The organism is Saccharopolyspora sp. NPDC045839 (assembly GCF_056431645.1).
In genome coordinates this window covers 216,450-272,883 of record NZ_JBWKKH010000005.1, presented here as the reverse complement: position 1 = coordinate 272,883, position 56,434 = coordinate 216,450, and the positions used below count along the sequence as shown (strand labels likewise).

At 71.2% G+C, this 56,434-nt stretch carries 54 protein-coding genes (1 of these 54 running past the window's edge); 32 read left to right on the top strand and 22 right to left on the bottom strand.

Annotated features, from left to right (window positions below; all coding sequences use genetic code 11):
* The 5 genes in view from AC07EQ_RS10130 to AC07EQ_RS10110 are tightly spaced (each overlapping or abutting the next) and all read left to right on the top strand, a layout consistent with a single transcriptional unit that may run on beyond the window.
* On the top strand, positions 1-883 hold the 3' portion of the coding sequence (locus AC07EQ_RS10130; RefSeq protein ID WP_478387668.1) for a 3-oxoacyl-ACP synthase III family protein. 116 nt of this gene lie to the left of the window's left edge; 883 of the gene's 999 nt are visible here — the last part of the coding sequence; the start codon falls outside the window, past its left edge; it ends in the stop codon at positions 881-883.
* On the top strand, positions 880-1,626 hold the full coding sequence (locus AC07EQ_RS10125; RefSeq protein ID WP_478387667.1) for a glycosyltransferase family 2 protein: 747 nt from the start codon (positions 880-882) through the stop codon (positions 1,624-1,626). Before AC07EQ_RS10130 ends, AC07EQ_RS10125 begins: the two co-directional genes overlap by 4 nt.
* Positions 1,623-2,774, top strand: a complete 1,152-nt coding sequence (locus AC07EQ_RS10120; protein WP_478387666.1) for a cytochrome P450 — start codon at positions 1,623-1,625, stop codon at positions 2,772-2,774. The genes AC07EQ_RS10125 and AC07EQ_RS10120 overlap by 4 nt, the downstream gene beginning before the upstream one ends.
* Positions 2,767-4,269 (top strand): class I adenylate-forming enzyme family protein, encoded by a 1,503-nt coding sequence (locus AC07EQ_RS10115; RefSeq protein ID WP_478387665.1) that lies wholly within the window; start codon positions 2,767-2,769, stop codon positions 4,267-4,269. Before AC07EQ_RS10120 ends, AC07EQ_RS10115 begins: the two co-directional genes overlap by 8 nt.
* Positions 4,266-5,150, top strand: a complete 885-nt coding sequence (locus tag AC07EQ_RS10110; protein ID WP_478387664.1) for an NAD-dependent epimerase/dehydratase family protein — start codon at positions 4,266-4,268, stop codon at positions 5,148-5,150. The genes AC07EQ_RS10115 and AC07EQ_RS10110 overlap by 4 nt, the downstream gene beginning before the upstream one ends.
* Here the strand turns inward: AC07EQ_RS10110 and AC07EQ_RS10105 are convergent.
* Positions 5,128-6,324: a cytochrome P450 gene (locus tag AC07EQ_RS10105; RefSeq protein ID WP_478387663.1), complete on the bottom strand. Its 1,197-nt coding sequence runs from the start codon at positions 6,322-6,324 to the stop codon at positions 5,128-5,130. The genes AC07EQ_RS10110 and AC07EQ_RS10105 overlap by 23 nt on opposite strands.
* A gap of 143 nt (positions 6,325-6,467) precedes the next feature.
* Here AC07EQ_RS10105 and AC07EQ_RS10100 point away from each other — a divergent pair, with 143 nt between their 5' ends.
* Positions 6,468-6,590: a hypothetical protein gene (locus tag AC07EQ_RS10100; protein WP_478387662.1), complete on the top strand. Its 123-nt coding sequence runs from the start codon at positions 6,468-6,470 to the stop codon at positions 6,588-6,590.
* Positions 6,591-6,691: 101 nt separating this feature from the next.
* Here the strand turns inward: AC07EQ_RS10100 and AC07EQ_RS10095 are convergent, their stop codons facing one another.
* Complete coding sequence (locus tag AC07EQ_RS10095; RefSeq protein ID WP_478387661.1) at positions 6,692-7,753, bottom strand: LacI family DNA-binding transcriptional regulator; 1,062 nt, start codon at positions 7,751-7,753, stop codon at positions 6,692-6,694.
* Positions 7,754-7,821: 68 nt separating this feature from the next.
* Here AC07EQ_RS10095 and AC07EQ_RS10090 point away from each other — a divergent pair, with 68 nt between their 5' ends.
* Genes AC07EQ_RS10090 through AC07EQ_RS10060 form a run of 7 tightly spaced genes read left to right on the top strand, consistent with a single transcriptional unit; the run spans position 7,822 to position 15,420 of the window.
* Positions 7,822-9,189, top strand: a complete 1,368-nt coding sequence (locus AC07EQ_RS10090) for a sugar porter family MFS transporter (RefSeq protein ID WP_478387660.1) — start codon at positions 7,822-7,824, stop codon at positions 9,187-9,189.
* On the top strand, positions 9,186-10,313 hold the full coding sequence (locus tag AC07EQ_RS10085) for an ABC transporter substrate-binding protein (RefSeq protein WP_478387659.1): 1,128 nt from the start codon (positions 9,186-9,188) through the stop codon (positions 10,311-10,313). The genes AC07EQ_RS10090 and AC07EQ_RS10085 overlap by 4 nt, the downstream gene beginning before the upstream one ends.
* A complete protein-coding gene (locus AC07EQ_RS10080) occupies positions 10,310-11,695 on the top strand; it encodes a class I adenylate-forming enzyme family protein (RefSeq protein ID WP_478387658.1) in 1,386 nt (461 codons plus the stop codon). Before AC07EQ_RS10085 ends, AC07EQ_RS10080 begins: the two co-directional genes overlap by 4 nt.
* A 30-nt stretch (positions 11,696-11,725) precedes the next feature.
* Positions 11,726-12,904, top strand: coding sequence for a CaiB/BaiF CoA transferase family protein (locus AC07EQ_RS10075; RefSeq protein ID WP_478387657.1), 1,179 nt, complete (start codon positions 11,726-11,728; stop codon positions 12,902-12,904).
* A complete protein-coding gene (locus AC07EQ_RS10070) occupies positions 12,901-13,683 on the top strand; it encodes an enoyl-CoA hydratase/isomerase family protein (protein WP_478387656.1) in 783 nt (260 codons plus the stop codon). Before AC07EQ_RS10075 ends, AC07EQ_RS10070 begins: the two co-directional genes overlap by 4 nt.
* Positions 13,673-14,647, top strand: a complete 975-nt coding sequence (locus tag AC07EQ_RS10065; RefSeq protein ID WP_478387655.1) for a DUF4432 family protein — start codon at positions 13,673-13,675, stop codon at positions 14,645-14,647. The genes AC07EQ_RS10070 and AC07EQ_RS10065 overlap by 11 nt, the downstream gene beginning before the upstream one ends.
* Positions 14,644-15,420 (top strand): SDR family NAD(P)-dependent oxidoreductase, encoded by a 777-nt coding sequence (locus AC07EQ_RS10060; protein WP_478387654.1) that lies wholly within the window; start codon positions 14,644-14,646, stop codon positions 15,418-15,420. The genes AC07EQ_RS10065 and AC07EQ_RS10060 overlap by 4 nt, the downstream gene beginning before the upstream one ends.
* Positions 15,421-15,841: 421 nt before the next feature.
* Here the strand turns inward: AC07EQ_RS10060 and AC07EQ_RS10055 are convergent, their stop codons facing one another.
* Entirely contained in the window at positions 15,842-16,975 is a 1,134-nt protein-coding gene (locus AC07EQ_RS10055) for a M20/M25/M40 family metallo-hydrolase (protein WP_478387653.1), read from the bottom strand.
* 140 nt (positions 16,976-17,115) lie between these two features.
* Here AC07EQ_RS10055 and AC07EQ_RS10050 point away from each other — a divergent pair, with 140 nt between their 5' ends.
* From AC07EQ_RS10050 to AC07EQ_RS10030, 5 genes are all read left to right on the top strand, one after another.
* On the top strand, positions 17,116-17,901 hold the full coding sequence (locus AC07EQ_RS10050) for a hypothetical protein (protein ID WP_478387652.1): 786 nt from the start codon (positions 17,116-17,118) through the stop codon (positions 17,899-17,901).
* Complete coding sequence (locus AC07EQ_RS10045; protein ID WP_478387651.1) at positions 17,898-18,572, top strand: MurR/RpiR family transcriptional regulator; 675 nt, start codon at positions 17,898-17,900, stop codon at positions 18,570-18,572. Before AC07EQ_RS10050 ends, AC07EQ_RS10045 begins: the two co-directional genes overlap by 4 nt.
* Complete coding sequence (gene menC, locus AC07EQ_RS10040) at positions 18,569-19,687, top strand: o-succinylbenzoate synthase (RefSeq protein WP_478387650.1); 1,119 nt, start codon at positions 18,569-18,571, stop codon at positions 19,685-19,687. Before AC07EQ_RS10045 ends, menC begins: the two co-directional genes overlap by 4 nt.
* Positions 19,684-21,009 (top strand): Na+/H+ antiporter NhaC family protein, encoded by a 1,326-nt coding sequence (locus AC07EQ_RS10035; RefSeq protein ID WP_478387649.1) that lies wholly within the window; start codon positions 19,684-19,686, stop codon positions 21,007-21,009. The genes menC and AC07EQ_RS10035 overlap by 4 nt, the downstream gene beginning before the upstream one ends.
* Before the next feature lie 317 nt (positions 21,010-21,326).
* Complete coding sequence (locus AC07EQ_RS10030) at positions 21,327-22,898, top strand: N-acyl-D-amino-acid deacylase family protein (protein WP_478387648.1); 1,572 nt, start codon at positions 21,327-21,329, stop codon at positions 22,896-22,898.
* Here the strand turns inward: AC07EQ_RS10030 and AC07EQ_RS10025 are convergent, their stop codons facing one another.
* From AC07EQ_RS10025 to AC07EQ_RS10015, 3 genes are all read right to left on the bottom strand, one after another.
* Positions 22,899-23,708, bottom strand: a complete 810-nt coding sequence (locus AC07EQ_RS10025) for an SAM-dependent methyltransferase (protein ID WP_478387647.1) — start codon at positions 23,706-23,708, stop codon at positions 22,899-22,901.
* Positions 23,709-23,802: 94 nt separating this feature from the next.
* Positions 23,803-25,014: a multidrug effflux MFS transporter gene (locus AC07EQ_RS10020; RefSeq protein ID WP_478387646.1), complete on the bottom strand. Its 1,212-nt coding sequence runs from the start codon at positions 25,012-25,014 to the stop codon at positions 23,803-23,805.
* A gap of 405 nt (positions 25,015-25,419) precedes the next feature.
* A complete protein-coding gene (locus AC07EQ_RS10015) occupies positions 25,420-25,704 on the bottom strand; it encodes a WhiB family transcriptional regulator (RefSeq protein WP_478387645.1) in 285 nt (94 codons plus the stop codon).
* 223 nt (positions 25,705-25,927) lie between these two features.
* Between AC07EQ_RS10015 and AC07EQ_RS10010 the strand changes: the two genes are divergently transcribed.
* Entirely contained in the window at positions 25,928-26,209 is a 282-nt protein-coding gene (locus AC07EQ_RS10010; RefSeq protein ID WP_093259932.1) for a metal-sensitive transcriptional regulator, read from the top strand.
* 82 nt (positions 26,210-26,291) lie between these two features.
* On the opposite strand, the gene AC07EQ_RS10005 is transcribed toward AC07EQ_RS10010, so the two are convergent.
* The 4 genes from AC07EQ_RS10005 to AC07EQ_RS09990 form a co-directional block, all read right to left on the bottom strand.
* Positions 26,292-26,927, bottom strand: coding sequence for a DUF305 domain-containing protein (locus AC07EQ_RS10005; protein ID WP_478387644.1), 636 nt, complete (start codon positions 26,925-26,927; stop codon positions 26,292-26,294).
* Between the two features lie 79 nt (positions 26,928-27,006).
* Positions 27,007-27,366, bottom strand: a complete 360-nt coding sequence (locus AC07EQ_RS10000) for a DUF6153 family protein (RefSeq protein ID WP_478387643.1) — start codon at positions 27,364-27,366, stop codon at positions 27,007-27,009.
* A 26-nt stretch (positions 27,367-27,392) separates the two neighbouring features.
* Entirely contained in the window at positions 27,393-27,674 is a 282-nt protein-coding gene (locus AC07EQ_RS09995; RefSeq protein ID WP_093259926.1) for a metal-sensitive transcriptional regulator, read from the bottom strand.
* Between the two features lie 69 nt (positions 27,675-27,743).
* A complete protein-coding gene (locus AC07EQ_RS09990; protein ID WP_132480882.1) occupies positions 27,744-27,974 on the bottom strand; it encodes a hypothetical protein in 231 nt (76 codons plus the stop codon).
* 249 nt (positions 27,975-28,223) lie between these two features.
* Between AC07EQ_RS09990 and AC07EQ_RS09985 the strand changes: the two genes are divergently transcribed.
* The 7 genes from AC07EQ_RS09985 to AC07EQ_RS09955 all read left to right on the top strand — a co-directional run bounded on the left by AC07EQ_RS09985 (position 28,224) and on the right by AC07EQ_RS09955 (position 38,299).
* On the top strand, positions 28,224-29,732 hold the full coding sequence (locus tag AC07EQ_RS09985; RefSeq protein WP_478387642.1) for a TIGR02677 family protein: 1,509 nt from the start codon (positions 28,224-28,226) through the stop codon (positions 29,730-29,732).
* Positions 29,729-30,940, top strand: a complete 1,212-nt coding sequence (locus tag AC07EQ_RS09980) for a TIGR02678 family protein (RefSeq protein ID WP_478387641.1) — start codon at positions 29,729-29,731, stop codon at positions 30,938-30,940. Before AC07EQ_RS09985 ends, AC07EQ_RS09980 begins: the two co-directional genes overlap by 4 nt.
* A complete protein-coding gene (locus AC07EQ_RS09975) occupies positions 30,937-34,959 on the top strand; it encodes a TIGR02680 family protein (RefSeq protein WP_478387640.1) in 4,023 nt (1,340 codons plus the stop codon). Before AC07EQ_RS09980 ends, AC07EQ_RS09975 begins: the two co-directional genes overlap by 4 nt.
* On the top strand, positions 34,952-36,175 hold the full coding sequence (locus AC07EQ_RS09970) for a TIGR02679 family protein (RefSeq protein ID WP_478387639.1): 1,224 nt from the start codon (positions 34,952-34,954) through the stop codon (positions 36,173-36,175). Before AC07EQ_RS09975 ends, AC07EQ_RS09970 begins: the two co-directional genes overlap by 8 nt.
* Before the next feature lie 169 nt (positions 36,176-36,344).
* A complete protein-coding gene (locus AC07EQ_RS09965; RefSeq protein ID WP_478387638.1) occupies positions 36,345-36,698 on the top strand; it encodes an SAV_915 family protein in 354 nt (117 codons plus the stop codon).
* Complete coding sequence (locus AC07EQ_RS09960) at positions 36,698-36,967, top strand: hypothetical protein (protein WP_478387637.1); 270 nt, start codon at positions 36,698-36,700, stop codon at positions 36,965-36,967. The genes AC07EQ_RS09965 and AC07EQ_RS09960 overlap by 1 nt, the downstream gene beginning before the upstream one ends.
* Before the next feature lie 30 nt (positions 36,968-36,997).
* A complete protein-coding gene (locus AC07EQ_RS09955) occupies positions 36,998-38,299 on the top strand; it encodes a WXG100 family type VII secretion target (RefSeq protein WP_478387636.1) in 1,302 nt (433 codons plus the stop codon).
* A gap of 72 nt (positions 38,300-38,371) precedes the next feature.
* Here the strand turns inward: AC07EQ_RS09955 and AC07EQ_RS09950 are convergent, their stop codons facing one another.
* Both AC07EQ_RS09950 and AC07EQ_RS09945 read right to left on the bottom strand, forming a co-directional pair.
* The gene (locus AC07EQ_RS09950; RefSeq protein WP_478387635.1) at positions 38,372-39,130 is read right to left on the bottom strand and encodes an SDR family NAD(P)-dependent oxidoreductase; all 759 of its coding nucleotides are present in this window, start codon (positions 39,128-39,130) and stop codon (positions 38,372-38,374) included.
* Between the two features lie 67 nt (positions 39,131-39,197).
* Positions 39,198-39,773, bottom strand: coding sequence for a TetR/AcrR family transcriptional regulator (locus AC07EQ_RS09945; protein WP_478387634.1), 576 nt, complete (start codon positions 39,771-39,773; stop codon positions 39,198-39,200).
* 134 nt (positions 39,774-39,907) lie between these two features.
* On the opposite strand from AC07EQ_RS09945, the gene AC07EQ_RS09940 reads away from it, so the two are divergent.
* The gene (locus tag AC07EQ_RS09940; protein WP_478387633.1) at positions 39,908-40,831 is read left to right on the top strand and encodes an oxygenase MpaB family protein; all 924 of its coding nucleotides are present in this window, start codon (positions 39,908-39,910) and stop codon (positions 40,829-40,831) included.
* A gap of 92 nt (positions 40,832-40,923) precedes the next feature.
* Positions 40,924-41,946, top strand: coding sequence for a PQQ-dependent sugar dehydrogenase (locus AC07EQ_RS09935; protein WP_478387632.1), 1,023 nt, complete (start codon positions 40,924-40,926; stop codon positions 41,944-41,946).
* Positions 41,947-42,147: 201 nt separating this feature from the next.
* On the opposite strand, the gene AC07EQ_RS09930 is transcribed toward AC07EQ_RS09935, so the two are convergent.
* The 8 genes from AC07EQ_RS09930 to AC07EQ_RS09895 form a co-directional block, all read right to left on the bottom strand.
* On the bottom strand, positions 42,148-42,417 hold the full coding sequence (locus AC07EQ_RS09930; RefSeq protein ID WP_478387739.1) for a hypothetical protein: 270 nt from the start codon (positions 42,415-42,417) through the stop codon (positions 42,148-42,150).
* Between the two features lie 2 nt (positions 42,418-42,419).
* Positions 42,420-42,884: a hypothetical protein gene (locus AC07EQ_RS09925; RefSeq protein ID WP_478387631.1), complete on the bottom strand. Its 465-nt coding sequence runs from the start codon at positions 42,882-42,884 to the stop codon at positions 42,420-42,422.
* Positions 42,885-43,097: 213 nt separating this feature from the next.
* Complete coding sequence (locus AC07EQ_RS09920) at positions 43,098-43,844, bottom strand: ThuA domain-containing protein (RefSeq protein ID WP_478387630.1); 747 nt, start codon at positions 43,842-43,844, stop codon at positions 43,098-43,100.
* A complete protein-coding gene (locus tag AC07EQ_RS09915) occupies positions 43,841-44,926 on the bottom strand; it encodes a Gfo/Idh/MocA family protein (protein ID WP_478387629.1) in 1,086 nt (361 codons plus the stop codon). The genes AC07EQ_RS09920 and AC07EQ_RS09915 overlap by 4 nt, the downstream gene beginning before the upstream one ends.
* Positions 44,927-44,954: 28 nt before the next feature.
* Positions 44,955-45,752, bottom strand: coding sequence for a carbohydrate ABC transporter permease (locus AC07EQ_RS09910; protein ID WP_478387738.1), 798 nt, complete (start codon positions 45,750-45,752; stop codon positions 44,955-44,957).
* Between the two features lie 95 nt (positions 45,753-45,847).
* Positions 45,848-46,765: a carbohydrate ABC transporter permease gene (locus tag AC07EQ_RS09905; RefSeq protein WP_478387628.1), complete on the bottom strand. Its 918-nt coding sequence runs from the start codon at positions 46,763-46,765 to the stop codon at positions 45,848-45,850.
* A 7-nt stretch (positions 46,766-46,772) separates the two neighbouring features.
* Entirely contained in the window at positions 46,773-48,056 is a 1,284-nt protein-coding gene (locus AC07EQ_RS09900; protein WP_478387627.1) for an ABC transporter substrate-binding protein, read from the bottom strand.
* A 94-nt stretch (positions 48,057-48,150) separates the two neighbouring features.
* Positions 48,151-49,386: an ROK family transcriptional regulator gene (locus AC07EQ_RS09895; protein ID WP_478387626.1), complete on the bottom strand. Its 1,236-nt coding sequence runs from the start codon at positions 49,384-49,386 to the stop codon at positions 48,151-48,153.
* A gap of 160 nt (positions 49,387-49,546) precedes the next feature.
* On the opposite strand from AC07EQ_RS09895, the gene AC07EQ_RS09890 reads away from it, so the two are divergent.
* Genes AC07EQ_RS09890 through AC07EQ_RS09880 form a run of 3 tightly spaced genes read left to right on the top strand, consistent with a single transcriptional unit; the run spans position 49,547 to position 52,399 of the window.
* Positions 49,547-50,677, top strand: coding sequence for a Gfo/Idh/MocA family protein (locus AC07EQ_RS09890; RefSeq protein ID WP_478387625.1), 1,131 nt, complete (start codon positions 49,547-49,549; stop codon positions 50,675-50,677).
* Positions 50,677-51,600 (top strand): sugar phosphate isomerase/epimerase family protein, encoded by a 924-nt coding sequence (locus AC07EQ_RS09885; protein WP_478387624.1) that lies wholly within the window; start codon positions 50,677-50,679, stop codon positions 51,598-51,600. The genes AC07EQ_RS09890 and AC07EQ_RS09885 overlap by 1 nt, the downstream gene beginning before the upstream one ends.
* A 7-nt stretch (positions 51,601-51,607) precedes the next feature.
* A complete protein-coding gene (locus tag AC07EQ_RS09880) occupies positions 51,608-52,399 on the top strand; it encodes a sugar phosphate isomerase/epimerase family protein (RefSeq protein ID WP_478387623.1) in 792 nt (263 codons plus the stop codon).
* A gap of 42 nt (positions 52,400-52,441) precedes the next feature.
* On the opposite strand, the gene AC07EQ_RS09875 is transcribed toward AC07EQ_RS09880, so the two are convergent.
* Both AC07EQ_RS09875 and AC07EQ_RS09870 read right to left on the bottom strand, forming a co-directional pair.
* Positions 52,442-53,590 (bottom strand): M20 family metallopeptidase, encoded by a 1,149-nt coding sequence (locus AC07EQ_RS09875; RefSeq protein WP_478387622.1) that lies wholly within the window; start codon positions 53,588-53,590, stop codon positions 52,442-52,444.
* Between the two features lie 29 nt (positions 53,591-53,619).
* Positions 53,620-55,122, bottom strand: a complete 1,503-nt coding sequence (locus tag AC07EQ_RS09870; protein ID WP_478387737.1) for an AbgT family transporter — start codon at positions 55,120-55,122, stop codon at positions 53,620-53,622.
* A 158-nt stretch (positions 55,123-55,280) separates the two neighbouring features.
* Between AC07EQ_RS09870 and AC07EQ_RS09865 the strand changes: the two genes are divergently transcribed.
* The gene (locus AC07EQ_RS09865; RefSeq protein WP_478387621.1) at positions 55,281-56,303 is read left to right on the top strand and encodes an Lrp/AsnC family transcriptional regulator; all 1,023 of its coding nucleotides are present in this window, start codon (positions 55,281-55,283) and stop codon (positions 56,301-56,303) included.
* Positions 56,304-56,434 lie beyond the last annotated feature (131 nt).

Below are 56,434 nucleotides of genomic sequence, written 5' to 3'. Positions count from 1 at the left end.
CATCCGGCGGCTGACCGGCATCGAGTCGCGGCACGTGCTCGGCGACGAGGAGCAGGCCTCCGACCTGGCCGCGACCGCGGCGCGCAAGCTGCTCGCCGAGACCGGCACCTCGGCCGACGACGTCGACCTGCTGCTGTTCGCCTCGGCCAGCCAGGACATGGTCGAGCCCGCCACCGCGCACATCGTGGCCGCCAAGCTGGGCCTGCGCTGCCCGGTGATGGACGTCAAGAACGCCTGCAACAGCGTGCTCAACGGCCTCGAGGTCGCCGATGCGCTGATCGGCGCGGGCCGCTACCGGCGGGTGCTGCTGGTCAGCGGCGAGTCGCCGTCCCGGGCGATCCGGTGGAACGTGCCCGACATCGGGACGTTCCTGCGCTCCTTCCCCGGCTACACGCTCTCCGACGCGGGCGCCGCGATGCTGCTGACGGACGGGCCCGCCGGGGTGCTCGGCAGCGGGTTCAGCGCCGATTCGTCGCAGTGGGACGTCGGCACGCTGCCGTGCGGGGGATCGGCGCATCCGCGCGATCCCGAGTACAGCTACTTCGCGATGGACGGCGGGCGGCTGAAGTCGGCGTTCCTGAGGCTGGGCACCGGCGTGCTGGACGAGACGCTGGCGCGGCTCGGGCTCGGCTGGCAGGACTTCGCCGTCGTGTGCGTGCACCAGGTTTCCCTGCCGTACCTGGACGTCTTCGCCGAGCGGGCCGGGGTGCCCGCCGACAAGCTGGTGGTGACGATCCGCGAGCACGGCAACGTCGCCTCCGCCAGCCTGCCGCTGCAGCTGACCGTCGCGCAGCAGCTCGGCCGCTGCGGACCGGGGGATCTGGTGGCGCTGGTGGGCATGGCCGGCGGGGTCAGCCTGGGAATCGTGGTGATCCGGCTGTGAGCGGGCTGTGGGTGGTGGTGCCCGCCTACAACGAGGCGACCGGCATCACCGCGACGCTGGAAGCGCTTGACGCGCAACGGGATTCGGACTTCGATCTGGTCGTGGTGGACAACGGGTCGACGGACGCGACGGCGGGCGTCGTCGCGGACTTCGGCCGGACGCGCCCGTGGGTCCACCTGGTGCACGAGACGGAGAAGGGCACCGGGGCGGCCGCGGACACCGGCATGCGCTTCGCGATGGAGCGGGGCGCGGTCCGGCTGGCCCGCACCGACGCCGACTGCCTGCCCGCTCCGGACTGGACCCGGCGGATCAACGCGGCGTTCGCGTCGGGGTTGCGCATGGTGGCCGGGCAACTGCTGCCGCGCACCGACGAGGGCGTGCCCGCCTGGCAGCGGTCGCTGCTGGTCGGCGCCGTCGAGGTGGCCGGCGCGTTCGGCAAGATCCGGCCCGGCAACCGCGATCCGCGCTACCGGGGCCCGTACGTGATGGCGCCGGGCTGCAACATGGCCATCACCGGCGAGCTCTACTCGCAGGCCGGCGGATTCCCGCGCACCAAGATCGAAGACGTGCACGAGGACCGCGCCCTGGTCAACGCCGTGCGGCTGCTCACGGCCGACTACGGCCTGCGGCGCGACGTCGTGGTGCGCGGCTCGGTGCGGCGGGTGCGTGCCTGGGGACTGCTGAAAACCCTCGCCTGGTACGCGGATCACCGCTACCGGCCGGAGCTGGTGGACATCAGGTGACCGCCGCGAGGTGGGAGCGGCGGGTGCAGCTCGGCGCGCACCCGCTGGCGTACCCGCTGGTGCGCGGCATCGGGCGGATCGGGCCGGTGGTGCGGGTGCCGCGCGTCGGCGTGGTGGTCAGCGAAGCCGCGCCGGCCCGCCAGGTGCTCACCGACACCGAGGGCTTCACCAAGACCGGGCCGGGTTCCCCGGCGGACCTGTGGACGCCGGTGGTGGGCCCCTCGGTGCTGCTGAACATGGAAGGCGACGACCACGCCCGGCTGCGCCGGAAGCTGTCCGGGCTGTTCACGCCGCGCTTCGTCGACCAGCTGTGCGCGCGCGTGGCGGCGGAGCCGATGGCGGCGCTGCGCGCGGAGCTGGCCGCGGGACGCGCCGTGGACCTGGTGCCCGTGGTGCGCGACCTGGCCGGCGCGGTGATCTGCGAGCTCGTCGGCCTGCGGGCCGACCGGTCGGACTTCGCCCGGGCCTTCGCCGCGGCGAAGGCGGTGACGTCGATGGTGCGGCTGGGGCGTTCGCGGCTCACCCCGGCGCAGGTGGCGCGCGGGCGGAAGGCCTTGTCGGAGCTGACCGGACCCGCCGCCGAGACGTACGCGCACGGCGACCCGGAGTCGGTTCCGGGACGGATGCGCGAGCTCGGCCTGTCCGAGCAGGAGGCGCTGGGCGCGGTGGCGGCCTTCGTGCTCACCGGCACCGAAACGCTCGTTTCCTACGTGCCGCGTCTGATCGCCCTGGCGCACGACACCGGCTGGCTGCCCCGCCTGGTCGCCGAGCCCGAGCGCACCGACGACGTGGTGTCGGAGGCCCTGCGGTTCACCGTGCCGTCGCCGGTGATGCTGCGCAGCGTCGCCGCCGAGCGCACGATCAGCGACGTGCGGGTGCGGCCGGGGGAGCGGGTGGTGATCGCGACGATCTCCGCCGCCAAGGGCCTCGGCGGCTTCGATCCCGATCGCCCGCACCCGCCGGAGGTGCAGCGGCTGTGGTTCGGGGCGGGCCCGCACTTCTGCCTCGGAATGCCGTTGGCCGGCGCGGAGATCCGGACGGTGCTGGACGCCGTGCTCGCCGCGGGTGGCGCGGCCGTCGTGGACCGGAAGGTCGCCCGCCGAGTGCTGATCCCCGCCTACCGGAGCCTGGTGGTGCGCCGTGGCTGACCTGCTCGCGCAAGTCCTCGACGCCGGCCGGCGGTACGGCGACGCACCGGCGCTGACCGGGCCGTCGGGCCGCACGCTGACGTACGCGGACCTGTCCCGGCGGGTCACGGCGACCGCGGATCGACTGCACGACAAGGGTTTTCGTCCCGGCGACCGGATGTTGTTCTCGGTCCGCCCCGGGCCGGAGGCCGTCGTGCTGGCGCTGGGGACCGTGGCGACGGGCGGCACCGTGGTGTTCATCGACCCGGGCTCCGGTCCGGAACTGTTCGCCAGCAGGCTCGACCTTGCCCGGCCCGCGTGGGCTGCGGCGGAATCGCTGCTGTACGCGGCGAGCGCGCCCGGCCCCGGCCGGGCGCTGGCCCGGCGTCGCGGCGTGCTGCTGCCGGACTACTCGTCGCTGCCGGTCCGGCACGTGCGGTCCGGGCCGTGGCTGCCCGGCGTCCCGCTGCGCGCCGTGTCGGCGAAAGCGCTGGCCAAACCGACTGAACCGTGGGCGGGCTGGTCTCCCGCGCCGGATCAGGACGCCGTCGTGGTGTTCACCGCCGGAACCACGAGCGAACCGAAAGCCGTTGTGCACACCCGGGGTTCGCTCGGTGCTGCCCTGGAGGTGCTGGCCACGCGCTGCGAGCTCGCACCCGGCGCGCGGGTGCACACCGACCAGTTCCTGCTCGGGTTGCCGAGCCTCGTGGCCGGTGCACATTGGACGATGCCGCGCTTCGGATTCTCGCCCACCGCGGACCTTTCCTCGGTGGCGAGCGGGCTTTCGGAAGCCACGCACACCTTCTTCGTCCCGGCGGATCTGGCCGCGCTGCTCGACGCCGCCGAACGCGGGGACGTGGCGTTGCCGGGCTCGCTGCGCCAGGTGTGGCTCGGTGCCGCCCCGGTGCTGCCGCCGCTGCTGCGCCGGGCCCAGGCCGCGCTTCCCGGCACCGAGTTCCTGGCGATCTACGGGATGACCGAGATCCTGCCCATCGCGGTGGCCGCTGCAGAGGAGAAGCTCGCGCACGACGGCGACCTGCTCGGCAAGCCGCTGCCCGGGGTCCGCGCGCGCGTCGCCGACGACGGCGAGCTGCTCGTCTCCGGGCCGAACATGTGCCGCGGATACCTCGGGCAGCCGCCGCTGACCGAGCACGCGACGGGCGACCTGGCGCGCATCGAGAACGGTTCGATCGTGCTGGTGGGCCGGAAGAAGGACATGATCCTGCGCGGCAAGACCAACGTGTACCCCGGGCTCTACGAGCCGTCGATCGCCGCGCTGCCGGGCGTCGAGGGCGCGGCGATGATCGGGGTGCCGGACGAGATCGGCGACGAGCGGATCGTGCTCGTCGTGGCCGGAACGCGGCCGGGACTGGCGGAGTCGGTGCGGGCGGAGCTGCCGCGGCTCATCGATGCGGCGGCGCTGCCGGACGAGGTCGTGGTGGTGCCGGAGCTCCCGGTGTCCGGGCGGACCCGGAAGCTGGACCGGGACGCGCTGCGGGAGATGGTGGCCGGATGAGGATCGCGGTGACCGGCGCGACCGGATTCGTCGGCGCCGCCGTGTGCCGCGCCGCAGTTGCCGAAGGCTGGGAGGTGCACGCCTTCGGCAGGCGGCCGGGCGTGCGCCACTGGGACATCGCGAGCGGCCCGCTCGCGGACCCGCCCGAGGTCGACGCGGTCGTGCACGCGGCAGCGGCGGTCGCCGACGAGACGGCGTCGGCGGAGATGTGGCGGACCAATGTGGACGGTACGCGGCACGTGGCGGACACCTTCCCCGGCGCGCGCCTGGTGCACATCTCGACCGCGAGCGTCTACGACCCGTTCACCGCGACGGCCGATGCCGACGAGACGGCGGCGCCGGTCGCGCGGTACCTCAACGCCTACGGCGAATCCAAGGCCGCGGCCGAACGCCTGCTCACCTACCGGCCCAACACCGTCGTGCTGCGCCCCCACGCCGTGTACGGGCCTGGCGACACGACGCTGCTGCCGCGGCTGCTCGACGCGATCCGGGGACGAAACCTGGTGATCGTCGGCGACGGCCGCACCCTGCATTCGCTGACGTCGATCGACAACCTAACCAACGCGGTTCTGCTGTCCTGCAACGGAAAACCCGGTACCTACAACATCGCCGACGCCGAGCCGGTGGCACTGGAGGACGCGCTGCGGGAGATGTTCCGCGAGCGCGGCCTCCGGGTGCGCATCCGTCACCTCCCGGTGCGCCTGGCCTGGAACCTCGCGGCCATCGCCGAGAACACCTGGCGACCACCGCGGCTGGCCCAGCTGAGCCGCTACGCGGTGAGCCACCTCGGGTTCGAGCGCACCCTGGACATCACCGCGGCGCGCCGCGACCTCGGCTACCGGCCGGAGCCGACGTCGTTCACCGGGGCGGCGCGGTGGTGATGCCGAGCTCGGCGTAGGACGGGATCAGCACGCCGCGAGCGGGCCGCCGGGATACCACCCGGATCGGCCCGGCGTCCAGGACCGCCTGCAGCAGGTGGGAAATCTCCGCGCGGGCCAGCGCGGCGCCGAGGCAGAGATGCCGCCCGGCGCCGAACCAGAGCTGCCGGGTCTCGGGCACGTAGGGCCGGTCGATGTCGAAGCGCCCGACCCGGTTGTTGGCGACGTAGGTCAGCAGCATCACGCGCTCACCGGCCCGCATCGCGGCCCCGCCCACGGTCACGTCGGTGCTGACGTTGCGCCCGATCAGCGGCGCGGGCGTGGTCACCCGCAGGCCCTCCCGCACGGCGTCGGGCAGCAGCTCGGGCGACTCGCGCAGCCGGTGCTGCTGGCCGGTGTCGTGCAGCAGCGCGACGGTGCGGGCCATCGCGGTGGCGGCCGTTTCGGTGCCGGCGACCATGAGCAGCGCGGCGATCCCCGAGGTTTCCTCCAGCGACAGGCCCAGCTCCCGGCAGCGGCCCAGCAGCGTCTCGGCGGGAGCCTCGGCGAACGCCGCGGGCACGTTGCGGGTGAGGTCGGCGATGATCGGCTTGGCCTGCGCGACGACTTCGGGCGGCAGCTCGGTCGACGCGGCGCTGCCCAGGGCCAGCTTCGCCAGCCGCTCCCCGGTGCCGAACACGGCGCGGTAGTGCTCGTCCTCCGGAGGCGGGTCGAGCCCGAGCAGATCGGCCATCATCCGCCCGACCAGCACCCGGGACAGGTCGGCGAGATCGACGACTTCACCGGCCCGCAACCGCTCCACGGCGGGCTGCAACGCCGGATCGAAGACCCGCCGCACCAGCGGACGGGCGGTGGCGTCGGTGAACAGGTCGCGAGCCCGCGAGCGAAGATCGGCGTGCCCGGGGCCGTCGAAGATGCGGTAGACGTAGTCGCCGAGGACCTGGGCCCAGAGATGCCCGACGCCGCCCTCGCCGAGCAACGTGAAGTGCGCACCGTCGTTGAGGATCCGGCGAGCGACGACGGGGTCGTTGACCACCCAACCGAGCCGGGGCACCCGCCGGATCGGCCCGCCCAGAGAGGAGAGCCGGAGCAGCAGGTAGAGAGCAGGGCGGCTGGCCCAGAGCAGCCGAGCCTCATGCCGCTGAGCGGGATCCCGATGGCCGAGCAAATCGATCACACGCCCGACTATCGCAGAGTCGTGAGCACTTTGGTCCGCCAAAGCGGCCCAAACCACTCACGACCCCGGATCGGGATCCCGGTGCCTCGCTGGACTGCCGTTCCGGACCACCCTCGTGATCATGTGTGGAACACTCCGGCAGCGTGGACAACCCGATTTGGATGCTGCTCATCCTCGCCAGGGACGGACTCGCGCTCGCAGTCGTGATCGGTGTTTGCGTGCTGATCCCGAAGAAGCTCCAACGCCGCCGAGATCGGGACCGCTGACTGCCGGGGCGCACTCCACCGGGGGCAACGCCCGTGGTTCGGTATCGGTCAGTGCGCCGGGATTGCTGCCGGGGCCACGCCTTCCGGGCTCCAGCGCTGGATCATCGTTGTTTCCTCCTCGGGGCGGTGGAGCCTCGGACGATGAGTTCCGGGGCCAGTTCCGTGATGATCTCGTGGCGGGCCGGGGCTCCTTCGAGCTGGCGGAGGATCGCCGCCACCGAGCGGCGGCCCAGTTCGCGCAGCGGGAGCCGGACCACCGTCAGCGGCGGCGACAGGTGCCGGGCGAAGAACACGTCGTGCACGGCCACAATGGACAGATCTTCCGGGATTCGCAGGCCCGCTTCGCGCGCCGCCGTCATGGCGCCCACAGCCGCCAGCACGTTGCTCACCACGACGCCCGTCGGCGCGGTTCCGCCGGCCAGCAGGCGGGGCAGCGCCGCCGCGCCCTCCTCGGGCGTGTGGCCGCCTCGCAGCTGCGGGCCGTCCGGTAGTCCGGCTTCGTGCAGCGCTCGCCGCCAGCCTCGCGTGCGCGCTTCGGAGCGGGCCTTCGGGTTGCCCAGCTTGAGATGCGCGATCGCGGTGTGCCCGAGCTCGACCAGGTGCCGCGTCGCGAGGTACGTCGCGTCGTCGTCGTCCAGCGCCACGCTGCCGATCTCGCCGCGCGTGCGGTCGTTGACCAGCAGCAGCGGGAGCCGGGTGGCCGCGATCTTGGCGATCGTCTCGTCCGCCGTGCTGCTGCCGCGCTGCAGGAGGAGGCCATCGATGCGGTTGCCCCGCACGATGCGCTCGAAGGTGCGGTCGCTGCGGGCCAGTTCGTCGGCGTCCGCGAGCAGCAGGGCGTAGCCGGAGGCGCTGGCCTCCTCCTGCGCGCCCGCCATGATCTCGCTGTACACCGGGTTGCTGGTGTCGTGCACCGCCATCCCGAGGATGCCCGACTCGGCGCGGCGCAGCGCCCGCGCGACCTCGTTGGGGGTGTACCGCAGCTGCGCCGCCACCTCCAGGACGCGGTTGCGCGTCTCCTCCCTGATCCGCAGCGTTTCGTCGCCGCGCAGCAGGCGTGAGACCACCGCCTGGCTGACGCCGGCGATCCGGGCCACGTCGCTCATCTTGGCCCGGCCGGTGGCCGGTGTCGGCGGATCGGCGGGTTGACAGCTCTCGGACACGGAGGTAAGCATACCGGCATGGTAAAACGATTTACCGATCATTCCGGCGCCCTGAGGAGATCGGGACGATGAGGTCCTCGAACGATCCCGCCGCGCGGTCGAGATCCGTCGGCACCGTCGCGGCGGTGGCCGCGATCGGCGGCTTGTTGTTCGGCTACGACACCGGGGTCATCTCCGGTGGGCTGCTGTTCATCCGCACCGAGTTCGGCCTGTCCGCCCTGATGGAGGGCGTGGTGGTCAGCTCGCTGCTGGTGGGCGCGACCATCGGCGCGCTGGTGTCCGGGCGGCTGGCCGACCGGTTCGGGCGGCGGACCGTCCTGCTGGCCACCGCGGGCATCTTCGCCGCCGGTGCCCTGATCGCCGGACTCGCCCCGGACGCGACCGCCCTGGTGGTCGGCCGCTTCGTGCTCGGCCTGGCCATCGGCCCGGCCTCCGCGGTCGTCCCGCTCTACATCGCCGAGATGGTGCCCGCCGACCGGCGCGGCGCGCTGGTCAACAGCAACCAGCTGATGATCACCGTCGGCATCGTGGTGTCCTACGCCGTCGGATACCTGTTCGCGCCCGTCGAGGGCTGGCGGTGGATGCTCGGGCTGGCCGTCGTGCCCGCCGTGCTGCTGGCCGCCGGGATGGTGGTGCTGCCGGAGACGCCGCGCAACCTCGTCAGCCGCGGGTTTCCCGGGCGGGCCGAGGAGGTGCTGCGGTCCATCCACGGCAAGGCCGGCGTCGCCGCCGAGCTCGCCGAGATCGCCGCCGCCGACGAACGCGACCGGCAGAACCGCTCGGCGCGCGGCGTGCTGCGCGACCCGGCGCTGCGGCCGATGCTGGTGGTGGGCGTCGGGCTGGCGGTGTTCTCGCAGATCGCCGGCGTGAACACGATCATCTACTTCGCGCCGTCGGTGCTGGAGACCTCCGGCTTCGGCGCGTCCGGGTCGATCCTCGCGCAGGTCGGCGTCGGGCTGATCAACGTGCTGATGACCGTGGTCGCGATGCTGCTGATCGACCGGCTCGGGCGGCGGCCGATGGTGATCGGCGCGTTCGCCGGGATGGGCGTGAGCATGGCCGCGCTCGGCCTGGTCTACCTGATGCCGAGCCAGAGCGGCCTGGTCGGCTGGTTCGCGCTGGTCTGCATGGCCGCCTACATCGGCTGCTTCGCCTTCGGCGTCGGCGCGATCCTGTGGGTGCTGATCGCCGAGATCTACCCGCTGAAGGTGCGCGGTGCGGCGGTCGGCATGGCCACGATGGCGCACTGGCTGGCGAACTTCGTGGTGGCGCTGGCCTTCCCGCTGCTCATCGAGGGCGCCGGGGCCACCGCCACGTTCTGGATCTTCGCGGTGGTCTGCGCGGCGGCGACGGTGTTCTGCGCGCGGCTGGTGCCGGAGACGAAGGGGCGTTCGCTGGAGGAGATCTCCGAGGCTCGCGAGGAGGCCGCTCGATGACGGTGTTGCACGGCATGGCGTGGGGCCACCAGCGCGGCGTCGGCTGCCTGCGGGAGGTTTCGGCCGCGTACGAGCGGCGGCATCCCGGGGTGCGGATCAGCTGGGATTCGCGGTCGCTGCGGGAGTTCGAGGACGTGCCGATCGTCGAGCTGGCCGCCCGCTACGACCTGATCGCGATGGACCACCCGTACGTCGGGCAGGCGCACGCCAATGCCGCCTTGATGCCGCTGGAAGAACTGCTTCCGGAGCCGTTCCTGCCGCAGCAGCGGGAGAACAGCACCGGCCCGAGCTTCGCGAGCTACACCTGGGCGGGCAGCCAGTGGGCGGTGGCCATGGACGCTGCGGCCCAGGTTTCGGCCTACCGTCCGGAGATGCTCGACGCGGTGCCGGCGTCCTGGGAGGACGTGACGGCCTGCCTGAACGAGCTGCCCCGGCACCAGGTGGTGCTTCCGGCGAACCCGACGCACCTGCTCTGCAGCCTGCTGACGCTGTGCTCGCAGATCGGGGGGAGCGGCTGGTTGGACCGGGCCGGGCTCGACCCGGAAGTGGCGGTGCCCGCGGCCGAGCGGCTGCTGGGCCTGCTGGCGCTGGTCGACGCGCGGTCGCTGGACCTCGACCCGATCGAGGCGCTGACCGCGATGTCCGCCGGCGACGTGGCCTATTCGCCGATGGTGTTCGGCTACGTGAACTACGCGCGCGACCACGCGGTCCGCTTCGCCGACATCCCGTCGCCGGACGGTGCGCCGGCCGGATCCCTGCTCGGCGGCGTCGGCCTGGCGATCTCGGCGAAGTGCGCGGAACCCGTTGCGGCGGCACGGTTCCTGTCGCACGTCGTCAGCCCGGAGTGCCAGCGCGGCGAGTACGCGGCGGCCGGCGGCCAGCCGGGCAACCGGGCGGCGTGGACCGATCCGGCGGTGGACGCGGCGTCGGGTGGGTTCTACTCCGCGACGCTGCGGACGCTGGACCGGGCCTTCGTGCGGCCCCGGCACATCGCCTACCCCGTGGTGCACCGCCGGGCGTCCGAGGAGATCCACCCACTGGTCCGGCGCGGGACGACGGCCGGGGAGATCGTGCGCCGGTTCAACGAGGTCTGCGCGGCGACATATTCGGAGCTGGAGCCGTGACGACGCTCGCCGAGCTGGTCGCCACCGCGCACCGGACCTTCGCCGTGCGCCCTGCCGTCGGCGCGCTGACCTTCGGCGACCTGGGCGCGCAGGCCCGGGCCGCGGCGACGGCGTTTCGGCGGCTCGGCCTGCGGCCGGGCGACCGGGTGCTGATCGCGCTGGACAACCGTCCGGAGGTGCTGGCGCTGGAACACGCGCTGTGGCTGGGCGGATTCGTGCGCGTCGCGGTGAGCACCCGGTTGCACCCGGCCGAGATCGCCGCGATCGCCGACGACTGCGCTGCCGCCGCGATCGTGACCGAGCTCGACGTGCCGGGGCGCCGGGTGATCGCGCCGGTCGCGGAGCTGTTCGCCGGCCCGGCCGACGACTTCGAGCCGCGCCGCGACCCGGACGAGCTCGCCGCGCTGATGTACACCTCGGGCAGCACGGGACGGCCCAAGGGCGCGCGGGTGACCAGCGGCGCGTGGGTCGCGATGGTGGCGGCGATGTGGCAGGAGCTGCCGCCGATCGGGCCGGACGACGTCGTGCTGCACGTCGCGCCGATGAGCCACTTCGGCGGCTCCGTCGGCTCCGCCTACACCCTGGCGGGCGCGGCGGCGGTGCCGCTGACCAGGTTCGACGCCGTCGAGGCGGTCGAGGTAGTCGAGCGGCACCGGGTGACCGCCGTGACGCTCGTGCCGACCATGCTCGAACGGCTCGCCGAGGTCATCGACCGGCCGACGAGCCTGCGCGCCGTCGTCTACGGCGCGGCCCCGATCTCGGTCCCGGCGATGCGCCGCGCGCAGCAGGCGTTCGGGGCGGTGCTGTACCAGTTCTACGGGCTGAGCGAAGCGCTCGCGCCCCTGACCGTGCTCTCCGCGGCCGACCACGCCACCGGTGACCCGCGGGTGCTCTCCTCCATCGGGCGACCGGTCGACTCGGTGGAGCTGTTCATCGTGGATGGTGAGATCGCCGTTCGCGGGCCGCAGATCATGCCCGGCTACTGGGGCGGCGAGCCGCTGCGGGACGGCTGGTTCCGCACCGGCGACCTCGGCCACCTCGACGCCGCCGGACGCGTCCACCTGGCCGGGCGGCGCAGCGAACTGATCGTGACCGGCGGCTTCAACGTCCACCCGGCGGAGGTCGAGCAGGCCATCGCCGCGCTGGACGGCGTCGCCGAGGTCGCCGTGCTCGGCGTGCCGGACGCGCGCTGGGGCGAGGCCGTTTCCGCCGCCGTCGTCCGCAGGCCCGGCAGCGAAGTGTCCGAAGAGGACGTTCGGCGGGCTTGCGCGCGGCGGATCGCCGGGTACAAGAAACCCCGGCGCGTCGTGTTCCTGCCCGAGCTGCCGCAGACCAGCACCGGCAAGCCCGACCGCAAGCGGCTCCGCGCCGCCTTCAGCTGACCCCGAAACCGAAAGGCAGGTGCGAAAGTCATGCCGGAGCAGGCATTGCAGGGGATCCGCGTCCTCGACTTCACCCAGATGATGCTCGGCCCCTACGGCACCCAGCTGCTGGCCGACCTCGGCGCCGACGTCATCAAGGTCGAGCGCCTCGACGGCGAGTGGGAGCGCGGCCTGCACATGCAGGGCGAGCTCGTCGGCGGCGACTCGGCGGCGTTCCTGGCGATGAACCGCAACAAGCGGTCGGTGGCGGTGGACCTGCGCTCCGAAGCGGTGCGCGAGGCGCTGCTGGAGATCGGCAAGACCTGCGATGTGGTGGTGGAGAACTTCCGGCCCGGCGTGCTGGCCCGCCGCGGCCTCGGCTTCGAGGACTTCCGCCGCGTGAAGCCGGACATCATCTACTGCTCCGGCTCCGGCTGGGGCCAGGACACCCGCTACGCCAGGGAGAACCGGCCCGGCCAGGACCTGTTGATCCAGTCGATGTCCGGGCTCGCCGCCAACGGCGGCCGGGCGGGCGACCCGCCGGCCCCGGCCGGCACCGCGATCGTGGACGCGGCCACCGCGCTGAACCTGGCCAACGGCATTCTCGCCGCCCTGGTGGCCCGGCTGCGCCACGGCGTCGGCCAGCGCGTCGAGGTGGACCTGTACTCGACGGCGATCTCCTTGCAGTGCCAGGAGATCTCGTCGATGGTCAACCAGGGCGCGGAGTTCTCCCGGTCGACCGAAGGCGTCGGCCAGGCGTGGCTGGACGCGCCGTTCGGGATCTACCGAACCGCGGACGGCTGGCTGGCCGTTGCGATGGCGCCGCTGGACGTGGTCGGCCCGCTGTTCGGCGCGCCGCAGGTCGCGGAGCTGGACGCCTGGGCGGACCGCGACGAGGTCAAGCGGATCCTGGAAGCCCGCACCGCGCAGTACCCCACGAAGGACTGGCTGGACGCGCTGCTGCCGGCGGGCGTGTGGTGCGCGCGGGTGCGCAGCACGAAGGAGGCGGTGGACGAGCTGCGGGCGGACGGCTCGGACCTGATCGTGCGCGCCCGGCACGCTACGGCCGGGGACATCGAGCTGATCGGCTGCCCGATCCGGCTGTCGGAGACGCCGTGGCAGTTGCGCTACGCGCCGCCGGTGGTGGGGGAGCACACCAGCGACGTCCTCGGCGAGGTGCTCAGCGCCGAGCAGATCGAGCGGCTGCGCGCGGACGGAGCCGTGGCATGAAGGTGCACGAGAACCTGGTGGAAACGCGGCAGGACGGCGTCGCCGTGCTGCGCATCGACCGGGAAAGCGCGCTCGGCGCGCTGTCGCGCGGCATGGTCGAGGCGTTGGGGGAGTACCTCGTGCGCCTGCGCTCGGACGACGAGGTGCGGGTGCTGGTGCTCACCGGCACCGGGCGCGGGTTCATCGCCGGGGCGGACATCAACGAGTACTCCGGCGTCGGCCGCACCGCCTTCGACGACTACCAGAAGCTCTCGCGCGGTGTGTTCGACCAGCTCGCCGCGCTGCCGCAGCCGACGATCGCAGCGGTCAACGGCTACGCGCTCGGCGGCGGCTTCGAGGTGGCGCTGTGCTGCGACTTCATCGTCGCCTCCACCGCGGCCCGGTTCGGCCTGCCGGAGGTGTCGCTCGGCCTGCTGCCCGGTGGGGGCGGCACGGTGCGGCTGGCCCGGGCGGTCGGGGCGCGCGTCACGAAGGAACTCGTGCTCACCGGTCGCCGGATGAAGCCCGACGAGGCGCAACGCCTCGGGTTGCTCACGGCGCTGGTGGAGCCGGACGAGCTGGTCCCGCGCGCGGTCGAGCTCGCGACGACGCTCGCCGGGCAGGCGCCGCTGGCGGTGCGGGAGGGCAAGCGGCTGGTCGACGACGGGCTGGAGACCGGGCTGGCCGCCGCGCTGACCCGCGAACAGCAGGTGTTGTCCTGGCTCTACACCACCGATGATGCACGGGAAGGCGTAGCGGCGTTCCTGGAGAAGCGATCGGCGGTGTTCGGTGGCCACTGACCTCGAACTGCGAAACGACCACCTGGCGGTGCGGTTGACGCCAGACCGGGGCGCGGACATCGCCGCGCTGACCGATGCCCGCTCCGGCGCGCAGCTGCTCTACCGCACGCCGTGGGCGGATTCGGCCCAGCCCGGGCCGTGGGCACCGGAATCCCGCCAGTCCTGGCAGGCGCTGTACCAGGGCGGTTGGCAGCTGCTGTGCCCCAACGCAGGCGACGCGTCGGACGTCGCGGGCGGCACCTGGGGATTCCACGGCGAGGCGTGCCTGCTGCGCTGGCAGGTCGAGGAGTCCACTTCGGACTCCGCGGTGCTCTCGGTGCGGTTGAGCCAGGCGCCGCTGCGGATCCGCCGCCGCGTCGAGCTGGCCGCATCGGTCCTGCGGGTGGTGGACGAGTTCCGCAACGAAAGCCCCGACCCGGTTTCGGTGGCGATCGTGCACCACCCGGCCTTCGGATCGCCCCTGGTGACGCCGGGGACGCGGATCGCGTCGGGCGCGCGGAAGCTCACGGTCGATCCGACGTCCGGCATGGAGCCCGGCGCGACGCTCTCGTGGCCCGTCCCGGCGCTCTCGACGCTGCCACCCGGTGGCCCGGGACAAGCCGCGCTCGCCTACTTCGGGGATTTCACCGAGCACTGGGTGTCGATCACCAGCGCCGACGGCGACCTCGGCGTGGCCATGGCGTGGAACGGCGACGTGCTGCCGAACGCCTGGCTGTGGTTCGAGGGCCACGCGACACCCGGATTGCCCTGGTACCGAACGGAATACGTCTTCGCGGCCGAGCCCGCCTCGACGATCCCGGCGGGCGGCGTCGAGCACGCGAAGGCGAGCGGCGGGAACCTCGTCGAGATCGGCCCGCGCGCGTCGGTGTCCACCGAGGTGTGCCTGGCGGTGCACCACGACCCCCGCCCGGTCACCGGCATGGACCTGACCGGCCGGATCACGTTCGAAGGAGACGACCGATGACGTTCCACGGCAAGGCCGCGCTGGTTTCGGGCGCGGGCAGCGGAATCGGCGCGGCGACGGCGCGCCTGCTGGCCGAGCGCGGCGCGGCGGTCGGCGTGACCGACCTCGACGGCGGCGCGGCGGCCCGGGTGGCGGAGGAGATCACCGCCGCCGGCGGCACCGCGACGGCGGTGGCGTGCGACATCCGCGACGCGGGCTCGGTGGAGTCGGCGGTGCGCGCGGTGGCCGACGGGCTCGGCGGGATCGACGTGCTCGTGCAGAGCGCGGGAATCGTGAAGTACGGCCAGGTGGTGGACTCCCCGGAAGCCGACTGGGACGCGGTCGTGGAGACCAACGTCCGGGGCCTGTTCCTGTTGGCCAAGCACGTGATCCCGGTGATGCGCACGCGCGGTGGCGGAGCGATCGTGTCGGTCTCCTCGGCGCAGGCGTTCGCGAGCCAGCCGCTGGTGGCCGGCTACTCGGCGAGCAAGGCGGGGCTGGTGGCGCTGACGAAGACGCTGGCGATCGACCACGGCCCGGACGGCATCCGGGTCAATTGCGTGGCGCCGGGCTCGGTGCGCACGGCGATGCTGGAGGACAGCGCCCGCCAGTTCGCCGGCGGCGACACGGAGCGGGCGTTCGCGGAGTGGGGCGCCCAGCACCTGATCGGCCGGGTGATCGAGCCGGCGGAGGTGGCCGCGGCGATCGCCTTCCTGGCGTCCCCGGAGGCCAGCGCGATCACCGGCACGACCCTCCTCGTCGACGGCGGCCTCACGGCCCGCCTCGCCGTCTGAAGCGGCGCCGTCCTACTGCGGACGTGCGGGTCTCCGGCTCCGCAATTTCCATTGAGGTTTTTTCAACCTCGTTTTGGGTGGCGGTGCGGGTAGCGGAACCTCAGCGTTCGCCTGGACTGTGGGTGCCCCTCCTGATGTATGCCCAATACACGGCGGAGGGGCCGTCCTCGCCAGGCGAACGCTGAGAACCCGCGGCGGTGCCGGTGCCGTAGGTGGGCTATGCACCTGCGGCGCATGCGACACCCATCGACGTGCGGTTTTGCGACCCGCGGCTGCGGGCCGACCAGGATGAAAAACGCTCAATGGAAATTGCGGTCCTCCGGTGTGTCGGGCCACGACATGCCGGAGGTTGTGGACAACTTCCGCAATTTCAATGGAAATCGGACCTTCGATTTCCATTGAAATTGCGGAACCCCGCAGGTCACAGGTGGGTGAGCAGTGAGGCCACGAGGGCCGCTCGCTCGGGTAGGGAGGCCGCGACGATCTGCTCGTCCGGGGCGTGGGCGCCGCGACCGACCGGGCCGAGGCCGTCGAGGCTGGGAACGCCGAGGGAGCCCGTCAGGTTGGTGTCCGCCGCCCCCGAGGCCGGGCGGCCCGAGGCCTCCTGCCCGACCGCTCGTGCCGCGCGGGCCAGCGCCCCGGCGAGTTCGCCGGGCCCCGGGTCCGTCCACACCGGACGGCTGGTGAGGATGTCGGCGGCGACGGTGGTGCCGGGGCGGATCGGGCTCAGGTCGCGCAGGGCCGCCAGCACGGCCCGCTCGGTCGTGGTGTCGGTGAAGCGCATGCCGATCTCGCACCACGCCTCTCCCGGGACCACGTTGGTCCGGCCGCCGCCGGCGATCGTGCCGACGTTGCACAGCATGTCCGGGTGCGCCGCCGCGATCCGGCGCACGGCCAGCAACTGGTCGATCAGCTCCTCGATCGCCGACGCGCCGTCCTCCGGTGCCAGCGCCGCGTGCGCTTCCCGGCCGGTGACGCTGATGCGCGCGCGGGTGCTGCCCCAGCGGGCGGTCTTCACCGCGCCATCCGGGTGCGGCGGCTCGAAGCCGAGCGCCGCCACCGCGTTCGCGCAGTGCTCGGCGATCAGCTCGCGCGCCGATGGCGACCCGACCTCCTCGTCGGCCACCACGATCATCGTGATCGGCCGGTGGTCGGCCCGGGCGAGCATCTCCAGGGCGGTTTCGAAGACGACGAGCCCGCCCTTCATGTCGTAGACGCCCGGCCCGTGGATCCGGCCGTCGCGCTCCAGCCACGGCACCGCGCCATCGAGCGTGCCGGCGGGCCACACCGTGTCGTGGTGGCCCAGGCACAGGATCGGCCGTTCGCCCTGCCTGCCGCCGGTGCCGGGGAAGTGCGCGAGCAGGTTCGCGCCGGTGGCGTGCGCGCGTCGTTCGGTGCGGGCGCCGAGCTCGGCGTAGCGCTGCTCCAGCAGGTCGAGCAGGGCGTCGAGCGCGGGCGCCTGCCCGCTCGGCGTCTCCAGCCGGACGTAGCGGTGCAGCCGGTCGCGCATCCGCGCGGCGTCGGCGGGCCGGGCATCGATCAACGCATCAGTCACAGATACGGAACGTATAACCCGAACCCTGTCGAGACAACCCTGTTGACAAAACGGATTTAGCGGCTCATGTTGTCCGGGTTACGTTTCATATGTTCGGTTGCAGCGGGTGTTCATCCCGATGCGCCGGGCGAGGAGGAGTCGTGGGGCGCGGACCGGAATCGGCTGTCCTGGCCGGCGACTTCGTCGTGCAGAACCTGGACACCGCCGAGCTGCAGCGGCAGGCCGCCGCGCTGTACCGGCGCGTCTTCGGCTACCAGAATCCCGACGTCGGGCTGAGCCCGCCGCTGCTGACCGGGCTGCTGCGCAACGGCGGCTCCGCCGTCGGTGCCGTCGCCGCCGACGGCACCTTGCTCGGCTTCGCCTACGGGATGCGAGGCGGTGACGAAGAAGGCATGTACCACTACTCGCAGGCAGCGGTCGTCGCGCCGGAGAGCCAGGGCCTCGGGCTGGGCCGCAGGCTGAAGCTGGCGCAGGCGGCCGTCGCGCGCGACACCGGCATGCGCTTCATGCGCTGGTCCTACGACCCGCTGATCTCCCGCAACGCGCACTTCAACCTGGACGTCCTCGGTGCGCTCGGACGCTGGTACGTCGACGACTTCTATCTGCACGAGCGCTCGGACCGGGTGGTCGTCGAGTGGGATCTCGAACGGCCGCCCACCCCGGCCGCCACGACCGGCCCGAACCGGCCCACTACCCGCGCCGACTGGGGCCGCCGGCAGCAGCGGGGTGCGCACGGCTGGCTCGCGTTGCCGACCGATCCGACGCTGCTGGGCCCGGCCGAGGACGCCGAGGTGCGTGCCGCGGTTCGCGCGGGTTTCCACGAGTTCCTGGCGCGGGGGCTCGTCGCCCGGTCCTGCCGCCAGGTCTCGGCGGAGACCTCGGTTTACTGGTTCGCCCCACCGACCGACGATCGGAGCCGAACGTGACCGCCCGCAACGCCAACCGCGACCTCGCCAGCCCCCGCCAGCGCTTCGACGCGCGGGTGCAGCGCCGCTCGGCGGCCGTCCTGCAACAGCGCGTCATCGAGCAGGAGATCCGCTCGCTGGACGCGGCGATGGCGTCGATCGGCCACGACGGATCGGTGGAGCGGGCCGCCGCGCTGGTGGTCGGCGCCCGCCGCCGGTTCATCCTGGGCGCGGGCAAGTCCTTCGGCTACGCGTGCCTGCTGGCCGCCGACCTGGGTGCCTCGCTGTCGAACGTGACCACCATCGACGGCCGGATCGTGCAGGCCATCGACGTGCTGACCGAGGTGCGCTCCAGCGACGTGCTGGTCGTCTTCTCGCTGCGCCGCTACCGCCGCGAAAGCGTCGAGGTGGCCCGCCAGTTCGCCGCCGCCGGCGGCGAACTGGTGGTGGTCACCGACGCCGAGGACGCGCCGCTGTCCGCCGTCGCCGACGCGGTGATCGTCGTGCCCACCGAGAGCGCGTCCTATTCGGACTCGCCGACCGCCGTCGCCGCCGTCGCGCACGTGCTGGCCACCCTGACCACCGCGAGCGCCAAGGGCGCCCAGCGCCGCCTCGGCGAGCGGGACCGCTTCTCCCGCTCCCTGGACATCTACCTGGACGAGGCCGACAACCCCGAATCGGAGAACCCGTGAAGATCGACAGCGCGACGCTGCACCGCGTTCGGCTTCCGCTGAAGCACAGCTTCCAGACCAGCTCGCACCGCAAGGACCACCTGGAGCACGTCCTGGTGCGGCTCACCGACGAGACCGGCGCGGTGGGCTGGGGCGAGATCGCCTCGCCGTCCGACCCGTTCTACGCGCCCGACACCGTCGAGACCAGCTGGCTGATCGCCACCGAATACCTGCTGCCCGCCATCCTCGGCCGCGAGGTCGAGCACCCGGGCCGGCTCGGCGAGCTCTACGGCAAGGTGCGCGGGCACCGCTTCGCCGCCGCCGGCGTCGACGCCGCCGGATGGGCGCTGTGGAGCGGGTTGCGGGGCGTGCCGCTGGCGAAAGCGCTTGGCGGCGAACGGGAAACCGTGGTGGCCGGGGTGTCGCTGGGCATCGAGCGCACCATCGACGAGCTGCTCGAACAGGTGCAGCGGCAGGTCGACGCCGGTTATCCGCGGGTGAAGCTGAAGATCGCGCCGGGCTGGGACGTCGAGCCGGTGAAGCAGGTCCGCGCCGCGTTCCCGGCGCTGAACCTGCACGTCGATGCCAACGGCGCCTACCTCGACATCCCGGAACACCGGGCGCTGCTGCGAGAGCTGGACGACTTCGAGCTGGCCATGATCGAGCAGCCGTTCGCGCCGCGCGCGCTGCTGCCGTCCGCGCAGCTCCAGGAAAGCATCGAAACCCCCGTCTGCCTCGACGAATCCGTCGACACCCTGGACGATCTGCGCACCGCGATCGCACTGCGGGCCGGGCGCATCCTCAACATCAAGGCGTCCCGGATGGGCGGGCTGACCACTGCGGTCGCCGCGCACGACCTGGCCCGCGACGCGGGCTGGCCGGTGTGGTGCGGCGGGATGCACGAGTTCGGCATCGGCCGCATCGCCAACGTCGCGCTGTCCAGCCTGCCCGGTTTCACGCTGCCATCGGACGTTTCGGCGTCCGACAAGTACTACGCCCGCGACGTGGTGTTCCCGCCGCTGGTCGCGCAGCACGGGGCCGTCGCCGTGCCCACCACCCCGGGGCTCGGCGTCGAGGTCGACGAGGACTTCATCGCCCAGCACAGCCACCAGACCCACAGAAAGCAGTCCTCATGAGCAATGTGGACAGTGCCGACGCCTCGCCGGGCGCGGACGCCCCCGCCGGACGATCCCGAGCCCGGTCCCTGACCATCACCTGCAGCGCCATCGCCGGACTCGTGCTGTCCGCGGCCGTCGGACCGTTCGCCCAGGCACCGACGTTGTGGGGGCTGGTGCCGATCGTGCTCTACGCGGTGCTCGCGCTCGTCGGCATGGACATCATCGTGGCGACCGTCGTGGCGGTGATCTCCGCGCTGCTGATCATGCTGCCGACGCCCGCCGCGGTCGGCGAGCTGCTCGGCGAATCGCTCGGCGAGCAGGTCACCGTGATCGGCCTGGTGATCATGCTCGGCGCCGGGGTCGGCGAGATCCTGCGCACCACCGGCATCGCGGCGACCATCGTGCGCGGCGTGATGCGCGCGGTCGGCGACCGCGGCCGCACCGCCGCGACGCTCGGCGTGATGATCTCCTGCCTCATCCTCGTCGCCAGCCTCGGCACCCTCGCCGGTGCGCTGGCCATCGCCGCTCCGCTGCTGCTGCCGATCGTCGCCCGGCTCGGCTTCACCCGCTCCGCGACCGCCTCGATGATGTTCATCGGCGGCTGCGCGGGCCTCGCGCTCGCGCCGTTCGCCGGTTCCAACGTCGCCATCATGAGCGCGGCCGAGGTCGGCTACCTGCAGTACCTGCTGTACGGGGCGGGGCCGCTGGCGGTGCTGTCGCTGGTCGCCGGGTTGCTGATCGTGCCGTGGATGCAGCGGCGCACCGAGGGCACCGGCGACGAGTACGACGCGGCCGATCTCGGCGCCACCGACGAGAAGCCGATGCGCGGCAGCGGCCGTGCGACCGCGGCGTTCGGCATCGTCCTGGTCGCCAGCGTCGCGTACGCGATCGTCTCGGGCGCGGGCACCACGTTTCCGCTGCTCGCGCTGCCGGTGCTGGGCATCGTGGCCGGGCTGGCCGGCGGGCTCGGACCGGTGGAGATCGCTACCCAGATGTACCGGGGCGCGGCGCGGCTGGTGAACGTGTTCCTGCTGTTCTGGCTGCTGGCGGTGCTGTTCGCCGCGATCGACGAGCTGCAGCCGTTCCAGGTCGTCCTCGACACCTACGGCGCCGACCTGCAGGGCCTGCCGCCGTTCGTGTTCGCGCTGGTGATCGCCGCGCTCGGCTGGGTCGGCGTGCCCGGCGCCACCGCCGCGCAGGTGGTGTTGCTGGACAAGGTCTTCGGCGAGCTCGCGGCCGGCGTCGGGGTCACCACCGGCGCCTGGGTCGTGGTGCTGCTGTTCGCGTCCAAGGCGGACACCTACGGGCCGTTCCCCAACGCCAACATGTCAGCGCGATGAGCCTGGCGCGTTCCACCAACCTGAAGAACACGCTGCTGACCGGCTTCGCGCTGCTCGTGCCGTGCTGCCTGCTGTACGCCGCGATCCTGTTCTTCGAGACCTGATGAGCACCTCCTCAGCCAGCCCGGAGCCGTGCGGCCTGCTGGCGAGGGGGAGGAGTGAACGGCCTGTTCGCGCCGCCTATCGGAACAAACGGTCCGTTCGCCACATGCGCCGGATTGAGCGAACGGACCGTTCGCGCCGTCTAGCGAGGTGAACAGGCCGTTGACTCGAAACCCCGAAAGACTCACGGCTCGCGGAAGAACGAGAAGGAACAGGTGCCCAATTTGTTCGACATCGTGATCAACGGCGGCGACGTCGTCGACGGGACCGGCGCGCCGCGACGGCGCGGCAACGTGGGCGTCGTCGGCGGCCGGATCGCCGAGGTCAGCACCGAGAAGCTGGCCGGGGAGCGGGAGATCGACGCCACCGGGCAGGTCGTCGCGCCGGGCTTCATCGACCTGCACTCGCACGCCGACTACACCCTCGAAGGACATCCCGGCGCCGCCACGCAGATCCACCAGGGCGTCACGACGCTGATCACCGGCAACTGCGGGCACTCGCCCTTCCCGTTCACCGATCCGAACCTGATCCGCCGGGCGAGCATCATCGACGACCGCGCGCTGAGCTGGAACTGGCGCGACGCGGCCGGTTTCCGCGAGACCGTCGACGGCGCGGCCCTGAACGTCGGCCTCCAGGTCGGGCACAACGCGGTGCGCCTCGCGGTGCTCGGAGACGTCGACCGCGCACCCGACCAAGACGAGCTGGCGCGGATGTGCGCGCTGGTGAAAACCGCCGCGCAGCAAGGAGTCGTGGGCTTCTCCACCGGCCTGATCTACGCGCCGGGGGTGTTCGCCGACGCCGCCGAGGTGCGCGCGCTGGTCGCCGCGGCGGCATCGGCCGGCCTGCTGTACTCGACGCACATGCGCAACGAGGCGGCGACGTTGCTCGACGCGGTGCGCGAAGCGATCGAGGCCGCGGAGCTTTCCGGTGCGCGGCTGGAGATCTCGCACCTCAAGGCGATGGGGCCGGAGAACCACGGCAAGGTCGTCGAAGCCCTCGCGCTCATCGACGCGGCACGCGAGCGGGGAGTGGACGTCGCCGCCGACGTCTACCCGTACACCGCCTCCAGCACCTCGCTGGTGTCCCGGCTGTCGGCGTGGGCGGTCGACGGCGGCAAGGACGCGCTCCTGGCGCGGCTCGCCGACGCCGCCGTCCGCGAGCGCATCGCCGCCGAGCTGCGCGCGAGGTTCGGCCGCGACATCGATCCGGAAGGCGTGATCATCGCCGACCTGCCGATCGGCGCCGAAAGCCCGCACATGGGGTTGTCGATCGCGGAGATCGGCCGCCGAGCGGGCACCGATCCCGCCGAGGCGGCGCTGCGGGTGCTGGAGGAGCACGCGGCGAACGTGGCGATCGTGAACCACGCGATGAGCGAGGCGGATGTCGAAACGGTGCTCCGGCACCCGTGGGTGTCGGTGGCCAGCGACGGCTGGACCCTGTCCGAGCAGGGCGACGGCCGTCCGCACCCGCGCAGCTTCGGCACGTACGCGCGGGTGCTCGGGCGCTACGTGCGCGAGCGCGGGGTGCTGCCCATCGAGGAAGCGGTGCGGAAGATGACCGCCCTGCCCGCCTCCCGCGCCCGGCTGACCGACCGGGGCGTGCTGGCGGCGGGCAAGGCCGCCGACATCGCCGTGTTCGATCCTGGCGCGATCATCGACAATTCGACCTTCGAGCAGCCCTGGCGACTGGCGACGGGATGCTCGACGGTGCTGGTCAACGGCGTGCCGGCGCTGCTCGACGGCGGCGCGACCGGCCGTCGCGGCGGAGCGGTGCTGGCGCCGGCGTGATCAGGGCTTGCGGCCGACCCCGGCGAGGCCGGTGAAGCGCTCCGGGTGTTCGTCGACGTCCGCCTTGGCCGCCGGGCGCCACAGCGGCAGCGGCACCACGCCCGGCTCCAGCAGCTCGAAGCCCTCGAAGAACGCCTTGACGTCCGCCCTGGGGCGCATGGTCATCGGGGTCGCCGTGCGCTGGCGGTAGAGGTCGGCGTGGGACGACGCCACGTCGGGCCGGCCCTCCGGGGCGGCGTGCGAGATGACCAGGAAGCTGCCGGGCGCGAGCGCGTCCCGGTACCTGGCGACGATCTCGTACGGCCGGGCCTCGTCGCCGACGAAGTGCAGCACCGCGACCATCATCAGCGCCACCGGCCGGCTGAGGTCGAGCAGGTCGGCGACCTCGGGGGAGCCGAGCACCGCGTCCGGGTCGCGCAGGTCCGCGCGGATGATCGAGGCGTTCGGGTTGTCCCGCAGCAGGTTCTTGCTGTAGGCCACCGCGACCGGATCGGTGTCCACGTAGACCACGCGGGCGTCCGGCGCCGCCTGCTGGGCGACCTCGTGCACGTTGCCGACCGTCGGGATGCCCGATCCGAGGTCGAGGAACTGGCGGATGCCCTGGTCCGCGCAGTGCTGCACGGCCCGCCGCAGGAAGGCGCGGTTGGCCTGCATGATCAGCGGCAGCTCCGGCCACATCCGGATGGCCTCCTCGGCCATCTGGCGGTCGATCGCGAAGTTGTGGTTGCCGCCGAGGTAGTAGTCGTAGACCCGGGCCGCGTTGGGCTTCTCGAGATCGATGCTCTCCGGCTCGGTCGGCGTCTGCGGCATCCGGTCCTCCTCACGGCTGGGTGGCGCCACCCGCCACCCAGCCGTGATGCTAACCCCGCCCGTTATGTCCTGTCTCCAAGGGCGACCGCGGAGATCACGCCGCGGCTCCCGCGCGCCGGTCGAGCTTGACCACCACGCCGAGGGCCACCAGGGCGACCGCCGCGCCACCGGTCATGGTGATCGCCATCGCCGGGCCGTCGTTGCCGAGGACGCCGACCAGCGGCGCGATCAGCGCGCCGAGGCCGAACTGCCCGGCGCCAAGCAGCGCGGCGGCGGTCCCGGCGGCCTCGCCGTGCCGCGACAGCGCGAGCGCCGGGGCGTTCGGCAGCACGAAGCCCATCGCCCCCAGCACCAGCCACAGCGGCACGATGAACCCGTACAGCCCGCCGGTCCCGGTGGTGGTCAGCGCCGTCAGCACCAGGCCGGCGACGGTCGCGGCCACCAGCGCGCCGGTGACGATCTGCTTCGGCGTGTACCGGTTCAGCAGCACGACGTTGAACTGGGACGCCCCGATGAGCGCCACCGCGCCGACGCCGAAGACCAGCCCGAACGCCTGCTGGTTGAGGCCGAACTGCTCCTGCAGCACGAACGACGAGCCGGAGATGTAGGAGAACAGCGCCGACATCGCCAGCGCCGCCACGATCGCCAGCAGCACGAAGTCGCGGTCGGTGAGCAGCGTCCGGTAGGTGCGCAGCACCGGCCGGAACTCCGCGACCTGGCGGCGCTCCGGCGGGAGCGTCTCCTGCAGCGCGAAGATGGCGACGACCAGCAGGCCCGCGCCGATGAGCGCCAGCGCGCCGAACACGCCACGCCACGACCCGGTCAGCAGGATGGCGCCGCCCAGCGTCGGCGCGAGGATCGGCGCCACGCCCATCACCAGCATCAGGCGGGACATCGCGGTGGCCGCCGTGCGCCCGGTGAACAGGTCGCGCACCACGGCCAGCGCGACGACCATCGTGGCCGCCGCGCCGACGCCCTGGAGCGCGCGCAGGACGCCCAAGACCGCCACGTTCGGCGCGAAGAGGCAGGACACCGACGCCGCGATGTGCACGGCCGTGCCCGCGATCAGCGGGATCCGCCGGCCGACGATGTCGGAGAACGGCCCGATCAGCAGCTGGCCGAAGCCGAGCCCGAGCAGCGTGCCGGTGAGGGTGAGCTGCACGGTGGACGCGGAGGCCTGCAGGTCGTTGCCGATCGCCGGCAGCGCCGGCAGGTACATGTCGATGGTCAGGGGGCCGAGGGCGATGAGCGCCCCCAGCACGAGGATCACCCGGAATCGCTCGAATCCGGTCGGCTCTTCGGTCACCGGGCGCGCACGGTGTGCCTCCGGTGGGCTCTGCACCGCAACGTTGTCCATCATTGCCTTTCGAATTCACCGCGGAAGGATTTGGGGAATCTGACTCGGGCTTCAGCGATCCGGTCGATCTTTTTGTTCCCGGCTCCGCGTCGAATTCGCTGTGATGAGGGCTACATCGGTCGCCTCTGGTCCGGAACCTTTTGGCAGCGCCGGATTTCGACCGATTTATGTTAACGTCGCTAAATATCCATTGTGGACCGAAATGCCGTTCGGGAAAATGTCAAATGAATTTCCGGGGTGAAACGGTGCCGCAACGCCGGGCCGCGTCGGCGGCGATTTCGCGCGAAATCGACGTTCGTCCCGCGTGCGGTCCGTCGATTTCGCGCGAAATCGCCCTCGCTGCGCGATGGGGCACTAGGCGGCTCGGCTGCTGGCGATGAGGTCCCGCCGCTCGCGTTCGCCCAAGCCGCCCCAGACCCCGTAGGGCTCGCGGGTCTTCAGCGCATGGGCTCGGCATTGCCGCATGACCGGGCAATCCTCGCAGATGCGCTTCGCCCGCCGTTCGCGGTTCTCGCGGGCGCTGCCGCGCTCGTTCTCCGGGTGGAAGAACCTGCTGGCCTTGACGTCGCGGCAGGCGGCCTGGAGCTGCCAGTGCCAGGCTTCGCTGACCGGTTTGGGCAACCGAGCTGTTGCGGCCACTGCTACCACCTCCGGTGATCTCGCTTTCGCCGGCACTCAGTCGCCCTACCCGGGTCGGCGCCCCGGCACACGTGCCGCCGGGAAGATCGAGCCGGATTCACTTGATCGTTCGCGTACCCTGCCAACGGATCGGGTGTGCACAGTGGACGGTCCCGTCGAGCCGTCCGCCCTGCTACCGGTCGGGGGTACTCTCTAGTCCGGACCGGCGGCGATGGGAGCGGAGATGCACGGATACACCGGGGACAAGGACAACTACCTGAAGCGCTTGGCGCGCATCGAGGGGCAGGTCCGCGGCTTGGCCCGGATGATCGAGGAGGACAAGTACTGCATCGACATCCTGACGCAGATCTCCGCGGCCACCAAGGGCCTGCAGGCGGTGTCGCTGCGGCTGCTGGACGAGCACCTCAAGCACTGCGTCGCCGAGGCGCTGTCCGAGGGCGGGAAGAACGCCGACGAGAAGGTGCGCGAGGCGAGCGAGGCGATCGCGCGGCTGGTCAAGTCCTGACCCGAGCCACCGCCGCGCCGAAGTCGAGTGGTGGGTGAGGGGCACCCGGGACCGGGTCGCGGGTGCCCCTCGCTGCGGGTGGTCAGCCCTGGGGGAGCAGGCCGCGCATGGTGTCGATCTCGGCTTGCTGGGTGTCGATGATCTGCTGCGCCATCTGCTTCGCGGCCGGGAACCGGCCGCTGTCGAGCTCGGTCCGCGCCATGGTGACCGCGCCCTCGTGGTGCTTGATCATCAGCGTCAGGAACTGCCGGTCGAACTCCGCGCCGCGGGCCTGTTCGAGCTGCTGCATCTCGGTGTCCGACATCATGCCGCCCATGTCGCCGTGACCCATGTCGCCGTGACCCATGGCGCCGTGGTCCATGCCGGGCATGGACGCCGGGGCGCCCCAGTCGCGCAGCCAGCCGGTGAGCGTCTGGATCTCCGGGCCCTGCGCGGCCTCGATCTGCCGGGCGAGGTTCCTGACCTCCTCGGACTGCGCCCGCTCCGGCACCAACCGGGACATCTCGATCGCCTGCTCGTGGTGCGGGATCATGCCCTGCGCGAACGTGACGTCGGCCGCGTTGTTCGCCGCCTGCTGGTCGGCCCCGGGCTGGCCGGCGCTGGTCGGCGCCCCGTGGCCGGGCATGTTGCTCATGTCGTCACCGCCGCCGCAACCGGCCAGGACGGCCGCCGCCGCGACCGCGCCGATGGCAGCGGTGAGCACGCGCGTGCGCTTCATGGTGTTGTCCTCGTCTTTCGTGAGCTGAAAAGGGCATGCGGAAGCAGGTCACGTGGATCCGTGGCCGTTCAGCTGCCGATCAGCGCCGAAGCACGCACAACACCGCTAACCGCCGGGGCACCGGGGTGGGCGGCCGGAAGCGGGTGAACGCCGTGACCGCGAGGGGCTTCGGGTTCTCCGCCGAGGCGCTCGCGATGCGGCGCAGGAGGGGGAGCAGGAGCGCGATGAACCCGGCGGCGATCGCCAGGCACAGGTGCAGCAGGCCGTGGTCCGGCGCCGCGGGCGGTTCGCCGTGCTCGGTGGCCATCGCGGAATGCATGGCTACCGCGGCCGACTGGTGTGGCTGGTCGTGCTGCGCGGGCACGTGGTGCATCAGCACCACGCCGAGCGCGAGGACCACCAGGAGTCCCCACCGCACCAGCCTCGAACGCGCCTGCACGACACTAACCATACCCGGGCTGGGTTTCAGGACCTGACGAGCCGGGCGATCGCGTCGCTGGCCTCGCGGATCTTCTCGTCGGCCTGCCCGCCGCCGTCGGCCACCGCCTCGGCGACGCAGTGCTGGAGGTGTTCGTCCAGCAGTCCCAGGGCCACCGCCTGCAGGGCCTTGGTGGTCGCCGAGACCTGGGTCAGCACGTCGATGCAGTACTCGTCGTTGTCGATCATCCGGGCCAGGCCGCGCACCTGGCCCTCGATGCGGCGCAGTCGCTTGGCGTAGTCGTCCTTGTTCTGGGTGTAGCCGTGCATCGCGACCTCCTCGGGGTCTTCGGCGACACCTCCGTTATACCCCCAGGGGGTAGTGTCGGCAAGGTGGCCTCAGAGGAAGCCGTCCGTCCGGACCGGCTCCTTGGCGGACTCCGGGTCGCGGCGCTCGGTGCGCCGCAGCCACAGCACCCCGCCGAGCTGCACCAGCGTGGCGGCGCCGGTCATCACGGCGGCGATGACGGCGAACGCAGGCCACTCGTAGATGAAGCCGAGCACCACGGCGGCGACGAAGAAAAGCGCCGTGCGCACCAGCAGCACGCTGAGCCGACTCTTGTTGATCACTCCGGGGCACCTTCCTGCAGACATCCGCCACCGCGAGTGTAGGCGGCCCGATATGTCCGGCTGTGTCCCGCGTGGCCCTGAAGGGGGCCGAGCTGGGTGGAGGCGGCGATCTCACAGTGGGGCATTGGGGCCGCGGTCAGATCTTGACGGCGGGGTTCGCCCGGCGGTTGCGTCTCCCGCTACCGTGGTCGGGGTATTCGGTCAGGCCGGGGGTGGGCATTGGTTGCGTTTCCGCGGATTCCGCGGGAGATGTTCGTCTTCGCCACCACCGAACGCGCCGACCTGCACACCGCCGCCCTTTACGCCTTCGGTGAAGCCAACGAGCGGTTGGAAACCGCGCTGACCTTCGACGATGTGCACGCCAGGCTGCGGTCGGTCGGCTGGTTCGAGCCGGTTGCCGACGAAGAACTCGATGCGACGCTGTCCCGGCTGCGGCAGTGGGGTCTGGTCGACGTGGTGCAGAACCACGCCGCGCACTACACCACCGCCGAGGATTACGAGCGCAAGAACCTCCAGTACCTGCTTACCAAGCGCGGTGAGGCGGCTTTCGAAGGCGTGCAGCACGCGCTGTCCGTGCTGGCTTCGAGCGGGGCGTTGCAGACCGCCGTGCTGGATGCGATCGCCGAGCGGCTCGGGGAGTTGCACAGCCTCATGAGCGCGGAAGTCGCGTCGAACCGCCGGATCTACACCACGCTGGTGGAGCTCGAAGGCCATCTCGATGCGCTGCGCACCAACACCAAGCAGTTCAACAGCGAACTGCAGCGGCTGCTGCGCGCGGACCAGCCGGATCTGGCGACCTTCCAGGAGGTCAAGCGGGCCACCGTCGGGTATCTGCAGGAGTTCGTGACGAACCTGGATCAGCGGCGCCACACCATCCGGGAGGCGGTCGGCCTGGTCGAGGAGCTGGGCGTCGACGCGCTGCACCGGCGCGCGGTGGTGGGCGCCGAGCTGCCGAAGCTGAGCGCCTCGGATCCCGAAGCGGAATGGTTGCGGCACCGTGCCGCGAAGTGGGCCGGGCTGCGCGCCTGGTTCCGGCCCGTGGATGAGGCCGCGCCACGGGTGGACGAACTGCAGGACATCGCCCGGCGCGCGATCATCCAGCTGCTGCGCGCGCTGGACCGGATGAGCGATGTGCGCCGCCGGTCCACCAGCGCGGCGGCGGACTTCCGCGCCCTGGCGAGGTGGTTCGCCGCCAGCGGCAGCGAAGACGAAGCGCACCGGTTGTTCAACGCCGCGTTCGGGATGTGGCCGGCCCGGCACGCACATCTCGCGCACGACGACGGCGAGCTGATCTCCAGCGGCGAAAGCTGGGCGCAGGTGCCCCCGGTGCCGGTCTCACCGTTGCTGCGCAGCAGCGGCCGCACCGAGCGGATCGCTCGCACCGGCAAGGTCCGCGACGTCGAAGAGGTGCGTCGTCTCCGGCGTGAACAGGCCCGGCGGGAGCGCGCCGAACTGGAGGCCGCCTGGGAGCAACTGGCCACCCCGGGCCCGATGCGGCTGTCCGGGGTCGGTGAGCTGGACCACGACGGCTTCCACCGGCTGCTGGAGCTGATCGGCCGCGCCCTGGCCGCCCGTGCGGACGGCACCGGCGTGCGGCGGGCGATGACCTCCGACGGGCGGGTGGAGATCCTGCTGCGCACCCCGCACGACGCGGCCACCGCCACCGTGCACACGCCGTGCGGGGTGTTCACCGGGCCGGACTTCATCATCGACATTCGCACCACCGGCTCGCGGCCGCGGGCCCAGGAGGCGCGGTGAGCAACCTCAACAACCAGCTCGTCAAGCAGGAAACCGAGGAGGTCGCCCGAGGCATCCGCCTGCTGCTGGCCAAGCCGCTGCTCACCGCGGCCGCCGACGAGGACGGCTTCGACCTGGTGCGGCGGCGGCGCGACCCGATCGCGAAGTGGTTCGACTACTACTGCGGCTGGCGGGCGCACGTCGAGCCCCGGCTCGGCTACGCGCGGCTCGGCAAGGTCACCGACCGGCCTGACCCGAGCCGCCCGGCCCGCAGGGTGCGCTCTTCGCGGGCGCCGTTCGACCGCCGCCGCTACACGCTGCTGTGCGTCGCCGCCGCGGAACTGCTGGCCGCCCCGGTGACCACGATCGGGCTGCTCGCGGACCGGATGGTGCAGGCCACCGCCGCGGAGCCGGAGCTGCCGACGTTCGACCCCACCCGCCGCGAGGAACGATCGGCGTACGTGGACTCGTTGAAGTGGCTGGAGCGCTGCGGCGCGATCCGCCCGGTGGACGGCAGCACCGAGAGCTACCTGGACCACGCCGACGCCAAGGTGCTGTACCAGGTCGACACGACGCTGCTGGTGCGGTTGCTGGCCGCGCCGATCCCACCGTCCAGATTGGACGAACCGGAGATCCCCGCGCTGCTGGCCGAAAGTCGCTACGGCGACGCGGCGGACCCGGACGCGGCCGTGTCGGAGAACCAGCGCAACCTGTGGCTGCGGCATTCGATCATGCGGCGTCTGATCGACGACCCGGTGGTGTACCGCGCGGACCTGACCCCGGCACAACTCGGCTACCTCGCCTCGCCGACCGGCCGGCGGATCATCGCCCGCGGCGTCCACCAGGCGGGCTGCGTGCTGGAGGAACGCTCCGACGGCTACCTGGTGATCGACCCGGATGCGATCGCGACCGACACGAAGTTCCCGGACGACAGTTCGCACCCCAAGATCGCGGCGCTACTGGTGCTGGACAAGCTCAACGAGGCCGGGGACTGGCTGCCGGCCGGCGAACTGGAGCTCGCCGCCGCCGAACTGCTCGACCGTTTCCGCTCCTGGGGCAAGGCATACCGCTCCGACGGTGGAGCCCAGCGGCTCGCCCACGACGCGGTGGCGATCCTCCGCGCCTTCGGCCTGGCCGAGCGGCGCGCCGACGGCGCGATTCGCGCGCTCCCGGCAGCGGCCCGCTACGCCGTCGAGCGCATCCAGACCGACGAAGCAGGACACCGATGACCGTCACCGAACTCAACGCCGAGCGAAACCACCCGCAGCGCTGGCGGCCGACCCGCGCCGGGATCGTCAACATCTGGCGCTACTACGGGGAAACGTTCGAGTTCCACCAGGGGCGGCTGCTGCTGCGCGGCCCCAACGGCACCGGCAAGTCCAAGGCGCTCGAACTGCTGCTGCCGTACCTCTTCGACGCCAGCCTGCGGCCGCACCGGCTGTCCACCTTCGGCAGCGGCGACCGGACGATGCACTGGAACCTGATGGGGGAGGGCAACACCGGCAGCACCAGGGTCGGCTACGTGTGGCTGGAGTTCGGTCGCGTCATCGACGGCGAACCGGCCTGGTTCGGCTGCGGTGCCCGGCTGCAGGCCACCGCCAACACCAAGAACGTGACGTCCACGTACTTCACCACCACGCGGCGCATCGGCTTGCCGGGCGGCGTGCGACTGGTCAACGAAGCCGGCAGGCCGCTGATCAAGAACGATCTCGTCACCGAGATCGGCGACGACGGCGAGGTGTACGGCTCGTCGGCCGACTACCGGCGCGCGGTCCGGCAGACGCTCTTCCCAGGGGTGAGCGAACAGCGCTACGACGCGCTGATCACCGCGCTGCTGCAGTTGCGCACGCCGAAGCTGTCGGAGCGGCTGGACCCCAGTGTGCTGTCCACGCTGCTCTCCAAGGCCCTGCCGCCGTTGGACCACACCGACATCGCCGAAATCGCCGAAGGATTCGAACGCCTCGATCGGCAGCGCGAAGAACTCAAGGCCCTCGATGACGAGGTCGCCGAGGCCGAGAAGCTCGCCGCCCGGCAGAAGACCTATGCCCAGCGCGTCCTGCGGTCCACCGCGGCCGGACTGATCGCCGCCACATCGAAGATGACCGAGGGCACCCGCGCGGCCCGGGAAAGCCGCGAAGAACACGCCGCGGCGCAGGCCGAACTCGCCGAGGTGGCCGAGCGGGACGAGGCCCTGGCAGCGGCGAAAGGCAGCACGGACGCTCGCATCGAAGGCATCGTCGACTCGCACGCCTACCGCGAGGGCAGCCGACTGCCCCAACTGCGGCAATCCGTCGACGCAGCGGAGCGCCGCGCCGCCGAGGCGGCCGGACACGCGGCGAAGCTGCGCGAACAGGCCGAGCGGGACGCCGGACGCGCTGCGGAGCACGCGCGTCTTGCGGAGCAAGCGGAGCACGAGACGGGCCGGAGGTCCGGCGACGCCCGGCAAGCCGCGGAGCGAGCCGGCATGCAGGCGGTGTTCGAGGAGATCGCGCGAAGCGCGGACACCGCGAGCGGCCGAAGGCTGCTGCGAGCCGCCGTGGACAGCAAGTCGGAGCAACTGGCGCAGGTGCGGCGCGCAGCGGGTGCGCACCGCGCAGCGGAGCAGCGGCGCAGCGACGCGGAGCGGCGAGTGGAGGCGAACCGGGAGCGGCTCGCCGCGGCGGAGAGCGCCGCGGCCGCGGCGCTGGAGGCGCGGGAGCGGCGGCTCGGGGAACTCGCGGCGGAGCTGGTGCGATGGGCGCAGGGGTGCCGGCAGCTGGTGGTGCGCGACCCCGAAGGGCTCGCCGAACTGGTCACCGATCGCGCCGCCGTGCTCGGTGTCGTCCGCGACGCCGAAACCGTTGTGCGCGAACGTTTTGCCAGCGCGGAGACCGAATTGCATGCCACCCGGGACGGATTGCTGGCCGAGGTCGCCGGGCATGAGGCCGAGCGCGGCGAGCTGGCGCGCAGCGTTGATCGCCCACCGGCGGCTCCGCACACCCGGGACATGGACCGGGCGAACGCCGACGGCGCCCCGTTGTGGCGGCTGCTGGAGTTCCGGCCGGACGTGCCGGACGAGGTGCGCACGGCCGTGGAAGCCGGGTTGGAGGCCGCCGGGCTGCTGGATGCGTGGATGCTGCCCAAAGGCACGCTCAGCGCCCCCGACCGGGACACCTTCGCCGAGACGCTGTTCGCCGTGCCCGCGCCCGGCCGGTCCCTGGCCGACCTGCTCGACGTGGATGAGAACTCCCCGGTGGGCGCGGATCGGGTGCAGCGGTTGCTGGCCGGGATCGCCTTCGGCGACACCGCACCGAACCATCCTGCGGCCGTCGGTGGCGACGGCACCTGGCGGCTGGCCAGCGCGCACGGCCGGTGGCACAAGCCGGAGGCGGAGTTCATCGGCGCTGCCGCGCGGGAACGCGCCCGGCGTCGGCGCATCGCCGAGCTGGACGAGCTGATCGAGGTCCTGCGGGGCAGCGTCGGCGACGTCGACGAGCGACTGCGGAACGTCGTGCAACAACGCGAAGCACTCGCAGCGGAGCTCGCGCAGCGGCCCGGCTTCGACGGAGTCGATGCCGCCGAGGACGAGCTCGGCAAGGCAGAACTGCTCAGCGCGGCCCGTGCCGATGCTGTTGCGGCCGCCGAGCAGGACCGGCGGTCGAGGGAGGCCGAGGCCGCGGCGGCGTGGCGCGAGCTGACCAGCGAAGCCGCCACGCATGGCCTGCCGGCCGGTGAGGACAAGCTCGACGCCGTCGACGCCGCGGTGCGCCACCTGCGTGACGCCGCCGACCAGTGGCTGGACATCCGCGCGGAATTCCGCACCGCGACCGAACGGGCCCGGGATGCGAAGAATCGGGCCGACGAGTCCGCCGGCAACACCGTGGCCGCGCAGGAAACCGCCGACGAGCGCGCCCAGGAAGCTCAGAACGCCGCGATCAAGCTGCACACCGTCGAGGAATCGGTTGGGACCGCGTTCCGGAAGCTGGACGAAGACCTCGCCGCCCTTCGGGCGCAGAGCAAGGAAATCGTCGACGAGCAGCAGCGGTTGCGCGAGGCCGAGCGGCGATTGACCGGGCTGATCGGCACGCTGGCCGAACGGCAGCGCGAAGACGAGTCGAGAATGGCGGATGCGACCGAGGCTCGGGACGGCGCGGAGGAGCGGTTCCGCGAACAGGTCGCGGGAAACCTGCCGGAAGACGCCCGCGTCGAGCTCGATCCCGGGCCGCTCAACGGCAAGCGATCCGCGCTGGATGCGGCGCGCAGACTCGCCGAGCAGCTCTCCGGAGTGCTCCACGAGCCGAAGAACGTGCGCGACGCCGAAGGACGGCTTGCCCAGGCCGTGCACGATGCCCAGCCGCTGTTGGCCGGCCGCGCCGACCTGGACCTGGAGCAAGGCGAGGAGATCAGCCTGTTCACCGCGACGGTGGACGGCGTGCGGCACGGCGCGGTGGCGCTGCTGAAGCTGCTGCGGGCCGACCGGGAGCGCACCGCTGAGCAGATCACCGCCGACGAGCGGAAGCTGTTCGACCAGACGTTGACCGGGGACACCCGGCGGCACATCGCCGAACGCATCCGGGCCGCCAACGAGCTCGTCGACACGATGAACCACCGGCTGGAACGCGTTCGCACCGCGTCCAACGTTCGGGTCCGCCTCGTCTGGCAGGTCGACCCGCAGTTGCCGGCCGGCACCCGGGAGGCGCGCGAGCTGCTGCTGCGCAACCCGGCGACGCTGGCGGAGCCGGAACGCGATGCGCTGCACCGGTTCTTCCGCGAGCGGGTGGACGAGGCCCGTTCCACCGACACGGCGACCGGCTGGGAGCAGCAGCTGCACCAGGTGCTGGATTACACCGCGTGGCACCAATTCGTGGTGAAGGTGGACCGTGGCCGGGGCGAGGGCTGGCAACCGGTCACCAAGCGCCTGCACGGCGCTCTCTCCGGCGGGGAGAAGGCGATCGTGTTGCACCTCCCGCTGTTCGCGGCGGCTGCCGCGCACTACCAGTCCACGCCGCTCGCGCCGCGGCTGATCCTGCTGGACGAGGTGTTCGTCGGGGTTGACAGCACCAACCGCGGACAACTCCTGGAATTGCTGGTCGGCTTCGACCTGGACCTGGTGCTGACCTCCGACCACGAGTGGTGCGACTACCGGGAGCTGACCGGCATCGCCATCCATCAGCTCGTCTCCGGCACCGACGACGATGCGGTGACGACCGTCCGATTCACCTGGGACGGCCGCGAGTTGCGTGCTGACGAGGAGCCGCTCGATGCCTGATGCGCGGGCCCGCTACGACATCCCGGAACTCGCGCCGCTGTGGCGTGTGCTGTGGGAGAGGTTCTCCTCGGGACGCGCGGTCAGCAGCGTCCGGTTGCGCGGGCTGGAACCGGAGCAGAGCGCGGCGCTCGCTGACCTGCTCGGCCTGGACCGGCTGCCGGGAGTGGATGCGTCGGTGTCGGTGCGAGCGTTGGACGAGGCGCTCGGACCGGCCACCGGGCTGACGGCCAGGGAGGTCGCCGAACTCATCGTCGGCCGGTTGGAGAACCGTGCGGAAACGCGCCTCGCGGCGACCAACGCCCGGGCCGGGCTCTGGGCGTGGCTCGATGAGCACCCCGTGGTCCGTGCCGAGCCCGCGCTGGCCGGGTGGGCGGCGTCGATCAGGCGCGGTGGCCTGATCGACGGGTCGACGGCCCGGACCAGGAAGGTGATCGCGCAAGCCTTGTCCGTGCTGGCGGCATTGCCCTCGGACGGGCGACCGCTGTCCACATTGGCCGGTGATGTCTGCGATGACACGCACGCGCTCGACGACGGAACCCGGGTGTCCGCATTGGTCCTCAAGGCGTTGGCGGCCATCCACGACGAGGCGCCGCCGCAAAACGCCGAGGAGCGACGAGCGTGCTGGGAGCGCGCGGGAGTGGAATGCGACGCGCTTTCCACCGTGGTGCTCACCGCTGGTTTCCGGCCCAGCGGGACCGATCCGCTCTCGGTCACGCTGCGAACGTGGACCGACGCGGGGCACGCAGCGGTCGTGACGCTGGCCCAGCTCCGCGACTTCGGCCCGCCGAGAGGCACGACAGTGGTGCACGCGGTGGAGAACCCGGCGATAGTCGCGATGGCAACCGCCCGCTTCCGGTCGCAGTGCCCACCGCTGGTCACGACATCGGGCTGGCCGAACAGCGCCGCCATCCACTTGCTGCGAGGGCTTACCGAATCAGGCGCGCAGGTGCGCTATCACGGCGACTTCGACGGCGAAGGAGTGCGCATCGCCGCGCACGTCGTCGCCCGCACCGGTGCGAAACTGTGGGCCATGTCCGCGGCGGACTACCTCGCGGCAGTCCGCCCTGGCCGCCCGGATCCCGGCGATATCACCGACGCCCCTTGGGATCCGGAGCTGTCGGAAGCCATGTGCGAGCACCGCGCAACGGTGTCGGAAGAACATGTCGCGGAACAGCTCCTGACCGATCTGGCCGTGTTCCGCGGCCCGCACTGCTGACGTTCGCCGCTGCGAGTGCGGGCGGCCGTCGCGATTGCGAAGTCTCCGCGCGGGGCGGGAACCGCCGGGGAACCGGAACCGTCCTTGTCTTGCGGCCGAGATGCGTGGGGAATTCGGCCGGTTCCACTTTTCCAGGTGTGATTTCGCATGTCGTGAACAGGAGATCGTCATGTCGTTCAGTCGCACGGACAGCCACCGGCCGCAGGTCGCGCCGCCGGTGCTCGGGCCGGAGTACACCGGCCAGGAATCAGGGGACGGGCCGGAGCGGCTCTACGTCCCGGTGCAGCAGGTCGCGGCCGACCGCTCCGAGGCGGGAGTGGCGCTGCGCCGACTCCCCGACGGCCGGCTCGCGCTGCTGGTCTACACCTCGGCCGACCTGCTCGCCGAATGCTGCGGCGAGCACCAGTCGTGGATCGCCATCCGGACCGGGGATCTGCACGAGGTCCGGCACCGGTGCGCCGCGGACCTCGTCATCTGGGACGCGCCGCTACCCACCGAGCTCCGGGAACGGGGGGCGGCCTGATGAGCGGATTCACCGCCGACCCGGGCACGCTGGACCAGGTCGCGAACGTGCTGCGGACCAGCGCCGAAGCCCTGGACACCGCAGGCGCGGTGCCACCGGTCCCGCAGGCCGGGGACTGCAGCGAAGCGGTGTGCGCGGCGATGGCGCTGCTGTGCCAGTCCGCCCTCGGGGCGGTGCGCGGGCTCGTCGCCGCGGGGGAGCAGGTCGCGCACAGCGGCGTCGAGTACGTGGGGATTGATCAGGGGCAGTTCGTCGACGAGCGGCCCTGACCGGCCGGAACGGAAGGGAGGTCGGCGAAGATGCCGATCGACACGCATGTGCTGGGAGATCCCGGCAGCGTCCGGGCGAGCGCGCAGTGGCTCCGCGCGATGGCCGCGGCCGCGCACAACTCGGGCACCGACATCCGCAAGGCCGGTGGGCAGTCGGAGGCGGGCTGGACGGGCCCGGCCGCCGACGCGTTCCGCGGCCTGATGGCGCAGGCCGGTCCCCAGGTGGACGGCTTGTCGGGGAACTTCGAAGGCGCCGCGCAGGCGATGGAGGCGCACGCGGCGGACCTGGACACCGTCCGGGCGCGGATGGGCCAGGCGCGCGGGGTGGCGGTGGCGGCGGGCCTGCCGGTGACCGAGACCACCATCTGCGAGCCGCCCGGCCCGCCGCCGTCGGCGCCCGCACCGCTGCCGAAGGGGCGATGCCCCAGCACGGCGGAACGGCAGGCGTTCGACGCGGGCAACCAGGCGCTGGCCGATTTCGCGGGAAAGTGCGTGGCGTACGAGGAATGCGCGCACACCGCCGCCGAGGCGCGGAAGACCGAGAACGACTCGCAGGCGACGCTGCTCGACGAGCTGAAGAAGAAGGCCCAGAGCTGGATGACCTGGGCGGACTTCGCCTCCGGCGCGTACGCGACATGGCTCGTCGGACGCAGGTTCCGGATCGAGGAGGCGCTGGAACGCCTCGGCCCCGCGGCGGATTCGGCCGAGATGCGGGCTGCGCTGGTCGCTGCGAACCCGGTGGCCGCGCAGGCGGCCCGGACTTCGGCGTTGCTGGCCAAGCTCGACACCGCGCTGGCGAATGTGCTCGAAAAGCGGCGATTGCACGAGCTCTTCGGTGGTGGCCTGGCCAAGGACCAGGGCAGGTTCGCGGTGGCCCTGCGCGAAACCCGGTTCCTCCTGACCATGACCGTCGGGGATCTCGCCACCCCGACGAGCGCGCTCAACTTCGCGCCCAAGGTCGTCAAGTCCGTGCCCCTGCTGGGACTGACGGTGACCACGGTGTTCACCGGGTTGGACATCGCCCAGGATCCGACGGACCCGGGGCACGTGACCACCAGCTTGGTGGCAGGCGGCGGCAGCCTGCTCGCCGCGACGGCGGTGGCGATGGCGTTCCCGCCGACCTGGGTGGTGACGCCGATCCTGCTGGGCGGGGTCACGGCGTTCGTGGTCGATGCCGGGATCAAGTGGGCCGCCCCGTACGTCGGCGACGCCGCGGATCACGCCAAGGACGCCGCCGGCGACCTCTGGGAGGGAGCCAAGGACAAGGCAGGCGACGCCTGGAATGGCGCCAAGGACGCCTGGGACGGGGCCAAAGGCGTGTTCGGTCTGTGAGCTGACCGCGGACAGTCCGTGCGTACTTTGTGTTGCTGTGGCAGCACAAAGTACGCACGGTCCCCTGTCGGGCTAAGCGCTGGCGCCGCCGTCGAGGACCAGGTCGTGCCCGACGGCGAAGCCGGATTCGGGGGAGGCGAGCCAGAGCACCGCCGCAGCGGCTTCGTCCAGCGTGCCGACCCGGCCGATGGGCTGCGTCGTCTTCGCGCGTTCCGCGCGTTCCGCCTCGGTCTCGCCCGGGCGCAGCGACATGGCGGTTTCGATCGGCCCGGGGCTGATGGCGTTGATCCGGATGCCCTCGCCGATGTACTCCAGCGCCGCGGTGCGGGTCAGCATGCTCACCGCCGCCTTGGACGCCGCATACGCCCCGAGCTCAGGCTGCCGACGATGCGCTCCGATGTTGGAGGCGGCGTTGACGATGACTCCGCCGCCGTGCTCGCGCATGTGGGCGATCTCGTGCTTCATCGACAGCCAGACCCCGGTGAGGTTGATGGACATCAGCCTGTCCCAGTCCCGTTCGTCGAAGTCGGCGACCGCTCCGGTGGCCACGACGCCGGCGTTGTTGAACGCCACGTGCAGGCCGCCGTGGCGTTCCACCGCCGTCGCGACGAGGCGCGCGACGTCGTCCGAGCTCGACACGTCGGCGGTGACGGCGCTGCCCTGGCCGCCGGCCGCCTCGATGAGTTCGACCGTCTGGGCCAGCGGTTCCGGGGTGCGTCCGGCGACGACGACGGTGGCGCCTTCGCACGCGAAGGCCAGGGCCGCGGCCCGGCCGATTCCGGAGCCGCCGCCGGTGACGAGGGCGACCTTGCCGGTGAAGCGGGATGTCATGGTGTCCTTCTTTTCGGATCGATCGGTCTTGAATCCGGGCGCGCGAAACCGCTCCGCGACCGGAGGTTCAGCGAAGCGAGGCCAGCGCCTGCTCGGCGGCGTCGCGCAGGCGCCCGGGGTCGGGGTCGGTCCGGCCGAGCACCCGGATTCCCTGCAGCACGACCAGGATGAGCCGCGCCGCCGCGCGGGGATCGCAGCTCTCGGGGACTTCGCCCTGCGCGCGGGCCCGGGTCAGCGCCGAGGCCAGGGAGGTTTCCAGCACGTCCCAGCTCGAATGGACGCCGCGCGCCACCTGCCGGTCGTGCGGCGCCAGTTCGACCGCCGCGTTGACCACCATGCAGCCGCGCCGGTCGGCCAGCGTCTCGGCGATGTAGGAGTCCAGCAGCTCGCGCAGCGCGGGCAGCGCCGGGCCCGGCTGCGACAGCCGTTCCACGACCTTGGGGTCCCGGAACTGGAGGTACCGGTCGAGGGCCTTCAGGTAGAGCTCGTGCTTGCCGCCGTAGGTGGCGTAGATGCTCGCCCGCGCGATTCCCAGGTGTGCGACGAGATCCGCCATGGAGGTGGCCTCGTACCCGCGCTCCCAGAACAGCTCCAGTGCGCGTTGGAGCACCGCGTCCGGGTCGAATTCCTTGGTCCTCGCCACGGCCGGAACGCTACCCGGTTCGAGAACGATCGGTCAAATACTGCCTGCCGCTCCGGGCCCGGAAGGGACGATTGACGGCCTGCCGGGGCCGCCATATTTTGAATACAGGTGTCCTCAGTTTTGAAGGGAGCACCATGTCCGAGCCGACCCCGCTGGGGCCCGATTCCCTGATGTGGCGCTACTTCGGCGACTGGCGCGGGCTGCTGCTGGCGCTGTGGGCCGGGTCGATGCAGAACATGCACCCGCAGCTCGGCGCGGGCGTCGAGGAGCACTCGCGGTTCTTCGACGAGCGCTGGGAACGGCTCTACCGGTCGCTGTACCCGATCGGCGGCGTGCTCTACGACGGCCCGCGCGCCCGCGAAACGGCCCGGCAGGTGCGCGGCTACCACGACACGATCAAGGGCGTCGACAAGCACGGCCGGCCCTACCACGCGCTGAACCCCGACACCTACTTCTGGGCGCACTCGACGTTCCTGGTGATGCCGATCCTGATCAACGAGCACTTCGGCAAGCCCCTCACCGAGGCGCAGAAGGAGCAGGTCTACGCCGAAGGCGTCCAGTGGTACCGGCTCTACGGCATGAGCATGCGCCCGGTGCCGCCGGATTGGGCGAGCTTCCGGCGCTATTGGGACCACATGTGCCGAAACGTGTTGGAGGACAACAAGGCCACCCGCGACGTGCTCGACATCGCGCGCATCGGCAAGCCGCCCACCATGAAGTGGCTGCCGGATCCGCTGTGGAGGCTCGCCCGCATCCCGATCAGCCGCGGCTTCGTCTGGCTCACCGTCGGCGTCTACGACCCCGCCATCCGTGAAAAGCTCGGCTACCGCTGGACTTCCCGCGACGCACGGCTGCTGCGCGTGCTCGGCCGCGCGCTCGGCCTCGCCTGGAAGCTGGTCCCGTTCGACCTCCGCTACCACCCGCGCGCCCGCGCCGGATGGCGCCGCGAGCGCGGCGAAATCCCGGCTGACGCCCCGCTGGTCGAAACCCCGCCCCACAACCTCCCGCCGCCCGACCGGCGCGACGATCCGACCCACTACTCGCCGGCGATTGGTTGATACCTCCTCACGGCGGTATCGCGCGTGGTCGGGGTTTGCTTGGATCGCTGTTGGTGATCCGCCGCCTCACCCCGACAGAAGGAGGCCGCGCGATGATCCGTCGTGCCAGTGCGCTAATCGCCTGCGCCGCAGCAGCGGCGCTGGTGTTCCCGCCGACCGCCTCGGCGGCCGAGGCCACCCCGGTCGCCACCGGGCTCGACATCCCCTGGGGCCTGGCGTTCCTGCCCGACGACTCGGCGCTGTTCACCCAGCGCGACACCGGCCAGATCATGTCCTTGAAGGACGGACAGGTCGCCGAGGTGCAGCGCATCGAGGACTCCCAGCCGACCGACGGCGAGGGCGGCCTGATGGGCATCGCCGCGTCGCCGGACTTCGCCTCGGACCAGACGGTCTTCGTCTTCTACAGCACCAGCGAGGACAACCGGATCGCCAAGCTGCGCCTCGGCGAGGCACCGCAGCCGATCCTGACCGGCATCAAGAAGAACCGGTTCCACAACGGTGGCCGGCTGGCCTTCGGCCCGGACGGGATGCTCTACGCCACCACCGGCGACGCCCAGGACCCGGACAACGCGCAGGACGTGAACTCGCTCAACGGCAAGATCCTGCGCATGACGACCGACGGGAAGCCCGCGCCGGACAACCCGTTCGGCGACTCGGTGGTCTACTCGATGGGCCACCGCAACCCGCAGGGCCTCGCCTGGGATTCGGCCGGGCGGCTGTTCTCGGCGGAGCTGGGCCAGAACACCTGGGACGAGGTCAACCGCATCGAGGGCGGCAAGAACTACGGCTGGCCGGTGTGCGAGGGCACCTGCGGCAACGACGAGTACGTGGACCCGCTGGTCACCTGGAAGACGTCGGAGGCATCGCCCAGCGGCCTGGCCATCCACCAGGGCAACGTCTACGTCGCGGCACTGCGCGGCCAGCGCCTGTGGCAGATCCCGCTCGCCGACGACGGCACCTTGGGCGAGCCGAAGGCGCTGTTCCAGGGCGAGTACGGCCGCCTGCGCACGCCCGTCGCGGCCCCGGACGGCACCCTCTGGGTGACCACGTCCAACCAGGACAACAACGGCAACCCCGGCCCCGACGACGACCAGATCCTCAGCATCACCCCGTGACAACGAGGCGAGGGGCCTGGTCAGAGGAAGGGCCATGAGCAGCTGGCCGCCCGCATACGGATCTGAGCCAACGCCCAACCTGGGCGGTCGGAGACGATGTTCGGCTTCCGAGAGGTTGGCGAGAGACCAGTGTCCGGGCGGCAGCGCTGGTCCGTGTCGGGTCTGATGGAGGACCACTTCAGTAAGGTCTGGTGCTGAGTTTCATCGTTCGAGTGGTCCGTCGCTCTCCGGCTTGTTTGGTTCGGCGCGTGCACGGTCGGCGTCGGTTGAGATCAGACTTTCGATGATCTTCTGCAGGTCCTCGTCGCGCGGGTTCCCCAGAACCTCGACGACGTTCTCTTTGCCGGCCTGGTCTTTGATGGTGATCCGGACGCTGTCCCGCCGACCGCTCAACCAGGCGGTGGTCGCTGCCCAAACTGCCGCGGCAGTGCCAATGAAGCTAGTAGTCAGTGCGATGGCCAACTGCCACATCGTCACCTCACCTCCGCCACGATCGAGCTTGCCAGGCTGAGCAGCATTGCCGTCGGCGCGACAACCAGCGAGATCACGACGACCTTATTGGCGTCGATCCCAGAATCCTGCCCTGGCAAGACAGCTGCTTGTGAGTACAACCATGTCGAGACGCAGATGACCAGGCAGCCAACGCCGAACATCACCTGCTTCGTGCCACGAAGCCGAGTGTTCATGCCGCGATTGGCCAGATCACCGAGCGCCGCGGCAACGATGGCAACTGCGACTAGGAGAAGTTCCCCGCGTCCTAGGATGGTGGCCCAGTCGGGGTCTTTGTTGCGCAGTACGCTTGTAGCCCAGTTGAAGATGAGCGGAATCAGCGCGAACACGATCTCAAAGAACAACCACTTGCCCAGCTTGAGCAGAACCTCGTACCGGTCGAGCGTCAACCGCTGGACAGTTACCTCCGGCCTGGCGGACGTCGTCATTCCGGGCCACCGCCATGTTGCTTCACGAGTTCGCGCATATGGGCCAACTGCCTTTCAGCGCCGATACCAACGTCAGCGCCCATGCTACGAGCCATGTCCAACAACCACGGCGCAAGCCGCATTTGTACCGTCGGCTGTTCTTGCGAGGGAAGCGGAAGCGAAGGTCAAAGGCGCCTTTCACCAGTCACGTTGGTGAAAGGCGCCTTTCGCGCTTCACTCGGAAGCGAGGTACCAGTCGCGGGGTGGGTTGGAGACCTTCGGTGCGGTGCGCGGGATTCCGGGTTGGGCCGCCCAGCGGATTCCGTTGGCCAGGACGCGCCGGATCTCCGGCTGGTTGTAGACCGGGTAGCGCTCGTCGCCGGGGCTGAAGTAGAAGATCCGGCCGCGGCCCCGGTTGAACGTCACGCCCGAGCGGAACACCTCGCCGCCGGTGAAGGAGCTGATGAAGATCAGCTCGTCCGGCGCCGGGATGTCGAAGAACTCGCCGTAGGTCTCCTGCTCGGGGATCACCAGCGGGTTCGGCACGCCTTCGGCGATCGGGTGCGTCGGGTCGACCGTCCACACCACCTCGCGTTCGGCGGCGTTGCGCCAGCTCAGCGAGCAGGTGGTGCCGAGCAGCCGGGTGAAGATCTTGGAGAAGTGCCCGGAGTGCAGCACCAGCAGGCCCATCCCGCCGAGCACGTGCCGCTGCACCCGGTCGACCACCTCGTCGTCGACCTGCCCGTGTGCCCTGTGGCCCCACCACAGCAGCACGTCGGTGTCGGCCAGCACTTCCTCGGGCAGCCCGTGCTCCGGGTCGCTGAGCAGCGCGGTGCGCACCGTCGCGTCCGGCAGTTGCTCGCCGATCCCGGCGGCGATGGCGCCGTGGATGCCGCCGGGGTAGTACTCGGCCATCCCAGCGGGGTCCTGTGTGGACTCGTGGACGTTTTCGTTCCACACGGTGATGCGAAGCGGGCTCATTCGACCGTGATCTCTTTCTTCTCGGCGGCGGACTGGTAGCAGGCGTCGATCACCCGGGCGCGCTTCAGGGCGGTGGAACCGTCGTTGGCGGCCCACTCGTCCGGGTTCCGCAGTACGCGGACGAAGTTCTCCACGACCCCGGCGTGCGCGCGGCCCGGCTCGGCGGGTGGGGTGTAGTCCGCGATCTCGCCGTCGACGTCCCGGTACACGCGCAGGTCGCCGACCTTGGCCTTGGTCGCGCCGACGGCCCGCAGCTCGGCGCCGCCGTCGGTGCCCAGGACGCTGAAGTCGATCAGGTCGAGCGGGTCCCGGAACGCCGCCCACGAGGTCTCCAGCACGAGCGTGCCGCCGCCCTCCAGGCGGAGGAACGCCGCCGCGAAGTCCTCGACCTCGAACTTCGAGGCGGCCTCGTTCTTGGCGCTCCACTTCATCTCGCCGATGTCGCGATGCCCGAGCTCGGCGTAGGTGACGGCGCTGACCGAGGTGACGCGCGGCTCGCCGAGCAGGAACAGCGAGTAGTCGAGCACGTGCACGCCGATGTCGGCCAGCGGGCCGCCGCCGGACATCTCCTGGTTGGTGAACCAGCTGCCCAGCTTCGGGATGCCGCGCCGCCGCATCCAGGACGCCTTCGCGTAGTACGGGCGGCCCAGGTCGCCGCGGTGGATGATCTCGCCGAGGGCCTGGATGTCGCCCCGCAGCCGGTGGTTGAACACGATGTCCAGCACGCGACCGGCCGAGCGCGCGGCGTCCACCATCTGCTGGCCCTCGACGCCGTTGCGCGCCAGCGGTTTCTCGCTGAGCACGTGCAGGCCGCGCTTCAGCGCGGCGATGGCGATCGGCGCGTGCAGGAAGGTCGGGACGGCGATGCTGACCGCGTCCAGGCCCGGCAGCTCGATGAGCTTCTCCCAGCTCTCGAACAGGTGCTTCGCGCCGTACTGCTCGCCGAGCGAGCCGAGCAGGTCCGCCTCCTGCCCGGCGATCGCCACGATCTCGACGTCCGGGAGCGCCTGGTAGGCGGCGAGCGCCTGCTGGCCGGCCCAGCCGATACCGATGACTCCGACCCGAAGCGTGGGGTCACTCATGAACGGGACTCCTTCGTGAGAGGTGGGTTCAGCCCTTGATGGCGCCGGCGGTGAGGCCGGCGACGATGCGCTTCTGGAAGATCAGCACCACCACCAGCAGCGGGATGGTGACCAGCACCGAGGCCGCGCTGATGGTGCCGATCGGTTGCTCGAACTCGTTGGTGCCGGCGAAGAACGCGATGGCGACCGGGACGGTCCGCGCCGCCGGGGTGGAGGTGAGCGTGACGGCGAGCAGGAACTCGTTCCACACCGAGATGAACACCAGGATCGCCGTGGTGGCCAGGCCCGGTACCGCCAGCGGGAGGATGATCTTGCGGAACGCCTGGAACGGCGTGGCCCCGTCGATCAGCGCCGATTCCTCCAGTTCGAACGGGATTTCGCGGAAGAACGAGGTGAGCACGAAGATCGCCATCGGCAGCGCGAAGGTGAGCTTCGGGATGATCAGCCCGGCCAGCGTGTCGTAGAGGCCGATGTCGCTCCAGATCTTGAACATCGGCGCGGCGATCGCGATGACCGGGAACGTGGTGACGGACAGGACGAGGCCCAGGATCAGGCCCTTGCGCGGCAGCTTCAGGCGCGCCAGTGCGTACGCGGCGAACGACGCGAACAGCAGCGCCAGCGTCGTGGTGACGACGCCGACCAGCACCGAATTCCCCAGTGCGGTCAGGAAGTTGCCGTTGTGGATGACGTCGAGGTAGTTCTGCAGCGACGGATCGGTGGGGTAGAGGCTGCCCGAGGACAGGTCGGCGCCGGTCTTCAGCGACGTGTTGATCAGCCAGTAGAACGGTACCAGCGAGCCCAGCATGACCAGCGCGACGAACACCATCGTCACCGGCCGCAACCTGTTCCGGTCCGCCTGCCCGCGCTGCCGGGGCGCGGGCCGCGGTGGGGCGGGTTTCGGGGTTTCGAGGACCATCGCCATCAGTTCTCCCTGGAGACGTCGCGGATGTTGCCCCCGGCGAAGCGGATGTACACCAGTGACACCGCCATCACGGTGCAGAAGGTCAGGATGGACAGCGCCGAGCCCTGCCCGATCAGCCTGCCCTCGCGGAGTTCCTGGTAAGCGAGCATGGACATCGTCTGCGTCCCGTTGGCGCCCTTGGTGAGCACGAACGGCAGGTCGAAGATGCGCAGCGCGTCCAGCAGCCGGAAGATCGCGGCGAGCGCGATCGCCGGGCGCAGCAGCGGCAGCGTGACGTGCCAGAACGTCTGCCACCGGCCGGCGCCGTCGAGGTCGGCGGCCTCGTAGACGTCGGCGGGGATGACCTGCAGGCCCGCCAGCACGAGCAGCGCCACGAACGGCGCGGTCTTCCAGACGTCGGCGACGATGATCACCGCCATGGCGTAGCCCGGCTCGGCCAGCCACACCATGTCGCCGCCGGGCAGCCCCAGCCCGCGCAGGATCCCGGTCACCAGGCCGAGGTTCGACTCGAACATGGCCTGCCAGGTGATGGCGCTGACCACGGTCAGCACGGCGTAGGGGATGAGCAGCGTGGAGCGGAGCAGGCCCCGGCCGCGGAAGGCCATGTTGAGCAGCAGCGCCATCGCGACCCCGAGCACCACTTCCAGGCCCACCGAGACGATCGCGAACAGGAACGTCTGCCCGAAGGCGTGCCACCAGGCCGGGGACGCCAGCGCCTCCAGGTAGTTGCCCAGGCCGACGAACTTCGACAGGCCGGCCTGCCGCACGCTGTAGACGTTCAGCGACAGCCAGATCGCGTAGCCGATCGGGACCGCCGCCACCAGGAACATGACGACCAGCGCGGGCGCGACCATCAGCACGGCGGTGCGCCGCTGCTGGTGGTCGACGCGCTGCTTCTTCGGCGTCAACGTGGTCATGACGCCCCTAGAAGGTTTCCTGTGCGGTCTTGATGTCCGCCGCCATCTTCTGCACGGCGGTCTCCACGTCGACCTGCCCGGCCAGCACCGGGTAGACGTTGCTGTTGATCGCCTTCGAGATCTGCGCGTACACCGGCGACTTCGGCCGCGGCTTGGCGCTGATCACGGACTGCTTCAGCTGCGTGATGAACGGGATCTTGGCCTGCACCTCGGGGTCGTCGTAGGTGCTCGCCACGACGGGCGCCTGGGCGTGCTTGACGGCCATCGTCTTCTGGAACTCCGGGCCGGTGGCGTGGTCGATGAACGCCACGGCCCCGCCGACGTTGTCGGAGGCGGCGGCGATGGCCCAGTTCCAGCCGCCCAGCACGGCCGACGGCTTGCTGTTCTCGTCGAACGCGGGCAGCGGCGCGACGGCGGTGGCCGGCCCGGCGGCGGTCTGCTGGATCAGCTTGTACGCGCTGGGCCACTGGCGGAGGTGGCCAGCGGCGCCGGATTCGTAGGCGCGCCGCGAGGCGTCCTCGTCGTAGGTCAGCGAGGCGCGGTCGACGGCGCCGGATTTCACACCGTCGGCCATCAGGTTCAGCACCGCGCGGGTCTGCGGCGAGTCGATGGTGATGGTGCCGTTCTCGTCGAGCACGGAACCGCCCGCGGAGTACAGCATTTCGAGGAAGTTCACCGTGAGGCCCTCGTACTGCTTGGCCTGGATCTCGACCTTGTTCTGCGGGTCCTGCTTCGCCTGCTCGTACACCTGCTTCCAGCTGGTCGGCGGCGGAACCCGGTCGTTGCGGTAGAACACCAGGCCCGCGTTCGTGTAGAACGGCGTGGCCCAGTAGCGGTCCGCGTAGCGCGAGGTTTCCAATGTGGACGGGATGAAGCCGTCCTTGCGCTGCTCGACCAGCTTGGTCTGGTCCTGCACCCAGCCCTGCGCGGCCCACTCGCTGACCCAGGTGACGTCCATCAGGTAGACGTCGCACTCGGACGAGCCGCCTTCGAGGCGCTGGATGGCCTGCGCCCGCGCGGCGTCGGTGTCCTGGCCGAGCTCGACGTAGCGGGTGGTGACGCCGGTTCCCTTGGCGTTGAAGGATTCCGTCAGCGTCTTGAACACCCCGGTGTCCCGGATGCCGCAGGCGGTCACCTCGCCCGCGGCGCCCTGCGCGGCGGCCGGTTCGACGACCTTCGCGTCGGGCGCCTGCTCGGCGGTCGGGCCGGTGGGCGATCCGCCCGCGCAGCCGGCGAGCGCGAGCGCGGTGGTCACGGCGATTGCTTGGGACGCGGCGCTTCTCAGCCTCATCGATGATCATCTCCGCTTCGCGGTTCGGGACATCGGGATCGCGCGTCGGCGTCCCGGTTCCGGGGCAGAACTGCGGCGTGAGACGCTCAAATAGTTAGCCGCGCGGATGCGGCGTGTCAAGCATCAGCCGGTGGATCCCGTCCGGCGACAGCACGTCTTCGATCCCGGCCACCACCGCGCCGGCGAGGCCGGCGGAGCGGCCCAGCGCGCTGCTGACCAGCGACAGGTTACGGGTGGCCAGCGGCAGCGCGCGCCGGTAGACGACGCTGCGGATGCCGGCGAGCATGTCGTCGCCGGCGGCGGTGATGAGTCCACCGAGGACGATCCGCTTCGGGTTGTAGAAGTGCACCAGCATCGCCACCACCTCGCCGATCGTCGCGGCCGCGGAGCGGACCTGGCGCACGGCCGTCGCATCGCCGTCGCGTAACAGCCGCGCGAGGTCCTCGGTGCTCTGCGGGCCGCCTTCCTCGGTGCGCAGTTCCCGGATCACCGCTTCGGCCGACGCGACGGCCTCCACGCAGCCGACGTTGCCGCACTGGCAGACCACGTCGTCCGCGCCGGGCACCCGGATGTGCCCGATGTCGCCCGCCGCGCCGTCGGAGCCACGGTGCAGCTCCCCGCCGGCGGACACGATGCCGCCGCCGATGCCGGTGCCGATCTTCAGGAACAGCAGGGGAGATTCCTCCGGCGGGAGGGCGCGGGCCTCGCCGAGGGCCATCAGGTTCACGTCGTTGTCCACCGACGCCGTGCAGGCGAACCGCTCGGCCATCGCGTCGCCGACCGGGAAGCCGTCCCAGCCGGGCATGATCGGCGGCCGCACCGGCATGCCCAGCCGCGGATCTACCGGCCCCGGCAGGCCCATCACCAGCGCCTTCACCTCGTCCCGCGCGACCTCGCAGTCGCCCAGCAGGTCGTGCAGGTGCTTGGTGAGCACGTCCAGCGAATGCTCCGGGCCGTCGGCGATGTCCAGCGCCACCTGCCGCTCGGCGAGCACGTCCTGACCCAGGTCGGCGACCGCCAGCCGGGTGCTGTGCACGCCGACGTCGGCGGCCAGCACGACGCCGGCGCGCGGCGCGATCGCCAGCCGGTGCGCGGGCCGGCCGCGCCCGCCGCTGCCCACCGGGCCGCGCTCGACGACCACGCCGGCCGCGATCAACGCGTCGAGGTGGCTGTTGACCGTGGACCGTGCGAGCCCGGTGGCGCGCACCAGTTCGACCCGCGTTTCCGCTGCTCCCGACGCGATCAGCCGGGCCAGCCCGCTGTGCACCAGGTTGCCGTCGGCCCGCCCGGATGTCCTCGGCACCGCCAACCGGACCGGTTCCCACCCCATCGTCGCTGCTCCCGTCGTGCCATGCGTTCGATTAATGACCGAAAAGAAAATAAATCACAGATCTTGCCGGCTTAAAACCTGCGATCTAGTTTTGACCGCGACGAAAATCGGGCGTGAGACACCCGTAGTTGTCAACAGTTCCAACCGAAGGAGGCTCCTCGTGAGCCCTGCACCTTCCGGGCGAGGCGTGGCGATCCTGGGCGCCGGGATGATCGGCGACGTGCACCGCCGCGCGGCGATCCTCGCGGGTGCCGAGGTGGTCGGCGTCCTGGCGTCGTCCCCGCAGCGTTCGAAGCAGGTGGCGGCGGGCTGGGGCGTGGCCGCGTACCAGGACCTCGCCGAGGTGCTGGCCGACGACCGCGTCGACGTGGTCCACGTCTGCACGCCGAACGCCACGCACGCGCCGTTCGCGGAAGCCGCCCTGCGCGCCGGAAAGCACGTGATCTGCGAGAAGCCGCTGGGCATTTCGACGGCGGAGGCCGAGCGGATGACCGCCGCGGCGGCGGGGAGCGGCCTGGTGGCGTCGGTTCCGTTCGTCTACCGCTACCACCCGGTGGTGCGGGAGATCCGCGCCCGGCGGCAGGCCGGCGAGTTCGGCGCCTGGAACCTGCTGCACGGCAGCTACCTGCAGGACTGGATGCTCTCGCCGGACGCGTCGAGCTGGCGGGTCGATCCGGAACTCGGCGGGCCGTCGCGGGCGTTCGCCGACATCGGGTCGCACTGGTGCGACCTGGTCCAGTGGGTTTCCGGCGAGACGTTCACGGACGTGCTCGCGGAGCTGTCCATTGTGGTCCCGACCCGTCCGGCGGCGGCCGGGCCGACCTTCGCCGGACCCACCGAGGTCGCGGGCGAGCGGGTCGAGGTCCGCACCGAGGATTCGGCCGCGCTGCTGCTGCGCACCGCCGCCGGCGTGCTCGGCTCGGCGACGATCTCGCAGGTCGCCGCGGGCCGGAAGAACCGGCTGTGGTTCGAGCTGGACGGCGCGCTGGGCAGCGCGGTGTTCGACCAGGAGGAGCCCGAGCGGATCTGGCTCGGCGGCGCGGACGGCAACCGCATCCTGGTCCGCGACCCCGAGCACGGCTCGCCCGAGCAGCGCCGGTTGTCGAAACTGCCCGCCGGGCACGCGCAGGGGTACGCGCAGTGCTTCGAAGCGTTCGTCGCGGACACCTACGCCGCGATCGACGGCGGCAGCCCGGAAGGGCTGCCCACGTTCGAGGACGGCCTGCGATCGGCCCGGCTGGTCGACGCCGTCCTCCGCTCCGCCCACAACGGTTCCTGGACGAAGGTGTGATGATGCAGCTCGGAATGCTCACCGCGTGTCTTCCACAGTGGACGCTGGACCGGATCGCCGGCTGGGCCGCGCAGGCCGGGTACGAAGCGCTGGAAGTCGCCGTCTGGCCGGGCACCGGCGGCCGCGACTTCGAGGCCGCGCACCTGCCGGTGGCCGACTTCGGCCCGCGCGAGGTCGACGAGACCCTCGCGCTGTTCGACAAGCACGGCCTGGCGCTGTCGGCGTTCGCCTACTACGAGAACAACCTCCACCCGGACCCGGCGCGGCGCGAGGAGATCCGCACGCACCTCAAGCACGCGATCGACGCGGCGCAGGCGCTCGGCGTGCCCTACGTCGGCACGTTCGTGGGCCGCGACTGGACGAAGCCGGTGGCCGACAACCTCGCCGAAGCGGAACGGGTGCTGCCGGAACTCGTCGAGTACGCGGGCGAGCGCGACGTGAAGATCATCGTCGAGAACTGCGTGATGGAGGGCTGGCACCCGGACGGCTATCCCGGCAACCTGGCGTACTCGCCGGAGCTGTGGGAGTGGATGTTCGGCCTCGGCCTGTACCTGAACTGGGATCCGTCGCACCTGACGTGGATCGGCATCGACCCGGTCGAGACCATCGCGCCCTACATCGACCGCATCGTGCACGCCCAGGCCAAGGACGTGGAGCTGGACCCGGCGGCGCGGCAGCGCTACGGCTTCTTCGGCAAGGTGGACAAGGGCGGCAACCCCTGGGACATGGGCTGGTGGCGCTACCGCGTGCCGGGCCTGGGCCAGGTCGACTGGGCGCGCGTCGTGGACCGGCTCTACGAGCACGGTTTCACCGGCACGCTGTCGGTGGAGCACGAGGACCCGGTGTGGGGCGGCGACGACGAGCGCATCACCCAGGGCCTGAACATCGCGCACCGGACCCTGCGCCCGCTGATCGTCGGCTGAGCCGGAGGTGGCCTTGCTTTCCGTGCAGCTCTACAGCGTCCGCGAACAACTGGCGGCCGACCGGCACGCGACCCTGGCGCGGCTGGCCGAGACCGGCTTCCGCTATGTCGAGCCGTTCGGCCTCGGCTCCCCGGACAAACCACTCGCCGATCGCCTGGCCGAGGCCCGCGCCCTGCGCGCCGCCCTCGACGCGGCGGGCCTGGCGGTGTCGGCGGTGCACGCCGGGTTGCCCGGCGACGTGGCGGAACTGGTGGAGGAGTGCGCGATCCTGGGTGCCGACACGGCGTTCGTCCCGCATCCGCGCTTGGTCCCCGGCTTCGGCGAGGAGACCTTCGCGGACCCGGCCCGGGTCGACGCCCTCGCCGGGGCCCTGACCGCGGCCGCCGAATCGGCCTCGGGCGACCTGCGCCTGGGCTACCACAACCACTGGTTCGAATGGGCCGGACTCCCGGACGGCACCACGGGCTACGACCGCTTCTGGTCCCGCGCGGGCGACGGCGTCCTCGCGGAACTCGACGTCTACTGGGCGGTCGCGGCGGGTGCCGATCCGGCGTCGGTCCTGGCCTCCCTGGGCCCCCGGGCGGTCGCGGTCCACCTCAAGGACGGCCCGGCCCTGCCCGGAGCGCCCCAGACGCCGATCGGCACCGGAAAGGTCGACATCGCCGCAGCGCTCCGCGGCGCATCAGGAATCCGTTGGCACGTGGCCGAAATCGACTCCACCGAACTCGACCCGTTCGAACTCCTCGCCACCAATGCCAGCATCCTGGTGAACGAGGGCCATTCCCGCTGGGCCCGCTAGCGGCCGATGCGGGTTTGGCAGCGGAGCCAAGCCCGCACCGGCTCACCCGGCGATTCGCCGCAGCAGTCCGGCGACGAGTGCGACGCGGTCCGGGATGTCGTCGACGATCACGTGCTCGTGCAGCGCGTGCGCGCCGTCGCCGCTGGCGCCGAGCCCGTCGAGCACCGGAAGGCCCAGTGCGGAAACGAAGTTCGCGTCGCTGCCGCCTCCGACGCTGATCGGTTCCAGCGGCGCGCGCACGGACGCGGCGACCTCGTCGGCGAGGCCGAACAGCCGCCTGCTCTCCGGGGTGAGCCGCATGGGCGGGCGACTCCACTTCCCGTCGACCTCCACCCGCACCCGCGGGTCACCGGCGCGGAGCCCGGCGAAGACCGCGTCGATCCGGCCGGCCTCGGCCTGGTCGCTGATCCGGATGTCGACGAGGCAGCTCGCCCTGCCCGCGATGACGTTGCGGGCGGTGCCGCCGCTCATCGTGCCGACGTTGATCGTGGTGCCGCGCTCGTGGTCGGCTTCGCCGGCGAGCCGGTGGATGATGTCGGCGAGCGCGTGGACCGCGCTGGCGCCGTCGGTGGCGTTGTTCCCGGAGTGGGCCTCGACACCGTGCGCGGTGACGGTGAAGATCCCGACGCCCTTGCGCTCCGCCTTGACGTCCCAGCCGACGCCCGGCTCCAGCACCAGCGTCGCCGAGCAGTCCGGCGCCGCGCGTTCGATGTGGGGGCGGGACATCGGGCTGCCGAGTTCTTCGTCGCCGTTGAACATGAACCGGACGGTCGGGCACGGCAGGTCGAACGCGCGCAGCGCCAGCAGCGCCCAGACTCCGGTGACGAGGCCGGTCTTCATGTCGTAGATGCCCGGCCCGGTCGCCGTCCCGTCCTCCCGCACGGCGAACGGCCACCCGTCCACGGTTCCCGCGGGCCAGACGGTGTCGTAGTGGCCGATCATGAGCACGGGCGCTTCGGTGGAGCCGGCGTAGGTCACCTCCAGCAGGTCGCCGTGCTCGGCGTGTTCGTGCCGCGTGAGCTCCGACGGTGCGCCGAGCCGGTCCCGCAGCCACGTCGTGATCGAGTCGGCTGTCTTGTCCAGCAACGCTTTTTCGCTGCTCGGCGACTCGTGGTGCACCAGCATCGACACATCGCCGAGCAGCTCGTCCAGCCGGTCTCGGCACCACGTGGACAACGGCTTCGCGGACAAATCGTGCGCCTTCCTGCGTTGGGGGTGGTTCATCGGACGGGAACGCCGGGGCCGAGCGGGATGCCGAGCGCGTACCAGGCCAGGAACATCAGGACCCAGATGCACAGGTTGACCAGCGCCAGCGGCAGCACGAGCGACATCAGGGTGCCGATCCCGGCGGACGGGCGGTAGCGGCGGATGAATCCGAGCGCGATGACGAAGTACGGGCTCATCGGCGTGAGGCTGTTGGTCGGCGCGTCGGCGACGCGGAACAGGGCCTGAGTGGTCTCCGGGTGGATGTCCAGCAGCATCAGCATCGGCACCAGCACCGGGGCGACCAGCGCCCACATCGCCGAGCCACTGGTGAGCAGCAGGTTCAGCGCGCTGATCAGCAGCACCGCGCTCACGAAGATCACCACGGGCGGCGCGTCGATCGAGTCGAGCACCCCGGCGCCGGAGATCGCGATGACCTGGCCGATGTTGGTCCACTTGAAGTACGCGAGGAACTGCGAGACCGCGAAGAACAGCACCAGCACCGGGACCAGTTCGCGCAGCCCCTGGCCCATCAGCTCCGGGAAGTCCTTGGCCGAGCTGATGGTCTTCACCGTCAGGCCGTAGACGGTGCCGATGACCATGAAGAACAGCATCATGATCACCGCGACGTTCTCCATCAGCGGGGAGTCCACGATGGAGCCGCCCTCGCCGCGCAGCGGCGAGCCGCTCGGCAGCACGGCGAGCACCACCGCGGCGAGGAAGAGCGCCGCGGCGATCAGCGCCCGCCGCACCCCGGTGCGCTCGGCGGCGGACAGGGACATGTCGGGCAGCTCGTCGACATCGGTCAGCTCCGGCTCGACGGCGTTCATCGCGGCGACCCGGCGGGTGACGACGAGCTCGGTCACCACGGTGATCGAGACCGCCAGCAGCAGCGAGGACGCCGCCGAGAAGTAGTAGTTGGACACCGGGGTGACCAGGTAGTCCGGGTCGATGGTGTGCGCGGCCGACGTGGTGAGGCCGGCGAAGACCGCGTCCGACGCCTCGATCACCGGGCTGATGCTGCTGGCGCCGCCGACGGCGACGTAGGCCACGACCGCGCCGATGATCGGGCTGCGGCCCACGGCCCGGAACACGATCATGCCGAGCGGGATCATCACCACGAACGCGGCATCCGAGGCCAGGTGGGCGAACATCGAGGTCAGCGCGACGGAGAAGGTGACCAGTCCGGCGGGCACCCTGGCCAGCGCGGCCCGCATCATCGCCGCGAGCAGCCCGGTCTTGTCCGCGATGGCCACGCCGAGCATGACCACCACGATCATCCCGAGCGGCGGGAAGTTCACGAAGTTCTTGATCAGGTCGCCGAGCATCATCTGGACCCCGGCGCCGGAGACGAGGCTCTTGACCCCGACCTCCTTGCCGTCCACCGGGGAGATCGCGGAGACGCCGAGCGCGGCCAGGAGCCAGCTCGCCAGCACCACCACCGCGCTCAGGATCACGAAGAGCCAGAAGGGATGCGGCAGCTTGTTCCCGACCCGGTCCACCACGTCGAGCACGCGCATCACCAACGACGTCACCGAACGTCGTCGCGTAGTCACCTCGGTCAAGGACCCCTCCGCTTTCGTAAAACGGTGATTTGATCCTGCATCTAATATTCCTGTGCAGGCTTGTGTCAACTAGACGATGTCAACGGGCGAATCGTTCAACACGAGGAGAGGCTTTGCAAACACTGGATGACGCGGACCTCGATCTGGTGGCCGCGCTGCAACTCACGCCCCGGGCGCCGCTGAACACCGTTGCGGAGGTCCTGGGCACCTCGGCCAGCACGGTCGGCCGACGAATACAGCGGCTGCTGGAGAGCCGACTCCTGCGCTTCATCTCCACCGTGCACTGGTCGCTGATCCTCACCGCCAACCCCTACGTGGTGTGGATCAAGTGCGAGCCGGGCAGGACCTCTGGCGTCGCGGCAGCGATCCAGGAGGTACCGGAGGCCCAGTCCATCATGATCATCAGTGGAAACGCGGATATCTACTGCACCATCTACCCGCTGGTGGGAACCGACCTGCGCCGCCTGCTGACCCACACGCTGCCCGCAATACCGGGCATCGCGTCCATCCAGTCGCATCTCGTGCTGCGCACGGCGCGTCAGGCCGTGTCGTGGCACCTGAACCGGCTCACCGACGAGCAAACTGCTGCGCTGCGCGAGCACGCCGACGCCGACCCCAGCTCGCCACCAGAGAGTGTCGGACCGCTCAACGAGGCCGAGTTCAACACGCTGCGCCTGCTCGTCGACGACGGCCGGATCTCCGCGGCACAAGCCGCCCGTGAACTCGACGTCAGCCGGTCGACCGCGTACCGGATGATCCAGTCGGTGCTGGAAGCAGGTGCCGCCCGTCCCCGGGTGGAGATCGAACCCGCCGTCCTCGGCTTCCCCCTCACGGCGCTGATCTCCCTCGATGTTCAACCGCAGCACGTCCCTGCTGTGCTCGGCGCCCTGGGCGCGAAGCCGTCCGCACGGTTCACCGTGATGACCGCCGGACCGGCATCGATCACCCATCACGCGGTGTTCCGCGACGAAGACCACCTGTCCCGGTTCGTGACCGAAGACATCGGCGCGCTCCCCGGCATCAACGGCCTCAACATGTCGACGGCGCTCGCGGTCCTGCGCCGCCAGTGGATCGACCGCGACAACGACGTGCTCCTCGGAGACCGAGTGCACGCCGTCCTGCCACCGCACCCCTGATCGCCGCCCGATGGTCGTGGGGGTTTTTTTCTGTTTTTTCCCGGACGAACACCCCCCCCTGGTAGGGTTTGTCGCCCGGACAAGCGGGGGGGGGGGGGGAAAGGGGGACGCGGTGAAAAACAAAAGGGAAA

Bases quoted from the DNA above. Each gene is read 5' to 3' on its own strand.
- AC07EQ_RS10110 (WP_478387664.1), top strand. From the start codon at position 4,266: ATGAGGATCGCGGTGACCGGCGCGACCGGATTCGTCGGCGCCGCCGTG.
- AC07EQ_RS10090 (WP_478387660.1), top strand. From the start codon at position 7,822: ATGAGGTCCTCGAACGATCCCGCCGCGCGGTCGAGATCCGTCGGCACC.
- AC07EQ_RS10085 (WP_478387659.1), top strand. From the start codon at position 9,186: ATGACGGTGTTGCACGGCATGGCGTGGGGCCACCAGCGCGGCGTCGGC.
- AC07EQ_RS10075 (WP_478387657.1), top strand. From the start codon at position 11,726: ATGCCGGAGCAGGCATTGCAGGGGATCCGCGTCCTCGACTTCACCCAG.
- AC07EQ_RS10070 (WP_478387656.1), top strand. From the start codon at position 12,901: ATGAAGGTGCACGAGAACCTGGTGGAAACGCGGCAGGACGGCGTCGCC.
- AC07EQ_RS10060 (WP_478387654.1), top strand. From the start codon at position 14,644: ATGACGTTCCACGGCAAGGCCGCGCTGGTTTCGGGCGCGGGCAGCGGA.
- AC07EQ_RS10035 (WP_478387649.1), top strand. From the start codon at position 19,684: ATGAGCAATGTGGACAGTGCCGACGCCTCGCCGGGCGCGGACGCCCCC.
- AC07EQ_RS10025 (WP_478387647.1), bottom strand. From the start codon at position 23,708: ATGCCGCAGACGCCGACCGAGCCGGAGAGCATCGATCTCGAGAAGCCC.
- AC07EQ_RS10010 (WP_093259932.1), top strand. From the start codon at position 25,928: ATGCACGGATACACCGGGGACAAGGACAACTACCTGAAGCGCTTGGCG.
- AC07EQ_RS10005 (WP_478387644.1), bottom strand. From the start codon at position 26,927: ATGAAGCGCACGCGCGTGCTCACCGCTGCCATCGGCGCGGTCGCGGCG.
- AC07EQ_RS09995 (WP_093259926.1), bottom strand. From the start codon at position 27,674: ATGCACGGCTACACCCAGAACAAGGACGACTACGCCAAGCGACTGCGC.
- AC07EQ_RS09985 (WP_478387642.1), top strand. From the start codon at position 28,224: ATGTTCGTCTTCGCCACCACCGAACGCGCCGACCTGCACACCGCCGCC.
- AC07EQ_RS09975 (WP_478387640.1), top strand. From the start codon at position 30,937: ATGACCGTCACCGAACTCAACGCCGAGCGAAACCACCCGCAGCGCTGG.
- AC07EQ_RS09970 (WP_478387639.1), top strand. From the start codon at position 34,952: ATGCCTGATGCGCGGGCCCGCTACGACATCCCGGAACTCGCGCCGCTG.
- AC07EQ_RS09965 (WP_478387638.1), top strand. From the start codon at position 36,345: ATGTCGTTCAGTCGCACGGACAGCCACCGGCCGCAGGTCGCGCCGCCG.
- AC07EQ_RS09960 (WP_478387637.1), top strand. From the start codon at position 36,698: ATGAGCGGATTCACCGCCGACCCGGGCACGCTGGACCAGGTCGCGAAC.
- AC07EQ_RS09955 (WP_478387636.1), top strand. From the start codon at position 36,998: ATGCCGATCGACACGCATGTGCTGGGAGATCCCGGCAGCGTCCGGGCG.
- AC07EQ_RS09950 (WP_478387635.1), bottom strand. From the start codon at position 39,130: ATGACATCCCGCTTCACCGGCAAGGTCGCCCTCGTCACCGGCGGCGGC.
- AC07EQ_RS09940 (WP_478387633.1), top strand. From the start codon at position 39,908: ATGTCCGAGCCGACCCCGCTGGGGCCCGATTCCCTGATGTGGCGCTAC.
- AC07EQ_RS09935 (WP_478387632.1), top strand. From the start codon at position 40,924: ATGATCCGTCGTGCCAGTGCGCTAATCGCCTGCGCCGCAGCAGCGGCG.
- AC07EQ_RS09930 (WP_478387739.1), bottom strand. From the start codon at position 42,417: ATGTGGCAGTTGGCCATCGCACTGACTACTAGCTTCATTGGCACTGCC.
- AC07EQ_RS09925 (WP_478387631.1), bottom strand. From the start codon at position 42,884: ATGACGACGTCCGCCAGGCCGGAGGTAACTGTCCAGCGGTTGACGCTC.
- AC07EQ_RS09920 (WP_478387630.1), bottom strand. From the start codon at position 43,844: ATGAGCCCGCTTCGCATCACCGTGTGGAACGAAAACGTCCACGAGTCC.
- AC07EQ_RS09915 (WP_478387629.1), bottom strand. From the start codon at position 44,926: ATGAGTGACCCCACGCTTCGGGTCGGAGTCATCGGTATCGGCTGGGCC.
- AC07EQ_RS09910 (WP_478387738.1), bottom strand. From the start codon at position 45,752: ATGGTGTTCGTCGCGCTGGTCATGCTGGGCTCGCTGGTACCGTTCTAC.
- AC07EQ_RS09905 (WP_478387628.1), bottom strand. From the start codon at position 46,765: ATGACCACGTTGACGCCGAAGAAGCAGCGCGTCGACCACCAGCAGCGG.
- AC07EQ_RS09900 (WP_478387627.1), bottom strand. From the start codon at position 48,056: ATGAGGCTGAGAAGCGCCGCGTCCCAAGCAATCGCCGTGACCACCGCG.
- AC07EQ_RS09895 (WP_478387626.1), bottom strand. From the start codon at position 49,386: ATGGGGTGGGAACCGGTCCGGTTGGCGGTGCCGAGGACATCCGGGCGG.
- AC07EQ_RS09885 (WP_478387624.1), top strand. From the start codon at position 50,677: ATGATGCAGCTCGGAATGCTCACCGCGTGTCTTCCACAGTGGACGCTG.
- AC07EQ_RS09870 (WP_478387737.1), bottom strand. From the start codon at position 55,122: ATGCGCGTGCTCGACGTGGTGGACCGGGTCGGGAACAAGCTGCCGCAT.